This window comes from Arhodomonas sp. AD133 (genome assembly GCF_051195215.1).
Classification (GTDB): domain Bacteria; phylum Pseudomonadota; class Gammaproteobacteria; order Nitrococcales; family Nitrococcaceae; genus Arhodomonas.
In genome coordinates this window covers 1-54,396 of the sequence record NZ_JBNAZM010000033.1, presented here as the reverse complement: position 1 = coordinate 54,396, position 54,396 = coordinate 1, and the positions used below count along the sequence as shown (strand labels likewise).

Sequence of the window (54,396 nt, the reverse complement as noted above, 5' to 3'; positions counted from 1 at the left end):
ACGGGCGTCGGCGCGGGCGTCGGTGAGCACGAAACCATCGCGCCGGCGCCAGCGTTGCGGACTGGCCTGGCGCGTGGCGGCGGCATCGGCGTTGTGCTCGACGGGCACCAGGTGGGCGTGATCCACGCGCCCGGGCAGCTTGAAGCTCGCCCAGCCGGCCACCGCCGCGGCGGCGTCGGCGTCGGTGCGGGCGAGCTTGCACCAGGCGGTGACGGTGGCGATCGCCTCGGCGTTGGCCTCGGGCTCGTCGAGCAGGCTCATCGCGTAGGCGGCGACGCGCCGCTCGCGGTCGCCGGCGTCGTCGCGCTCGCCGATGCGCGCCTCGAGCCACGCGTCCAGCGTGGCGAAGTCGGTCTCCACGGGCTTGCGGTGCTTTTTCACCCGGCGCTGGACGAACGCCTGCTTGAACGCCATGACCACGTCGTGGCCGAGCGTGGTCGCCCGCGCCCGGGCCACCGCCGCCTCGATGCCGAACAGCTCGGCGATGAACGCCTCCAGCTCCGGGCCCAGCGCCAGCAGCAGCTCGCTCACCTCGGTCGCCGTCAGCGACGCCCCCGCGCGGTAGTCCGACACCCGCTGACCCAGCCCCGGCGCGTGCTCGTCGAGGTAGGCGCGGAAGCGGGCGTCGAGGCGAGCCAGTCCGTCGGGGGTCTGGAGGTCGCTGAAGCTCAGGCCGAAGTGCGCGAGTGCGGAATCGAGACTCATGATGACGTGTTCGTCTCCTGGGAATACGGCGCGGCGCCGGAGCCGCGGAGCGTGCAAGGATGCGCGGGCCGGGTTCGTGCATCAAGGCAGTCCGCGCGCGGTTTTTCCCGATTCCGGTGAATGGCCGGGCCGGTACCGTGCGTAACCGTTAGGCGGGCAAGTATACTGTGAGCTTTCGTATCGTCGCCGCGAAGCATGTCGGAAACCCGAATCCAGAAGCAAGCCCGCCGCCGCCGCCGTCGCGCTGTGGCGGGCATCGCCATCGCCCTGGCAATGGCCTTCGCCGGCGCCCACGCGTTCATCGCCGGCCTGCCGCTTGCTCCCGCGGGTGTATGCGCCTGGCTCTCGGGCGTTGTGCTGTGGCCGGATGTGGCACGGCGTTCGCGGGTTCAGGCCGTGGCGTTGATGATCGTCGGCGTGGCCGGGCTGGCCTGGGGCGTGTATTGCGGTGTGCGCCTGCCGTGGGGGCGGGCGCTTGCCGGTAATGCCGCGTTGCTGGGCATGCTCGCGGCCGTGGGATTCCTGCGCCTGATCGCGGCGCCGGCGGACGAACCCGGCGAAACGCTACCCGCCGGTCGACGCGGGGTGGTGGGAACCCTGGTCGGACTCCACGCGTTCGGGGCGGTGGTCAACCTCTCCACTGTGTTCATCATGGCCCATCGCATGGCCTCGGCCGGCCACATCGACGACCAGCAGCTTCGCGTGCTCACCCGTGGATTCGCCAGCGCCGCGTTCTGGTCGCCGTTTTTCGCCGCCATGGCCGCCGCATTGACCTATGCGCCGGGGGCACGGCTGGAGCGCGTGATTGCCGTCGGGCTACCGGTGGCGCTGCTCGCGCTGGCGATCACGGCGGTGGAGCTCGCCCGCGAGCGGCTGGACGATTTTCGCGGCTATCCCCTGCATGCCGGCAGTCTCTGGCTGCCCGCCGTGCTGGCGGCGGTGATCCTGATTCTGCACGGGCTCGCGCCAGACCTGTCGGTGCTGGGCATCATCACGGTGCTGGCGCCGGCGCTCACGGCGCTCATTCTGCCATTCCGCGAAGCCCGGCCGGCGGCGTTGCTTAGCCGCCAGGTGACCGCGCGGCTGCCGTTGATGGCCAACGAGCTGACGCTGTTCCTCGCCGCCGGCGTGATGGCGGCGGGGCTGGAGAGCGTGGTCGCCACTCTCGGCGGCTGGGTGCCGTTTTCCGGCTTCGGCGGCTGGCAGGCCGGCCTGGTGCTGGCGTGCATGGTGCTGCTGGCCCTGGTCGGGGTGCACCCGCTGATCGGCATCGCGGCGTTCGGCACTCTGCTCGCCCCGCTCGATCCCGATCCGAGTCTGCTCGCCATGACCTTTCTCGCGGGCTGGGCCATCGGTGTGGCGGTCAGCCCCCTGTCGGGACTCAATCTGGCACTGCAGGGCGCGTACGACATCGCCCCGCGCCGCATTATCGTTGCCAACGCCCGCTACGGCGCCGTGATGGTGGCTGTGACGACGGTGGCGCTGGTGCTCTACGCCAACTGGCTGTGAGCCAACCGGTGGCACCGTCCATCGACGACGCCCGGCGCCGTTCCGGGGCGCGTGGCGCAGTCGCTCGGCATCCTGTGCGATTCGGCGACGGCGGCACTGTCAGCCGCCGCCCGCCTGGAGCGCGGCGAGGGTCGTGCCAACGGCCTGCGGGCGGCGTGTTCGCGCTCGCGGTCCCGGCGGTGGCGGTCGAGGGGTTCGACCTCCGGCGGCTGGTTCGCCACCGTACGCTCACGGCCAGTGACCGGCGGTGGTGGCCGGTGGGAGCGTTGTCTCAGTAACGCCGCATCTGGCCGACGACGACACCCTGGATAGTGACCTGATCGGGCGTGTAGTGCTGCGGCTCGTGGTCGGCATTCGCCGGGTGGAGGACCACCTCGCCCGGCTGCTGCTCGATGCGCTTGAGGGTCGCGGCCTCGTCGTCGACCAGGGCGACGACGAGCTCGCCGTTGTCCGCACGGCTGCGGTGTTCGACGATGACCCAGTCGCCGTCGAAAATGCCCTCGTCGATCATGGAATCGCCGCGCACCTGGAGGACGTAGCACTCGCCACGGCCCTGAAGCTGCGGCGGCACGGCGACGCGCTCATGGTCGCGCACCGCCTCGATGGGGCGGCCGGCGGCGATGCGGCCGAGCATGGGCAGTCCGTCGGCGTCGGTTGCCTGCTTGGTGAGGTGAACGCCCCGCCGCCGGCCGTTCATCGGCGCCACGAACCCGGCGGCCACAAGCGCCTGGATATGCTTGTGCAGAGAGCCGCGGGATTTCAGACGGAAAGCCGTGCATATTTCCCCCAGGGTGGGGGCCTCGCCTTCGCGTGCGCAATCGCGGAGGAAGTCGAGAATCTGCTGTTGACGACGGGTGAGTGGCTGCATGGCGCTTGTCCGTTTTCCAGGCGTTCTCTAATCTAACCCGCACATGGGCCTTCGGTGAAGGGCGACGCGGCATGGACGGCGCGTAGGGTAGTTCAACGCAGGGCGAGGTTGCGAGTTGCGAACCGCGAGTTGCAAGTTGAACGTTTCGAGTTCCAAGTGCGGCACGTAGCACGGGCACACTATCGCATGAAGGCGCCGCGAGCGTGGGGTGGACGGAGCGCAGCGCAGTCCATCGCGGGCACGTAGGTCGACTGCTCTTGGCAGCCGACATCTCTGCGTGTGGCCTGTCGGCCAGCGCTGCGCGCTCGCCGACCTACGGCCATTGGTGCAGCGGCGGTGCTTCGGCGAGCACGGCGGCGTTGCCCGGTCGGTTCCGTGGGTTCGGTCACGTAGGTCGGGGACCGCCGCAGGCGGTGCCCGACATCGGTCACTCTGTGGGACGGGTTCGGCTGCCGGGTGCGAAGGGCGGAACCCGTGCGGGGAAAGTCGGTTGCCAAGAGCAACCGACCTACGAGTTGACCGGCAACGGAGTATCTACGACTGCTTGCAGTTTGCCGCTTGCGTGGCCACGTAGGTTGGCTGCTCTTGGCAGCCGACATCTCTGCGCGCGGCCTGTTGGCCAGCGCTTCGGGCTCGTCGACATACGAGCGCTGGGAGTCGCGCAGTTGAGCAGCCGGGTTCCGGGCCGCAATGCTTTGCCTGGAGCACGGCGTGTGCCACTTGCCACTTGAAACTTGCTTCCTTCAACTCGCCACGGGATATCGGGGGACACGACACGCATGAGCGCATCGGCACAGCAGGCCAGACCATCGGCGAGCGCCGATCCCGTGCGGCGGCTGGGCGGGCGGCTGCGGCGCAAGTACCGTGGGCGGATCACCGGCGAGCTGACGGTGCCGGCGCGGGACGGGCGGTACGCCGAGCTGCCGGACGAGCTCGATCCGCGGCTCGCCGGGGCGCTACGCGGGCGCGGCATCGAGCGCCTCTACAGCCACCAGCGGGCGGCCTGGGAGGCGATCCGCGCCGGTCGTCATACGGTGGTGGTCACGCCCACCGCCTCGGGCAAGACGCTGTGCTACAACCTGCCGGTGCTCCAGGATGCATTGAAGGAACGGGCCAAGGCGCTGTACCTCTTTCCCACCAAGGCGTTGTCCCAGGACCAGGTCGCCGAGCTCATGGAGCTCAACGAAGCCGGCGGGCTCGGCATCCGCGCCTACACATTCGACGGCGACACGCCCGGGGATGCCCGCAAGGCGGTGCGGACCCGCGGCGACATCGTCGTCTCCAATCCGGACATGCTTCACCAGGGGGTGCTGCCGCACCACACGAAGTGGGCGCAGTTCTTCGAGTCCCTGAAATACGTGGTCATCGACGAGACTCACACCTATCGCGGCGTGTTCGGCTCCCACGTCGCCAACGTGATCCGGCGGCTGCGCCGGGTCTGTCGTTTCTACGGCAGCGATCCGGTGTTCATTCTCTCCTCGGCGACGATTGCCAACCCGGGCGAGCTCGCCAGCCAGCTCGTCGGTGACGAGGTCCGGGCCATCACCGAAAGTGGCGCACCCGCTGGCGAGAAGCACCTGCTGCTGTGGAACCCGCCGGTGATCAACGCCGACCTCGGCATCCGCGCCTCGGCACGCTCCCAGGTGACACGCATCGCCCGCATGGCGGTGCGCGGCGGCATGAAGACCATCATCTTCGCGCGCTCGCGGCTGATGGTGGAGGTGATCACCAAGTACCTGAAAGACATCTTCGACCGTGATCCGCGCAAGGCGACGCGGGTCGCCGCCTATCGTGGCGGGTACCTGCCCACCGAGCGCCGCACTACCGAGAAGGCGTTACGCGGGGGCGAGGTGGACTGCGTGATCGCCACCTCGGCGCTGGAGCTGGGCGTCGATATCGGCTCGCTGGACGTATGCCTGCTGACCGGCTACCCCGGTACCATCGCCGCGACCTGGCAGCGGCTTGGCCGGGCCGGGCGGCGCGAGCGTACGGCGCTGGGCGTGCTCGTGGCCTCCAGCCAGCCGCTGGATCAGTACATCGTGCGTAACCCGGAGTTCTTCCTGGGCGCCTCCCCGGAACATGCCCGTATCGCGCCGGATCAGCTGTTGATTCTTCTCGACCACGTGCGCTGTGCAGCCTTCGAGCTGCCGTTCCGCAAGGGCGAGCGTTTCGGCGGCGAGGATCTGGAGGAGCTGCTGGGATACCTCGAGGAGCAGGGCGTGCTCCATCGCGAGGACGATGCCTGGCACTGGACGGAGGACAGCTACCCCGCCAACAGCGTGAGCCTGCGCTCGGTGGCCGAAGGCAACTTCGTCGTGATCGATACCACCGACGGTGGCAAGCGCATCATCGCCGAGGTGGACTATTCCAGCGCGCCGGAAACCCTCTACGAGGGTGCCATCTATATGGTCCAGGCGAGCCCGTACCAGGTGGAGCATCTCGACTGGGACGGGCGCAAGGCCTATGTGCGCGAGACCCGGGCGGATTACTACACCGACGCCATCGACTACACCCGACTGAAGATCCTGGAGAACTTCGAGGCCGACCGCGACGGCCGCCGCGAGACCGCCCGCGGCGAGGTGCATCTGGTCCGGCGCATACCCGGCTACAAGAAGATCCGCTACTACACCCACGAGAACATCGGCTTCGGCAACATTCATCTGCCCGACCAGGAGATGCACACCACCGCCGTGTGGTGGCAGCTCGCCCCCGAGGCGCTGCGGGCAGCCTTCGAAAGCCGCCAGCAGGCGCTGGACGGCTTTCTGGGGGCCGCTTACGCCATGCATCACGTGGCGGCGTTGCGCACCATGGCCGAGCCCAACGATCTCGGCCGCGCCGTGGGGGACGGCGACGCGCGCTGGTTCGCCACCGTGGGGGCCGCCGGCCGGGGGGCGATGAAGACGCTGGACGGCGGCGAGCTCGACCCGGATGCGCAGCAGCACTTCAAGCCGGCGGTATTCCTCTACGACAACTACCCCGGCGGCGTGGGCCTGTCCGCGCCGTTGTACGATCAGCGCCAGGCGGTGGCCGGCGACGCCCACGCACTGGTGCAGGCATGTGGTTGCGAGTTCGGCTGCCCCGCGTGCGTCGGGCCCATCCTGGCGTCCGACGAGCAGCGCGGGTTCTCCCCGAAGACCGTCGCGCTGACGGTACTGGGTTTGTTCATCGGGCATGAGCCTCAAACGACGTCTTGACACGCTGCGCCGCCAGGGCGGCGCCAGGCCGGCCACACCGGGCGGTGCCGGGGAAGGGGGCACGTCGCTGCGCGAGCGGCTGGAACGTGTCGGCGGTGCCGGCCGCCTCGGCCCGGGGCGGAACCGCCAGCCCGTGGAGGTCGAGACGCTGGCGCGCGCCCTCGGCGGCGAGGCGATCGATGAGCGCGTGCTTTGCGTGGAGACACGCGTTCCCCGGGATGGCGATGTCGACGGACCATCGGCGGATGCCAGCCTGTTGCCGGGCATCGGGCCGTTGCCCGGCGAACGGGCCGTGTTCGTGGATACCGAGACCTCCGGGCTCGCCGGTGGCACGGGGACGGTCGCGTATCTCGTCGGGCTGGCACGGTTCGCCGCCGGCTCGTTGCATGTGCGTCAGTTCCTGATGACCGGCTTCGGCGGTGAGCCGGGCTTGCTCGCTGCCGTACGCACGGCGCTCGGCGATGACGCCCAGCTGGTGACCTACAACGGGAAGAGCTTCGATGCCCCGTTGCTCAAGGACCGTTTCCGCCTCGCCCGCCAGGATCACCCGCTGGAGGGCGCCGAGCACGTGGATCTGCTCCATCCGGCGCGCCGGCTATTCCGCCATGCCTGGCCGGACTGCCGCCTGGCGACCGCCGAGCAGCATCTGCTCGGTTTGCAGCGCGAGGACGACCTGCCGGGCAGTCAGGCGCCGCTCGTCTGGTTCGATCTCGTCCAGCACGGGGAGACCGCCCGCCTGCCGGCCGTGCTGCGCCATAATCTTCAGGATCTCACCTCCCTCGCGGCGCTGTGGCCGGCGTTGGCTGCCGCCCACGCCGAGCCCCAGGCATGGGGAGCCTGCCCGCTGGCCGCCGCGCGCGCCTGGTACCGGGCCGGACGGGAGGGCGATGCCCGCAGGGTGCTCGAGGCCGCGCCGGCGTTGACACCGGCCGGGCGGCACGAGCTGGCGCGGCTGCGGCGCCGTTCCGGTGACTGGGAGGGGGCTCTCGCGTTGTGGCAAACGCTGGCGGAGGCTGGCGACGAGCGGGCGGCGGAGGCGCTCGCCAAGTATCACGAGCACGTGCGCCGGGACTGGCACACGGCCCTTGCGTGGACGGACCGGCTGCGGCCGACGCTCGAGACCACCCGCCGGCGCAGGCTGCGTCTCGAGCGCAAGAGCGGGAAGGTAAAAGCCGGGCAGGGCGATCTGTTTTCGTACTGACTGCCCGTCGTGGCGCCGGTGACGGCGTCACCGCGGATGAGCCCGGCATGTTCGGCACCCGAAAGGCCCCGGCACATTCGCTGGAGGTGACGGCGATGGCGGAATGGCGCACCGAAGTGGTCGGCGTGGTGCTCGATCACAGCAGCGAGTGGACCGCACGTGAGCTCACGGCCGCGTGCCGCGTCGATGAATCGTGGCTGCTCGCGCTGGTGGACGAAGGCGTGGTGGAGCCGATCGCCGGCGAGTCCCTCGCTGACTGGCGGTTCACGGGCGTCGCGGTAACGCGGGTGCAGCGTGCCACCCGCCTGACGCGGGATCTCGGGGTCAACCTTGCCGGCGTGGCACTGGCGCTCGATCTCATCGATGAGCTCTCCGCGTTGCGGCGCGTGCGTTAGCGCTCGTCCCGGGTGAGCTGATCCAGGGGCAGGGTGGTGGTCTCCTTGATCCGCTGCAGCAGGATGTTCGAGCGCACGCTGGCCACCATGGGCATGCCCAGCAGCTCGTGGAGCAGGAAGTTCGAGAAGCTCTCCAGGTCCCGTGAGACCACCCGCATGAGGTAGTCGGAGTCCCCGCTCACCGCCCAGCATTCCAGCACTTCCGGGAAATCGTCGATGGTGCGTGAGAATTCGCGCGCGGGATCGGTGCCATGCTTCTCCAGTGAGACGTTGACGAACGCCATCACCCGCAGGCCCACTTCGCGGCGGTCCAGCAGCGCCGCGTAACCCCGGATCACACCGGCGCCCTCGAGTTTCTTCAACCGCCGCTGGCACTGTGAAGCCGACAGGTGAACCCGCTCGGCGAGCTCGACGTTGGACAGCCGGCCGTTGTCCTGAATCGCGGCGAGCAGACGCCGGTCGTAGGCGTCGAATTCCAGGTATCGCGAAGTCATTGCACTTTGACTTTGATCAATGCGTGATTGATGCATAGTGTGCTCGGTAAGAGCGGTTTCTGCAAAAACAGCGCGCGCCGCGTGCGGTATCGTCTCACCCACGCTGAACGGCAATCCGCAGCGAGGAGGAGCATCATGAGCGCGGCCGAGAAGCACGAGAATCTCTGGGAAAACCCCATCGGCACCGACGGATTCGAGTTCGTCGAGTTCGCCGCCCCCGAACCCGAAGAGCTCAAGGCGCTGTTCCGGCGCATGGGCTTCACCGAAATCGCCCGCCACCGCAGCAAGAACGTCAGCCTGTTCCGCCAGGGCACGATCAACTTCATCGTCAATGCCGAGCCGGACAGCCACGGTGCGGCCTTCGCCCGCGAACACGGCCCCTGCGCCAACGCCATGGCCTTCCGCGTGACGGACGCGGCGGCTGCCCTCGATGCCCTGGTCGCCAGGGGGGCGAAGGCGGTGGAGGCCAGGACCGGCCCCATGGAGCTGAACATCCCCGCCATCGAGGGCATCGGCGGCTCCCTGGTCTATCTGGTGGACCGCTATGGCGAGCAGTCCATCTATGACGTGGACTTCGAGCCCATCGAAGGCGTGGACCAGCATCCCGAGGGCGTGGGCCTGACCTACATCGACCATCTGACCCACAACGTGGGCCGTGGCCGCATGGACCACTGGGCGGAGTTCTACACGGATCTCTTCAATTTCCGCGAGATCCGTTACTTCGATATCGAGGGCAAGCTCACCGGGCTGCATTCCCGGGCCATGACCAGCCCCGACGGCAAGATCCGCATCCCGATCAACGAATCGGCCGACGACAAGAGCCAGATCGAGGAGTTCCTGCGCGAGTACAACGGCGAGGGCATCCAGCACATTGCCCTGGGAACCGGCGACATCTGCGCCACCGTCGACGGACTCACGGGCAGCGGCCTGAAGCTGATGACCACGCCGGATACCTACTACGAGAAGGTCGACGAGCGCGTGCCCGGCCACGGTGAGGACCTGGAGGCGCTGCGCCAGCGCAACATTCTCATCGACGGTGCCCCCACCCAGGGGCAGGGCCTGCTCCTGCAGATCTTCAGCGAGACCGTGATCGGCCCGATCTTCTTCGAGTTCATCCAGCGCAAGGGTAACGAGGGCTTCGGCGAGGGCAATTTCCAGGCCCTGTTCGAGTCCATCGAAGAAGACCAGATGCGTCGCGGCGTGCTCGACGAAGGCCAGCAATAGGCCGACCCGTTCCGGGTTTCAACTGCGTACCACAAGTATGATCCGGCACCGCCCGCCCCGGGCGGTGTCACGGATCGTTTCGTATCGCAAGAGCGAGGAGAGGTAAATCCATGTCCACTACTGCTGCGGACGCCGTAAGCGGCGTCACAACGGGCGCGGGCGCCCGGCCGACCTGGTCCACCCGTCTGGCGTTCATTCTCGCGGCAGCCGGGTCGTCCGTGGGACTCGGCAATATCTGGAAGTTTCCCTATATCACCGGTGAGTACGGTGGCGGCGCATTCGTGCTGTTCTACCTGGGCTGCATCGCCGCGATCGGCCTGCCGGTGATGATGACCGAGGTGATGCTCGGCCGGCGCGCCCGGCGCAGCCCCATCGGCGCCATGCGCTACAACAGCGAGACCGAGACCGGCGGGCATCGCTGGGGGGTGGTCGGCATCATCGCGACGGTCACCGCTTTCATCATTCTGTCTTTCTACAGCGTGGTCGCCGGCTGGGCGCTGCCGTTCGTGGTGCACGCGGTGGGCGGGGCATTCACCGGTGCGTCCGCCGAGGAGATTGGTGGCCTGTTCGGCAGCCTGGTGAGCTCGCCGGGTGAGCTGACGATCTGGCACACGCTGTTCATGCTGCTGACCGTGGGGGTTTCCGCCGCCGGCGTACGTGCCGGCGTGGAGCGCGCCGTGCGTTGGCTGATGCCGGCGCTGGCGGTCATGCTGCTGATGCTGGTCGGCTACAACGTCGCCAACGGGGCCATGGGCGAGGCGGTGGCGTTCCTCTTCCAGCCCGATTTCTCCAAGCTCTCCGCCGAGGGCATGCTCGCGGCCATGGGCCACAGCTTCTTCACCCTGAGCCTCGCCAGCGGCGCGATGATGGCCTACGGCTCGTACCTGCCGGGCAATGCGAGCATCGCCCGCGCCTCGGTGACCGTGGCGATCATGGACACGGTCATTGCCTTGACCGCGGGGCTGGCGATCTTCCCTATCGTCTTCGGCAATGGCCTGGAGCCGGGTGCCGGGCCCGGGCTGGTGTTCCAGACCCTGCCCATCGCCTTCGGCAAGATGCCCGGTGGGGTGTTCTTCGGCACGCTGTTCTTCGTGCTGCTGGTAGTCGCGGCCTGGACGTCGTCGCTGTCCATGCTCGAGTCCCAGGCGGCCTGGCTGGAGGAGAAGGGGCTCTCCCGCTCCACCGGCGCCATCGTCGCCGGCGTCGCCGCGTGGCTGGTGGGCATGACCACGGTGTTCTCGCTCAATATCTGGTCGGACTTCGCGCCACTCGATGCCGTGCCCATGTTCGAGGGCAAGACGCTGTTCGACATCTACGACTTCCTCACCGCCAATATCTTCATGCCGCTGGGCGGGTTGCTGATGGCGGTGTTCGCCGGCTGGGTGATGAGCCGCAAGGCGAGTGCCGAGGCGCTCGGCATGCCCGAATGGCTGTATCGCGTCTGGCTCGTCATCATGCGATTCGTCGCACCGGCGGCGATCCTGGTGATCTTCGTCGCCAACTTCGCCGGCTGACGACGCGCGACCGGGGTGGCGCCGCCGCCCCGGTGACCCTCTCCCCCGATTCTCTTCGACAGGTGACCGCGATGAAGGAGCTGTTGCGAGCGTTCGAAAACCGCGCCCCGGAGATCGTCTTCGAGTGGAACGACTCCGAGACCGATGCGCGCGGCTGGGTGGTGATCAACAGTCTGCGCGGCGGTGCCGCCGGCGGCGGCACGCGCATGCGCAAGGGCCTCGACCGCCGCGAGGTGGAGAGCCTCGCCAAGACCATGGAAGTGAAGTTCACGGTTTCCGGGCCGCCCATCGGCGGCGCCAAGTCGGGCATCGACTTCGACCCGGCCGACCCCCGCAAGGAGGGCGTGCTGCGCCGCTGGTACCACGCCGTGGCACCGCTGCTGAAGAACTACTACGGCACCGGCGGTGATCTCAATGTCGACGAGGTGGGCGAGGTGATTCCCCTCACCGAGGGCTACGGTCTGTGGCATCCCCAGGAGGGGGTGGTGCGCGGCCACTTCCAGCCCCGCGAGAGCGAGCTCATCCAGAAGGTCGGGCAGCTGCGCATGGGTGTTTCCAAGATCACCGAGGACAGCCGCTACACACCGGACGTGCCGCGCAAGTACACCGTCGCCGATCTCATCACTGGCTGGGGCGTGGCTGAGTCCGTGCGCCACTACTACGACCTGTGGGACGGTGACGTCGCCGGCAAGCGGGTCATCGTCCAGGGTTGGGGCAACGTGGGTGCGGCGGCTGCCTGGTACCTGGCCCGTGCCGGGGCACGGGTGGTTGGCATCGTCGATCGCGTGGGCGGCATCATCGACGAGCAGGGCCTCGACGAGGCGCGGGTGCGCGAGCTCTACCTCGCCAAGCGTGGTAACTCCCTGCACGCTGACGATCTGCTCTCCTTCGAGGAGGTCAACCGCCGCATCTGGGACGTGGGCGCGGAGGTGTTCATGCCCTGTGCGGCCTCCCGCCTGGTCACCCGCGAGCAGGTGGACGCCATGCTCGCCGGGGGGCTGGAGGTCATCGCCTCGGGCGCGAACGTGCCGTTCGACGATCCGGAAATCTTCTACGGCGATATCTGCGAATACGCCGACCGTCACGCGGCGCTGATTCCGGATTTCATCGCCAATTGCGGCATGGCGCGGGTGTTCGCCCTGCTCATGGAGGGCGGCTTCGAGGTCTCCGACGAGGCGATATTCGCCGACGTCTCTGCAACCGTTCGCAGTGCGCTGCAGGCGGTCCATGCAGCCAATCCGCAGCGTACGGGCCTTACCGCCAGGGCGTTCGAGAATGCGCTCGCGCAGCTCGTCGAGGTCGACGAGACGCAGCCGCGGCAGGCGGCCAGCGCGTAGGGAGCACAAGGTACACACAAAGAAGTTGGAACGCGTAGGCCCGGACGCGTGCGCGCACGCGCATCGGATCCGGGCATGAACACGAGGCGGCGAAGCCGCACGTTACTCGGAACAGCCCTTGGCTGCCGGCGGCGAGGTAGCGGGCTCGCCGAAGAGCCCAAAACCGCGATGCAGACGGGTAAGTCAAACGCTCTGCCACGGATAGGCGGGGCGGACAGCGGCGGGAGACGCTGCAAGTACGTCCCTGTAAGCTCGTATGCCGCCCTCCCTGGCGGCATACGCTCCCGCCGCTGTCCGCCCCGCCTATCCCGAACCGCTGTGGGTTGCTCCGCGGCGCCGTCGCTCAGTTGAGCCGGGGAGCGGTTACGAATGCATCCTCCGAAATCGGCCAATGTCACGGTTCGGGCTTCCTTGCGCTTTGTGTTCCCTCCCATTGCCCACCGCCACACGTAGAAAACCCCCGGTCTGAGCCTTTTCTTTGCTCATCCCCGCCCCAACGCGAATCCGCGCATGGCGCGACCGAGACGGGGGCGCAAGCCGCACTTCGGAATTTGCACTGGCGCAGCGTTACCCACCGTCTACCATCGTCGGTATGAAGGGTTACGGCCAGTTCTGTCCGGTGGCCAAGGCGGCGGAGATCCTCAGTGAGCGCTGGACGCTGCTGATCATCCGCGAGCTGTTGTCCGGCTCTCACCGCTTCAACGACATTCGCCGCGGCATACCGCTGATATCGACCAGCCTGCTGACGCAGCGCCTGAAGTCCCTGGAGGAGCAGGGGGTCGTCGAGCGCCGGCACGCCGCGCGCGGGCTCGCCTGGGAGTACCACCTGACCCGGGCGGGCGAGGAGCTGGCGCCGATGGTGGAGATGGCCGGGCGCTGGGGGCAGCGCTGGGTGCGCAGCCATCTCCTGGAGGAAGACCTGGACGTGGGGCTGCTCATGTGGGACATGCGCCGGCGCATCCAGGTCCACGCGCTGCCATGGACGCCGGTGTGCATCCACTTCCGGTATCCCGACGTGCGTCCGGCCCACCGCGACTGGTGGCTGCTGGTGGAAGACACCGAGGTGGATCTCTGCCCGAAGGATCCCGGGCACGAGCCGGACCTGGATGTCGTCTCCGACTTGCGCACCATGTCCGCCATCTGGATCGGGAGCCTGTCGCTGCAAGCGGCCGTGGATCGCGGCCGGGTCACGCTGTACGGGCCCCTGAGGCTGCGCCGTAGCATGCACCACTGGCTCGGATTGAGCGTGTTCGCCGACGAGCCGCAGGCAGTCGGCAACCAACGCTTCAATCCCTGAACTTGTTCCCCGGGCCCACCGGCGTAGCGTGGGAGATGCCACACAACGGGGAGCCTGTCATGAGTGCCATTGCCTGCAAGCGAGTCGACGGCGATATCGCCTCTGTCACGGCCGCTGATGTGACTGCGTTCGGCGACCGCCTCGGCGGTGAGCTCTACACCACGGATACTGCCGGCTACGAGGAGGCCCGAAGTCTCTGGAACGCCATGATCGCCACCCGTCCGGCACTGATCGCCCGATGCCGCGGGGCCGCCGATGTCATCGAATGCGTGCGCTTTGCCCGCGAGCGCGACCTGGACTTCTCCGTTCGCGGTGGCGGGCACAACATCGCCGGCACCGCGCTGTGCGACGATGGCCTGGTGATCGATCTTTCGGCCATGCATGCCGTGCGTGCGCAACCCGACAGCGGCCATGCGTGGGTGCAGGGAGGTGCCACCTGGGCCGACGTGGACCGCGAGACCCAACCTTTCGCTCAAGCCGTGCCCAGCGGCATCGTGACCACCACCGGCGTGGCCGGATTGACCCTGGGTGGCGGGTTCGGCTGGCTTACCCGCCGATTCGGGCTGACCTGTGACCACCTGAGCGCCGTGGACATGGTTACCGCCGATGCGCGTTCGCTCACCGTGACGCCGGACAGCGATCCGGATCTGTTCTGGGCGCTGCGTGGTGGTGGCGGTAACTTCGGTATCGTCACGGGCTTCTCTTTCCGCACGGCGTCGGTCGGGCCCACGGTGCTCGGCGGAATGGTCGTGCACGATTTCCGGGACGCCAGGGACGTGGTCGCCCTTTTCCGGGATTTCACGGCCGCCGCGGCACCGGAGGTCACGACGCTGCTCATCCTGCGGCCGGCTCCGCCGGCGCCGTTTCTGCCGGAGTCGGTGCACGGCAAGCTGATCGCGGCTATCGCCGTGTGCTATGCCGGTCCGGTGGCGGACGGGGAGGCGGCTGTCGAGCCCGTGCGTGAGAGGGGCCGCCCGCTCGCCGATGTCATCGCGCCGAAGCCGTTCCGGACCCACCAGGCCATGCTCGACGCAGTGCAGCCACCGGGACGCCACTATTACTGGAAATCGGCGTTCCTCGACGAGATCTCCGACGCCGCGACGGACACGCTACTCGGCCACGCCGAGCGCATCGCATCGCCGCACTCCGGGGTCCTTCTGATGCACCTCGGCGGCGCGGCGCGTCGTCAGCCCGGGCAGGAGGCGGATCCCGCCGTCGCGCTCAGGGACTCCGAGTACGTGCTCAATATCGCCGCGTCGTGGACGGATCCGGCGCAGACCGAGGAGCACGTGGGCTGGGCGAGGGCGTTCTGGTCGGCGATGCGCGCGCACTCGGTGGGCGGTGCGTACGTCAACTTCCTCACTGCCGACGAGTATGCCGACCGCGTCGATGAAGCCTATCAACGGGACGTCGTCGAGCGGCTTTCCCGGGTGAAACGCCGCTTTGACCCGGACAACCGGCTGCGCCACAACGCGAATATCGCGCCGGTCCACCATTAGCACGTGCTTGTGAACGACTGTGTGGGTGTGACCGGCAGAAGGCCACACCCACAGTCGCTAAAGCCTGAGTTACGCCCGAAATCAGGGCAGCGGTGCGCCCATCAGATCGGTGTACAGGTTCCAGAACCTGTCACGATCGATGTCGAACACTATGTCGACTTTCTGGGTACCGACCGGAAAGCCTTTGCCCTCGTCTGAGTCACGCCGGCGGCTGTCGTGGTATCCGATGGACCGGCCGTAGTTCGGCCCGTATGTCGTGTCGACGTCGATGTACCGCGACTCGACGTCGGTAGCGATCGAGCGGTCGAGGAAGATTGCCGTGGTGATCGCATCCCACACGAATGTCTGGCGGTCGGGATTCTCCTCCCAGCGCTTGCCCTGCAGGTCTTTGAACATCCTCGTGATCGGTGTGTCGGCGCCGGCGACGATGCGATCGTATTGGGTCTTCGTGTAGTAGACCCGCTCGGCGACGTCGTTCGGGACGACGGTCTGCTTCGGGAATGGCGCCCGGAGAGCGATCCGGATCGCCTCTGGGTCGTACCACCAGTTGAACTCGGCAGCGGGTGTCGTGTTACCCGGGATGTCGATTGCCCCACCCATGTAGATCACTTCCTTGACGAGCGGAACCACGTCAGGGTACATGCGCGCGAGCAGAGCGATGTTCGTGGCGGGGCCTAGCGCAAAGAGCGTGATCTCCTTGGGGTTGGCCCGGATCTGCTCGGCGAGAAATTCGACCGCGTGCTGGTCCTCGGGTTCGGCTTCCGCGTATCCACCGTAGGGCGCTTCCCCGAGGGCGGTGTAGGACTCGGGGCGCTCGCGAGCCCATGAACCGAGGTATTCGGAGTTGCCGTAGAGCGCTTGCTCAGCGGCGAGGACAGGCTGTCGGTTGCCCATCAGAGGCTCCCCGGCGCCCATGAACACGGGAACGTCGGACCGGCCCACGAGTTGCAGCTGTCGCAGCGTATATTGGGTTCCCTCTTCGAGCCATGTATTGCCGGCGACAGTGGTGACGCCAAGTAGATTCACCTTGTCCGACGATTGGGTGAGCATGAACAACGCAATCGCATCGTCGTTCAGTTGGCCCATGTCGGTGTCCACGATGACCTTGGCGCGGTCCGCGGTTCCGGGGTCCGACGACGTTCCATCCACGACATCGGCTGCGCTTGCGATCCCGGTTCCGGCAACGCCCAGGCATCCAGCAAGGGTCGCTCCGATGAATCCGGCGGTCAGAAAGGATTTCAGGCGTTTACGGATCGTCATTGGGGTCTCCTCCATGAGTGCAGTCATGGTCTTGTGCAGAGGGTGGCCAGTGTCCTGGAACACTAACCGGGGAGTCCGGTGTTGAGCCGGGCCGACATCTTCTGGCGGTAATAGTCGATGATCACGGCGAGCACGATGACGGCACCGGTGACCATCTGCCGTGCGAAGTCACCGACGCCGAGTAGCAGCAAGCCGTTGGTGAGCACACCGAGCAGGCACGCGCCGAGGAATGTGCCGATAAGTGAACCTTTGCCGCCGAACAGGCTGGTGCCGCCGATAATCACCGCTGCGATGGCGGTGAGCTCGTAGCCCTGGCCGATGATGGGGCTCGCGGTGTGCAGACGGGTCAAGTAGATGATCGCGGCGAGTCCGGCCATCGCGCCAGAGATGCAGAACGCCGCAATCTTGTACCGCGAGGTGCGATGTCCGGCGAGACGAACCGATTCCTCGTTGTTGCCGATCGCGAATAGCAGACGGCCGAATACTGTGCGGGTGAGGACGAATTGCCCGATAGCGATCACCAGCAACGCGACGATGAAAACCGCTGGCATGCCCAGGAAAGTTGCGGTGCCGAAGTTCTTGAACGACTCCGGAAAGCCGAAGACAGCAGCGGCGTCAGTGGTTTGCAGGGCCGCACCGCGGGCGATATTGAGCATACCGAGAGTGACGATGAACGCCGGCACCGACCAGCGGACCGAAACGTAGCCGTTGATGAATCCACACACCAGGCCCACGAACAGCGCGGCGAGGATTGCGCAGAGGATCGCCAGCGGTACGGGCATGCCGCTGGTAATGACAAGACCCGCAACCATGGCGCTGAGTGCGAGAACCGAACCGACCGACAGGTCGATGCCTGAAACAAGGATGGCGAACGTCAGTCCGGCGGCAAGAATCGTGTTGAGCGTGATTTGCGTCTGAATGTTCGCAATGTTCTGCTCGGTGGCGAAGTTGGGCGCGGTGGCCATGAAGAAAAGGATCAGCGCGATCAGCACGAGCCCGATCCCGGTTTCGCCGAGTACCCAGCGTGCTGCGCGTGTCGATAACGGGACGCGCGGAGCGAGCGCTTCCACTGTTGTTTCCGTCATGGTCTCGCCCTCCTCTCCTCGTGCGCCCCGGCAGGAACCGGCGGCGCTAATGCTTCTGGATTACTGGTTTGCGGGGTATTGAGGAACTCGGCGTAGGCGTGGGTGAGAATGCCTTCCTGATCGAATTCCGTACGGGGCACGTTCGCGGCAATCCGGCCGCGCGAAAAAACCAGGATGCGATGGCACATCCCCATCAGCTCGCTGAGATCCGAGGAGACCATCACGATCGCTTTGCCCTGGCGAGCGAGCGCACCGAGAAGCCCGTAGATTTCGTGGCGAGCGCCGATGTCGATACCGCGCGTGGGTTCATCGACGATCAACACATCCGACTCGCGGTAGAGCCATCGACCGAGCACGACTTTTTGCTGGTTTCCGCCTGACAGGGTGCCGACGGCAGTCCCTATGGCGCCGACTTTCACCCGCATCCTGTTGGCGATCTCGGTTGTTTCGCGGCGCTCCTTGCGGCGTTGCAGCAATCCGCGTCGGGTGACCCTGGACAGGGTCGCGAGGCTGACGTTCACGTCACAGCCCATTTCCAGCACCAGACCCTGCTGCTTCCGGTCCTCGGTTGCGAGGCTTATGCCAGCGCGTACGGCGTCGCGGGGATCGCGGATCCGGACCGGTCGACCGTGCATCCGCACAGTGCCGCTGGACGGACCGTCCGCGCCGAACACCGCCCGCACGGTTTCGGTGCGGCCAGCGCCGACCAGCCCGGCCATGCCCACGATTTCTCCGGCACGCACCGTGAATGACACACGGCGCCCCAGTGCCGGTACGTGAAGGTCATCGACTTCGAGCAGGACCTCGCCGGGGATGACGTCATCGGGGAAGGGATGATGGTTGGCCAGGTCCCGGCCAACCATCATCCGTACTACCTCGGCCGTGGTCAGCTTATCGACGTCGCGAGTGCCTACGGTGGTGCCGTTGCGGAGAACGGTTGCGCGGTCACAGACGCTGAAGATTTCTTCGAGGTGATGCGAGATGTAGATCACCGCGACGCCCCGCTCACGCAGGCCCCGCACGAGTCCGAGCAGTCGCTCCTTCTCGGGGACCGTGAGCGTCGCTGTGGGCTCGTCGAAGATCACGATCCGTGCGTCGGTAGACAGCGCGCGTGCGATCTCGACGAGCTGGGTTTGCGCGAGACTCAGCCGCTCCATCGGTGTCCGTGGATCCACGTCGAGCCCGACTCTGTCGAGCAGCCTGCGTGCTGAGCGGTTCAGTTCGCGGCGTTGCACAATCCCGCCGCGCCGGGGAAGCCGGTCGAGGAACAGGTTTTCCGCGACGCTCAGGTTCGGCAGGCCGCTCAATTCCTGGTGCACGACGCGGATGCCGCTCGCGAGGGCTTGTTGGGGAGAGGCGGGTGTGTACGCTCGGCCGTCGAGTGTCAACGTGCCGCGGTCCGGCGGATGGACGCCGCCGAGTATGCGAACGAGGGTCGACTTGCCTGCGCCGTTCTCGCCGATGAGCGCGTGCACTTCACCGGCCCGGACGTCCAGGTCAACGCCATCGAGCGCGACCACACCGGGGTAGCGCTTGGTCACTGCGCGGACCTCGAGCATGCTCACGGCTGACCTCTCACTTCCGCGTGACGAGTTCGATCGGCGTCTTGACCCATTCGTCGGCGGACTCGCCGTTCAGGAGATCCAGGGCGATGTCGATACCGAACACGGCCTGCTTGGAACCGAACTGATCGAGCGTGGCGAGCAGCGACCCGTTGTCGAGGTGTGGCTGAACCTCCGGCAGGTTGTCGAAACCGACGACCTGGATGTCTTCCGTCTTGCCGGCGGCCTGCAGCGCGGCGATAACGCCGAGAGCCATCGAGTCGTTGGCTGCCATGACGCCCTGGATATCGGGGTGTGCAGCGAGGAGGTTCGTGAAGACCGTGTTTGCTTGTTCGGTCTCCCAGTTCGCGGTAGCGGATGCAATCAGATCGAGCTCGCCATCGGCGATCGCTTTCTCGAAGCCCTGCTTGCGCTGTTCGGCGTTGGCTGCGCCCTGGACGCCTTCGAGCATGACGACTTTGCCGTTGGCACCGATTTCGTCAGCGAGAACCATGCCCACTTGGCGGGCACCGTCAGCGTTGTCCGGTCCGACAAACGGGACATCGAGTCCTGCGGATGCCAGCGCCTCGTCGTCGAGCTTCACGTCGATATTGACGATCTCGATGCCCTGATCGGCGGCTCGTTTCAGTGGAGGGATGAGAGCGCGGGAGTCGGCAGGTGCGATGACAATCGCATCGACGCCCTGGGCGACGAGGTTATTCACCGCCTCGACCTGACCGACGATGTCGGTCTCGGACTGAATGCCCACCGACTTCAGCGTGAAATCATCGTTCGATTCGTCGTATTTCTCGGCGCCGGCCCGCATGTTCTGGAAGTACGGATTGCCGAGGCTCTTCATCACGAGGCCGACGGTCGGTTGCTCCCCGTCGTCAGTGTCTCCGGCGCCGGTCGAGCCGACATCCTGTTGTCCGCAAGCGGTGAGGGCAAACGTCGTGACAAGCGCTATCGATGCTGCCAAAGATCGGATTTTCATAGTCTCACTCCCTGGACTGAGGTATGCGGCAGGGTCAGAAAGCGACGCTGCTTCGGAGAAATACGTGCGGGTAGGGGGGCGTCTCACTGCTGCGGATGACAACCCGCGAGTCGCGTGATCGGCGTGTTGGTTCCTCGTGCGGAACCTGTGTGACATCCGAATCACCGAGCGTCGATTCCGGTCCGGCCCGTTGGTCAGTAATTGATTCGTCGGCAATCACGGCGACCTCGACCAATTCGTCATCGATGTTCGCGCCACCGGCGACTGCGACGGCTGTCACTGCTTGCCTCCTGGGGTACTGGCCGAGTTGGCGGACGAGAAGGGCGTTTCAGGGCATCCGCACGATCCGCGTGTGACGAGGTCGACTGGCAGCACCGTCGGGCCCTGCGGGGAGGCATGGTTCTCCCGCTGTCCGAGCAGCAAAGTGACGGCTATGCGGGCGAGCTCGCCAATCGGCTGGCACACCGTCGACAGCGAGGGCGTCGTCAGCAACGAGGCCGCGATGCCGTCGAAGGAGACCAGGGCAATATCGCGCGGGCACGTCAGGTTGAGCTCGGTCAGCGCTCGGAAAACGCCGACTGCCTGCTCGTCACTGGCCACGAAGATCGCATCGACATCGTTGTTCCTCGTAAGGATATCGAGCGCCGCCTCGCGGCCTGCGAACCGTCCGAGTGGCACCTCGCGCAGCGGTCCGGAATCCGCGTCGAAGCCTGCGTTGTTCAACGCGTCCCGCCAACCGCGTACGCGATCGCTGGTGTTCCGCATCTCCCGTGGCCCCGAGATGCAGGCGATCTTCTTGCGGCCGTGCTCGATCAGGTGCTCCGTCGCCATCTGTCCGCCCCGCTGGTTGTCGGACAGAACCTGTGCGGGCGCATCACGACCTTCGAGCAAACGGTCGAGTACGACCCAGGGCGTTCCGGTCCGCGCGATCTCTTCGGCCGCCGGGACGACACCATGTACCGGGATGAGGATCAGTCCGTCGACGCAGCGGTCGAGAAACGCCTGGACGTACGCGCTCTCACGATCGACGTCGTCGGTCGCGTTGCCGAGCAGCAGGGCATATCCGGTTTCGAAGGCGACTTCTTCGATCTCGCGGGCAAGTTCAGCGAAATAGGGGTTGGTGTTGTCGGGGACGACGAGCCCGAGACTCATCGTCCGGTTGGTGCGCAGCGACGCGGCTATTCGGTTGGGCCGGTAGCCGAGTTGCTCGACCGCTCGCAGGACTCGCTCGCGGGTGGCAGGGGCGACGCGGCGAGGCCCGTTGTTGAGAACGTAGCTCACAACCGCGGGCGAAGTGCCGGCCAGTCGGGCCACATCGTTTCGGTTGACCATTTGCCGGCCTTATCAACTCGTGTTGATTTCGTTACACAAAAAGCTAAGCACACAAAGACCAGGTCGGCAAGGTAGTTACTAATCTTCTCAGAGGTATTGTCATGTGTCAGAGCGCCACAGCGGTTCGGGGGCAAGGCGCGCTCGCGCCGGCGTGGCCGGGTCACGTCAAGCGAGCGCAACGCCGCCACCGGGCCGCTGTGGCGCTCCCTTCGGGCCGGACTGTGCGCCGATGGGGTCTGCGTTGCTCGCCGCTCATGGTGCCCGGCTACACCGCGCGCCTCGCGCCTTGCCCCATCGGCGCACAGTCCGGCTGACGCATGACAATACCTCTGAGAAGATTAGTATAGAAAGCATCCTGGCGCTCCCTTCGTATGCGCAACTCCAGTTGCTCCGATCGGCGCCATACGGCGGGTGTGTTGGCGTGCCGGAAACGCGACCGGATGCGCCACGCCACCAGGACGTGGCAATACTTTCGAAAGGCTGGTAAGCGGGCTAGCGGATCCTGTGGTGCACCGCAGTCAGGGCACGACGACCACCGGGGCGTCGATCTCGTCGAGGAGATTGCGCCCCGCCGGGCTCTCCATGGCGCGGCTGTCTCGGCTGAGCACCAGCGCCTGGCCCTGCTGAAGATTGAGCGTGGCCACCAGCGTCGGGGCATCGTCGGCGGACAGTGCCTGGAGGACAACGCGGCGTCCGTGGCGTTGCGCCCATCCCCGTGCGGCGTCGGCGATGCGTTCGTCACTGCTGCCGGGCGGGAGCAGGACGGTCAGGGGCTGGCTGGCGTCCCGCGCCATGGTGGCGGCGACGTTCATGGCGCGCTCGCCCACGGCAGTGTGTTCGTAGAGCACCAGCACGGGACGATCCGTGGCGGGGCGGTCCTCGCCGAGTACCAGCACGGCGCAGTTGGCCTCGCTCGCCAGACGCGCGAGGCCGACGCTCATGCCGGGGCCACGGCCCCGGTGCCAGCCGGGGCGGGCGATGATGAGCAGGTCCCCTTCCCGGGTGGTGCTTCGGGTGATGGCATCCGGCCGATCGCGGCTGATCTCGAAGCGCCAGCGTAGCGGCCGCCGCCGTGCCGTGCTGGCGAGGAGTCGATGAAGCTCGCCGGCGCGCTGGCGAAGCCGCGCCTGCAGGGCGGACTCGTCCACCGTCCGGATGTTGCCGGAGGTCAGGCCGATCTCCCGGCCGAAGGGCAGCCGGGCGCTGCGCAGCAGGTCCGTATCCTCGAGGAAGAGGCCGAGGAGCTCCGCGCCACGCCGCTCGGCGTAGTCCACGGCCGCCTGCAGCGCCGAACGCGAGGCGCGGGAGCCGTCCAGGAGAACGACGACGCGCTGGATGATCTCGCCATTGTGCTCAGTCCTGGCCATTGTCGTCCCGGCTTCCGCCGTTGTCCTCATCGCCATTGCCCGAACGCCCGTGGGCGAGCTCGGAGAAGTGTTGCAGGCGCTGCTCCACGCGGGCGTTGACGCTGTCGGCCTCGAAGGTGCCGTCATCCCGGCGCGTGCCGGCGGGCAGGCCGGTGAGCAGCTCCAGGGCCTCGTCGACGTGGGTCAGCGGCCAGATCCGAAAGCGACCGTCACGCACGGCCTCGACCACGTCGGCGCGCAGCATGAGATGGGCCACGTTGGCGGCGGGCAGGGCCACGCCCTGCTCGCCGGTGAGCCCGCGTTCGGCACAGACGTCGAAAAAGCCTTCGATCTTCTCGTTCACGCCCCCCACCGCCTGAACCTGCCCGTGTTGGTTCAACGAGCCGGTGACAGCGATGGACTGGCGCAGCGGCACCTCGGCGAGCACCGAGCACAGGGCGCAGAACTCGGCCACGGACGCGCTGTCACCGTCCACCGTGCCATAGGACTGTTCGAAGGCGACGCTGGCGGCGAGGGACAACTGGCGCTCCCGGGCATAGCGCGAGGCGAGGAGGCTGGAGAGGATCATCATGCCCTTCGTGTGAATACTGCCACCGAGCTTGGCCTCGCGCTCGATGTCCACCATGTGTCCGCGCCCCAGGCGTGCGTTGGCGGTAATGCGCGTCGGCCGGCCGAACGCGTGGCCGCCGAGCTGCAGCACCGACAGGCCGTTGACGCTGCCGACAGCCTCGCCTTCGCTGTCGATCAGCAGCGTGCCCCGATGGATCGCGCGCCCCACCTGATCGCGCACTCGCGAGGCACGATGGGTCTGCGCCTCGATCGCTTGCTGAATATGTGCGGCGCCAATGTGTTCGCTGTCGGCCTCGGCCGCCCAGTAGTCCGCCTCGGTGAGGAGATCGGCGATAGTGCGGTTGTGCGTGGTCAGGCGCTCGCCGTCGTCGGCGAGGCGGCTGGCCTGCTCGATGACGCGGGCCACGCCGTCGCGGTCCAGCGGGCGGCGGGTGGTGTTGCGGGCGACCGTGGCGATCATGCGTGCGTACACCGGCAGGATATCGTCATTCCGGGCCAGGTCCTCCTCGAAATCCGCCTGGACCTTGAACAGCTCCAGGAAGTCCGGGTCGTGGGCGGCGAGCAGGTAGTAGAGCAGCCGATCGCCGAGCAATACCACTTTCACGTCCAGGGGCACCGGCTCGGGCTCCAGGGATACGGTGCTCATCAGGCTGTAGAGCTGCTCCAGGGATTCGGTCTTCACCGAGCGGGAATACAGCGCGCGCTTGAGCGTCTCCCAGGCCAGGGGCTGGAACAGCAGCTTGCGTACGTCGAGAACCAGGTAACCACCGTTGGCCCGGTGCAGGGCGCCGGGTTCGATCAGCCGGAAGTCGGTGACCAGCGCCCCCTGCTGGACATGGTGCTCGACCCGGCCGACGAGGCGCTGGTGCCCCGGGTTGTCCTCGTAGATCACCGGCGCGCCCTGGCGGTCGCCGTTGCTGACGAGGACATTGACGTGGTAGCGGCGAAACAGAGCCTCTGCGGTCTCCCCGCCCTGACCGTCCTGGCCGACCACGGACTCCACGTTCGAGGTGACGTGGCGCTGAATCGCGTCCAGATGTTCGCGCACCCTCGGATAGTCGCGCCAGGTCTCGCGGAACTCGGCCATGCGGTGGCCCACCGCGAACACGGCCATTTCCTCGTTGAGCGCGCGTATCTTCTCCTGGGTTTCCTTGCGCCAGCGTGGCAGTTGCTGGATGACCTCCTGTAGCTGCGCCTGCAGGCGCTCGATGATCGCCTCGATCTCTTTGCGCTTGTCCTCCGGCAGCTCACGGAAGCGCTCCGATTCCATGACCTCGCCCTTGTCGTCACGGGGGGCGAAGGTAAAGCCGCCCGGCGTCTGCAAAAGCGCGATGTTGTGCTTTTCCGCCTCGTCGTGGATTTCTCGAAAGGCGTTCTGCTGGCGCTCACCGAAGGCCTGGTGCAGCTCGCGCAGACGGTTGTGGTATTCGTCGCTTTCGAAAGTCGCCGGGATGGAAGTGCGCAGCTCCTCGATCAGTTGCTCCAGGTCCGCGCGCAGGCGTTCGCCGTCGCCGGCGGGCAGCTGGATGAGCCGCGGCGCATTGGGGCGGTCGAAGTTGTGGAGATAGCAGCAGTCCGGGGGCACCGGCTCGTCGGAGGCCCGATTCCGCAGGAAACGCTCCACGACCTCATGCTTGCCGATACCCGGTGGTCCGAGCACGTAGAGGTTGAATCCTTGGCTGCGGATACTCGCGCCGAAGCGCAGCGCGTCGATGGCGCGATCCTGACCGACGATGGTCTCCAGCGCCTCCAGCTCGTCGGTGGTGGCGAAGTCGAAGCGTTCGGGGTCGCAGCCGTGGTAGACAGCGTCGGCGGTGAGCGGCTCGGGTCTGGCCATTCCTGCATCCTTCCGGAGGTGGCGGTGCGATTGTTTGATGCCGGACACCCAACAAACATTTACTTTTTGTCGCGATTGCGCAAGTACCCGGTCACGCGGGTTGTGTTTCCGTCGCGTCGCTGTGCAAGGATATTCGCATCCGGATCGTGAGATGAGGAGGAGCCATGGTGGCAGCAGGGGCCAAGGCAGGCCGCGGCGGTGCGAGTCGGATGGAGGCGGTGGACGAGCGTTTCCGTACGTTCGTCCGGGCCTGGGAAGGGGAGGCCATGCCGGAAACGCTCCCCCGCTCCGCGCTGTGCGAGCTGTTCGACTCGCAGATGCTCTCGCGGCATCTGGATTTCGAGGCGCGGCACATGCGTGCGCGCAACGAGGGGTTCTACACCATAGGCAGCGCCGGCCACGAAGGTAACGCGGCGGTGGCGCGTGCCCTGCGGGCGAGCGATCCGGCGTTTCTCCACTATCGCTCCGGGGCCTTCATGATGGAGCGCGCCCGCCAGCTTCCCGATGTCGATGCGGTCTACGACACGGCGCTGTCCCTCGCCGCGAGCGCGGAGGATCCTATCGCCGGCGGTCGCCACAAGGTCTGGGGATCCCGTGCGATGTGGGTGGTGCCACAGACCTCCACCATCGCCTCGCATCTGCCCAAGGCGGTGGGCACGGCGCTCGCCATCGGTCAGCACCGGCGTGACGACCCCCCTTTGCCGGTGCCGGACGACGCGCTCGCGGTATGCAGCTTCGGCGATGCCTCCGTGAACCACGCCGCGGCCCTGGCCGGCTTCAATACCGCCGCCTGGTCGGCGTTCCAGCATCTGCCGTGCCCGGTGCTCTTCGTCTGCGAGGACAACGGCCTGGGCATCTCGGTGGCGACGCCGCCGGCGTGGATACGCGAGAGCTTCCGCGCCCGTCCGGGCATCCGCTACTTCGAGGCCGACGGCCTGGATGTGGCCGAGGCGTATCGGGTGGCCCGCGAGGCCGCCGAGTACGTCCGGCGCACGCGCATGCCCGCATTCCTCCACTTGCACGTGGTGCGTTTGCTCGGCCATGCGGGCTCCGACGTGGAGGCCACGTACCGGCCCGCGGCGGCGATCGAGGCGGACGAGTCCCGGGATCCGCTCCTGCGAAGTGCAGCGTTGGCGATGGCCACGGGCGCGCTGACGCCCGAGGCCGTGCTGGAACGCTACGAAGCGGCTCGGGCGCGGGTCGCCGACGCCGCCCGGCGTGCCGCGGCACGCCCGCGGCTGGCGAGCCGCGAGGCGGTGATGGCGCCGCTGGAGGCCGGTGATCCCGAGGCCGTTGCCGCGGAGGCGTGCCGGCGAGCGGACGACGAAGCCCGGGCCGCGGCGTTCGGCGGTCATGATCGTCTGCCGGAGCGCCAACCGCCCCGGCATCTCGCCGTGCAGATCAATCGCGCGCTCCACGATCTCATGGTCACCTACCCCCAGGCCCGGATATTCGGCGAGGACGTGGCGCGCAAGGGCGGTGTCTACACCGTTACGGCGGGCCTGCACCGGGCCTTCGGCCCGCGACGGGTGTTCAATACCCTGCTGGACGAGACGGCTATCCTGGGCCTGGCACAGGGGGCGGGCCTCATGGGCCTGATGCCGATCCCGGAGATCCAGTACCTCGCCTACCTGCACAACGCCCTCGACCAGCTTCGCGGCGAGGCCTGCTCGCTCGGGTTCTTCTCCGGGCGTCAGTTCGCCAACCCGATGACGGTGCGCATCGCCGGGCTCGCCTACCAGAAGGGCTTCGGCGGACACTTCCACAACGACAACTCCATCACCGCCCTGCGGGACATACCGGGACTGGTCATCGCCTGTCCGTCACGGGGCGATGATGCCGTGGGCATGTTGCGCACCGCCCTGGCCATGAATCGCGTCGACGGCGCCGTGGTGGCCTACCTGGAGCCGATCGCGCTGTACATGACCAAGGACCTCCACGAGAACGGTGACGGTGGCTGGTGCTTCGACTATCCGCCGCCGGGCGAGGCGGTACCCATGGGCGAGGGGCGCGTCTACCACGACCACGCCTCGGATCTGCTCGTGATCACCTACGGCAACGGCGTGTGGATGTCGCTGCGGGTGGCCGAGCGGTTGGACGCTGCCGTGCGCGTGCTGGATCTGCGCTGGCTCAAGCCGTTGAATGCCGCACAGATCGTCGAGCATGCGCGTGCCACCGGGCGTGTTCTGGTGGTGGACGAAGGCCGCCGGACCGGCGGTCTCGTCGAGGAGATCTTCACCCTGCTCGACGAGTACTGCGGTGAGGGCATGCGCAAGGCCCGGGTCAGTGGTGCCGACAGCTATATCCCCCTGGCGGAGGCGGCCTACACGGTGCTCCCGGGGGAGGGGGAGATCGAGCAGGCGGCCCGGCGTCTGCTGGAATAGGCGCTGCCACGCGTCCCGTCGAGATGCGCCCCCGGACAGCGGTGAATATTCCACTGTGACGCATTTCACGCCAAGCATTGCGGCCTTGCGTCCTGACCGCCCTGGCACGCAGACATGCAGCGACGTTCTGATACCGGACACTACCGTGACGGTGAGAAGATAGTCCGCATCGATGCACGTCCGACCAGGAGGCAGAATGAGCCGCGGCTACCACACGATGACGCACTGGGGCGCCTACCGGATCGAGGTTGCCGACGGGCGGGTGCAGGCCGTTCATCCCTGGTCGGAGGACCCCGACCCGTCCGCCATCGGCGCGGTACTCGCCGAATCCCAGGGGCCGGAGCGGGTGACCCGGCCAATGATCCGCCGGGGTTGGCTGGAAGGCCGTAGCACCGCCGAGTGTCCCCGCGGCGGGGACGAGTTCGTCGCCGTGGATTGGGATGACGCCCTGGGCCGCGTGGCAGGGGAGTTGCAGCGGGTGCGGGAGCGCCACGGCAACGAGGCGATCTACGGCGGCTCCTACGGCTGGGCGAGCGCCGGGCGGTTCCACCATGCCCAGAGTCAGATTCACCGCTTCCTCGCCGCCATCGGCGGCTACGTGCGCTCGGTCAATTCCTACTCCCTCGCCGCCGCCGAGGTAATCACGCCGTACGTCGTGGGTTACTCCTACGACGAAATCCAGGCGGCGGCGACGTCGCTCGACGTGGTCGCCGGGCACACCGAGCAGTTGGTCTGCTTCGGCGGCGTGCCGTGGAAGAACGCCCAGGTGCAGTCAGGGGGACAGGGCCGGCACGTGGTCGCCGGGCACTTGCGCCGGGCCGCGGAGCGCGGTTGCCGGCTGATCAACCTCTCCCCGCTGCGTGCGGACCTGGAGACGCCGGGGGCCGAATGGTGGCCCGTGCGGGCCAATACCGACCTGGCGATAATGCTGGGCATCGCCCACACGCTGGTGGCCGAGGGGCGCCACGACGAGGCGTTCATCGAGCGGTACACCAGCGGCTTCGAGCCATTCCGTGCCGAGCTCATGGGCGAGTCCGAGGCACCGGCGCGGGATGCGGAATGGGCCGCCGGCGTCAGCGGCGTACCCGCGGAGGCCATTCGCCGGCTGGCGCGGGATATGGCCGGCCACCGTACGCTGATCAACGTGAGCTGGTCGCTGCAGCGCGCCGATCACGGCGAGCAGGTCTACTGGATGGCCATGGTACTCGCGGCGCTGCTGGGGCAGATCGGGCTGCCTGGGGGTGGCTTCGCCCTGGGCTACGGGGCGGTAGGCTCGGTAGGCAACGGCGCCCATCGGGTCAAGCTGCCGGCACTGCCCCGATTGCCGAATCCGGTGCGGGCGTTCATTCCGGTGGCGCGCATTGCGGACATGCTGCTCCACCCCGGTGCGACATTCGATTACGACGGCGGGCGGTATACCTACCCGGACATCCGCCTGGTCTACTGGGCGGGGGGGAATCCCTTTCACCATCACCAGGACCTCAACCGTCTGGTACGCGCCTGGCAGTGCCCGGAGACCGTGATCGTCCACGAACCCTTCTGGACCGGCACGGCGCAGCACGCCGATATCGTCCTCCCGGCGACCACGCCGCTGGAGCGCAATGACTTCGGTGGCTCCTCCCAGGACGACACGCTCATCGCCATGCAGCAGGCGCTGCCGCCGGTCGGCGAAGCGCGCAATGACTACGATATTTTCACCGCGCTGGCTGAACGGCTGGGTGAACGGGAGCGTTTCTCCCACTCACGCAGCGAGGGGGAATGGCTGCGCGCGCTCTACGAGCAGCTCCGTGAGCGCCAACCCGTGCTGCCCGATTTCGACACCTTCTGGCAGCGGGGCTGGTGGCGGTTCGGCGCCGATGAGCCGCCCGTGGCGCGGGTTCTGCTCGCCGGTTTCCGTGCCGACCCACAGGAAGCCGCCCTGCCCACGCCCAGCGGACGGCTGGAGATCCACTCGCCGCGCATCGAGGCGATGGGGCTGCCGGACTGCCCGGCGCACCCCACCTGGCAGCCGCCGGCGGAGTGGTGCGGGGCGGATGAGGCCGGGCGTTGGCCGTTGCACCTGCTCTCCCATCAACCGGCCACCCGCCTGCACAGCCAGTACAATCACGCCGGCCCCAGCCGGCAGGCGCGGATCGCCGGCGCCGAGCCGATACTGATTCATCCCGACGATGCCCGGCCACGGGCCATCGCCGACGGCGACCGCGTGCGGGTCGCCAATGATCGCGGCGCCTGCCTCGCCGGTGCCCGGGTCACCGACGCGGTGATGCCGGGGGTGGTGGTGATGCCCACCGGCGCCCCTTTCCTGCCGCAGACGCCGGGTAGACCCGGCGCTCTCGAGCTTGCGGGCAATCCCAATGTCCTCACGCGGGACCGCGGCACCTCGCGCCTCGCCCAGGGGCCGACCGCCCAGACCTGCCTCGTCGACGTGCGTCCGGCGGCGGATTACGCCGACACCGACACTGGTTCCCGCTCGGGGGCGCGAACCAGTGCCTGATAGGCCCGCATGAGCTCGCGGGTCACCGGGCCCACCGGGTAGCGGTGGCCGGCTGCCTCCACGATGGGCAGTACTTCCAGGGAAGAGCCGGTGGTGAAGACCTCGTCGAAGCGGGCGAGCTCGTCCAGCGCGACCCGACGTTCGCTGACCTCACGTCCGGCCTCGCGGGCGAGTGCAATGACCTCGCGGCGGGTGATGCCGTCCAGGAAACAGTCCGGGGTGGGGGTGACCAGTGCGCCGTCACGGACGAAAAACAGGTTACCGCTCGAGGTCTCGGCGACGTCGCCGTGGTAGCCGAGCATGAGCGCGTCGTCGAAACCGGCGGAGGCGGCCCGGGCCTTTGCCTGGGTGCCGATGGTGTAACCGCCCGAGGTCTTGCTTGCCGTGGGGAATGTGGCGGGATCCGGGCGCCGCCAGTCAGCGAGCGCCAGGCGCAGGCCGCGCTCGGCTTCGCCGCGGCTCCAGGCCGTCGGCCACTGCCAGGCGGCGATGGCCACGTGGGTGGTCATGGTCTCTGGTGCCACCGACAGCGAATGCGCGGATCGCCAGGCGATGGGCCGTACGTACACGTCGTCGAGCCCGTTGTCGCCAACTACGGCATCACAGGCCGCACACAGTTGCGCCTCGGGGTAGGGCAGCGTGTAGCCGAGGAGCTCGGCCGAACGCGCCAGGCGCTGGATATGCGCCTCGAGGCGAAATATGTGCCCCCCGTAAGCCCGCATGCCCTCGAATACTGCGCCGCCGTAATGGAGGCTATGGGTCATCACGGGGATCTGCGCCTGGGATTGGGCGAGCATTTCGCCATTGAGCCACAGCCGTTGCGGGGAATTGTCGTTGTTCGGCATGGGGTCACGCTTTCTCTCTGGGGTATGTTAAGCGATTATTGCGCGTGGGCCCGGTATCGCCCATTGGGTTTTTCTGAACGCTGGATCAGTACCTCTTAGCCGGCGACGATGGGAGGAGGGGGCATTTTCTTGATAGTGAGTGAACGTCAGGCATCGCCGGGGCGGCTCATTGGCCGGTCGTTCCCCCGCGGCAACGGCGTCGATCGCCCGGCGGCGACGGTGCAGCCGTGAGCGGCCGTCGCCCCCCGTTGCCACTGAACGCGCTGCGCGCCTTCGAGGCCGTGGGTCGCCATCTGAGCGTGCGCGACGCCGCCCGGGAGCTGTCGGTGACCGCGCCGGCGGTGAGTATGCAGGTTCGACATCTCGAGGAGTACGTGGGGGTGCGCCTGCTCCAGCGCCAGCCTCGCGGCCTGACACTCACCCGTGCCGGCGAGCGGCTGCTGCCGGCACTCACCCGCGGGTTCGACGAGATCGGGGGGGCGGTCGGCGAGCTGCGCTCGGCGATGGAAAATGCGCCGCTGCGCCTTAGCGTGCTGCCCACCTTCGCGACCTACTGGTTGATGCCGCGCATGAAGGACTACCCGTTCGGCACGGCCGGCTTCGATCTGCACATCTCCACGAGCCACGACATGGTCGATCTGCACGCCGGGCACTTCGATGCGGCCATCCGTCACGGTAACGGCGACTGGGCGGAGGTCGACTCGGAGCTGCTGTTCCGCGAGTCCGTGGACCTGGTCGTCAGCCCCGCCGACGATTACCCGGGTGGCGAGAGCGGGTTGCGCGAAACCCTGGCGGCGAAAACACTATTCATGTCACGCCATCGGCGGGACGCCTACAAGGCATGGCGGGCACAGTTCCAGTCGACGCTGCCGGCGCCGGCGGCCTGTGTCGAGGTGGATTCCACCGGTCTGGCCATGAAGGCCGCGATGGAAGGCCTGGGTGTGGCGCTGGTATCCGTGGAAATGGCGGCGCCGGAGCTGGACGCCGGGCGCCTCGTGCGCCCGTGGCCGGCGGGCTACGCGTTGGAGCAGGGCTACTACCTGGTCTGTGATCCGGCACGGCGGGACGACCGCCGCTTTCGCCAGTTTCGGGAATGGCTGCTCGCCCAGTGTGCGGCCGAGTCCGGCAATCGGGTCACCTCCCTTACCTCCGGGTGAGCGCGTACAGGGCGGTGGCGACCTGGTGGGCCGGATAGCGTCGCAGCCGTTCCACCAGCGCCGCCCAGGCATCGTCGTCACGTGCGGTCTCGCACAGGCCCGCGCTTGCCGCCGTCAGGCCCGTGAGCCGGTCCGGACGTCCCACCCGGCCGGAGGCCGTGGCGAGGCCCGCGTTGCGCAGCCAGTGCATGTGAACGGCAACGGTATCCGGTGCGTATTCCGTCAGGGCTTCGACGGGGAGTGTTTCTCCCGCGTCCAGACGCTGCAGCCGGTCGATGAGCTCGCGTAGTAGCGCTTCGTCCAATTCCATGGTGTCTCCGTTACTGATCTTCTCAGCGGCGATGCCGGAGGTCGGTTCCGCCGCCAAGGCGAATGCCCCACGTGTCAGCGACGAGCGCGCGTGACATGATCGGCAGGGAGGCCCTTCAGGGTAACGTAGCCGGGGCGCCGGGGCGTGCCATCGCCGGCATGGGAGAGTGATTCGGTAATGGGTGAGAACACGGGCGGAACACGGCGGCTCGGCCGCGGCATGCTCATGGTCTTCTGGGTACTGGTGCTGGCACTCGGGACCTGGCTGTACCGCGGGGCCCTCGAGGTCCGCCACAATCCGAACCAGTCCGTGACTCAGCGCGTCACCGACGCGGGGGTCACGGAAGTGGTTCTCACGCGCAATGCTGCCGGGCACTTCGTGGCCACCGGCGCGATCAACGGGCGGCCCGTGGAGTTCCTGCTCGACACCGGCGCGACCTACGTGGCCGTTCCCGGGGCGCTGGCGCGGCGCCTTGGCCTGGAGCGCGGTGCACAGGTGAGCTTCAAGACCGCCAACGGTAGCAGCGTCGGTTACCTGACCACCCTGGATACGGTCACGCTCGGCGGGCTCACCGGTGAGCGGGTGCGGGGCTCGATCAACCCCAGCATGGACGGAGAGACCGTGCTGCTCGGGATGTCCTACCTGAGGCGGTTCGCGATCGAGTTCGAGGGCGAACGCATGATTCTGCGTCCGCCCTCTGCGGACGGCGGCTGACTCAGTCGTCGCGTAGCTGGCTCGCGCGCACCCAGCCGCTGTCACCGCCACGCGTGCGCACTTCGACCCAGCTGCCGTCGCGGTCGGTGATGGTTACGCGCTCGCCGGGATCCAGGCGCCGTTGGCGGTCGCCGGAGGCGCTGGGCGTGTCGACGAGGTAGGGGCTGGAATAACCCGCCCGTGCATCGTCGCCGGCGAATGTCGCGGGTGCCAGCAGGCAGCCGGCGATTAGTGGCAATGCGGCGTATCGCATGGTCGCTTCCCTCCGTGGAAAGTGTTGGTGGATTGTCTGCGCCGGTGTTCGGGGCCCGGCGCTGCCCGCCTCAGCCAGCTCCCGGCTGAAATCGCATGGACAGGTCGATGGCGCGCACGTGCTTGGTGAGCGCACCGGTGGATACGTAATCCACCCCGGTCGCGGCGATATCCGGTAACTGGCCCAGCTCCACGTTGCCGGATGCTTCCAGGCCCGCCCGGCCGGCGCTCAGGCTCACCGCCGCGCGCAGCTCCGCGAGGCTGAAATTATCCAGCATCACCGTGTCGACCCCGGCTTCCAGGGCCTCGTTGACCTCGTCCAGGGTCTCCGTTTCCACCTCGACAGGCACGCCGGGATGCAGCCGGCGCGCGTCGCGCACCGCAGCTGCGATGCCGCCACATGCCATGACGTGGTTCTCCTTGATCAGAATCGCGTCGAACAGCCCGCGGCGGTGATTGACCGCCCCGCCGCAGGCGGTGGCGTATTTCTGGGCGTCGCGCAGGCCGGGAACCGTCTTGCGGGTGTCGAGTATCCGGCAGGCGGTGCCGGCCACGGCGTCGGCATAGCGTCGCGCCACCGTCGCTGTGCCCGAGAGCAGCTGCAGGAAATTGAGCGCCGTGCGCTCGCCGGTGACCAGCACGCGTGCCGGTCCGCGCAGGCGGCAGAGCACGGTATCCGCGGCCACGCTCTGACCGTCGCCAACCTGCCAGTCGATGGTCACTGCACCGCCGAGCGCCTCGTAAACCGCGTTCACCCAGTCACGGCCACAGATCACCGCTGGCTCGCGTGTGATGATGGTGGCGGCGTCCATGCGGTCTTCGGGGAGCAGGGTGGCGGTGAGGTCCCCGCTGCCCACGTCTTCGGCCAGGGCGCGGCGGACGTCGTCGGTGACGCGCTCGGGGTCAACCATGGTCCGCCTCCTGCTCGTCCACCGGCGGTGGTGTCGGGGCGATGGAGTGCACCCGCCGGCGCAACGCCGCACGGGCTAGCATCAGCGCGCTTATCGGCGCGGTGATGAACAGAAAGAACGTGATCAGCAGGTCGCGCACGCTCAGCCCTTCTTCAGTGCCGGCGGCGAAGGCGATGAACGCGACGGCGAGGCTCGCCAGACCCAGCGTCGTGGCCTTGGTCGGGCCGTGCAGCCGGGTGAAGAAGTCCGGGAAGCGCAGCATCCCGAACGAGCCCACGAAGACGAAGAACGCGCCGATGACGATGAACACGGCGGCGATGATCTCGGACATCTTGCGTTACCTCAGTGCATCAGGTCGCCGCGATCCAGGTACTTCGCCAGCGCGATGGTACCGACGAAACCCATCATGGCGATCAGCAGTGCCGCCTCGAAGTACAGCCGGCTCGCAAACTCGATGGACAGCAACAGAATAAGGGCGATGGCGTTGATGTACAGGGTATCGAGCGCCAGCACCCGGTCTTCGGGGTAGGGGCCGCGTACCAGTCGGAAGACGTTCATGGCCATGGCCGCGATGACCGCGGTGAAACCGATCACGAGGGCGACACTCAGCATTCCAGCAGCTCCTTGAGCGGGCGCTCGTAGCGCGTGCGGATCTGTTCGATGGCCTCCGCCTCGTCGTCACAGTCGAGCATGTGGACGTAGAGCGTGCGCCGATCGGCGCTGAACTGTGCCGAGACGGTGCCCGGCGTGAGCGTGATGATGCTCGCCAGCATGACCGTGCCGTGAGGGTCGTGAATCTGCAGCGGGATGCGCAGGAACGTCGGGCGCAGGCTGCGATTGCTGCGCGTGAGCGTGATCCAGGCAACCGCGATATTGGCGGTGACGATGTCGGCCAGCACCAGCGGCACCAGCCGGAGGAGCACCGCGGGGCGGTACAGGTGCGGATGGTCGGCCCAGAACCGCTTGGTGATCAACGGCACCAGTACTGCCAGGATGGCACCCACCAGGAAAGCGCCGGCGCCGAGGCTGTTCGCGAGCAGCAGCCAGACCAGCAGCACGAACAGTGACAACAGCGGATGGTGCAGGATCTTCGCCATGCGCGTTATACCTCTTCGTCGCCGGTGGCCGTCTCACCGAGCACGGCATTCACATACGCGTTCGGTGTGAGCAGGTCGCCCGCGGTGGCGGCCGTGTATCGCTGAACGGGGGCCGCGAACACGGTGAGCAGCACGATCAGCGCCAGGCACAGGCCGGTGGGTACGTACGCCGCGCCGGCGGGCGCCGGTGTACGTACCGGCGGATCGTCCTTCCAGAACAGCGTGCTCGCCGCGCGGCTCAGAGCGACGATGGCCAGCAAGCTCGTGAACAGGATCACCGCCCACAGCCAGGGCGCCACGGCGCCGTCACTGGTCGCCTGCAGGATCAACGCCTTACCGAGAAAGCCGGACAGCGGCGGCAGCCCGGCAACCGCGACGGCGAGGCCCATGAACAGCAGTCCCATCGTGGCCCAGCCGCCGGGGCGTGGGCCGGGGTGCAGGCGGTCGTCAACGTCGCCGCGCAACGGCGCCAGCAGGTCGGTCAGCAGGTACATGCCGGCGGCGGCGAGGGTGCTGTGGACCAGGTAGTAGAGCCCGGCGGCCACCGACGTGGGGGTGAACAGGGCGATGGCGGCGAGCATGGTGCCCACCGAGGAGATCAGGGTGTAGGCGATGAGCCCGCGCAGGCGCTGCGCCGCGAGCGCGCCGATCATGCCCAGGAGCATCGTCACCAGCGCCGCCCCCAGTAGCCACGGCATCACCGCGGTGGCGACCGCGCTCGCCGGCGCATCGAAAGCGATGGTGTATACCCGCAGGATCGCGTAGACGCCGACCTTGGTCATGATGGCGAACAGCGCCGCCACCGGCGCGGTCGCACTGGCGTAGGCGTCCGGCAGCCATAGCGACAGCGGCACGAGCGCGGCCTTGGTGGCGAAGACCACCAGCAGCACGAACGCACTCACGTAGAACAGCCCGAGATCCGCGGCGGGCAGGCTCTGAGCCTGGTCGGCGAGATCCGCCATGTTGAGCGTGCCGGTGACCGAGTAGAGCGCGCCCACGCCGATGAGAAACAGCGCCGAGCCGGTGAGGTTGACCACCACGTATTTCACCGCCGCCCGCGCGCGCTCGGGCCCGCGTCCGTGAAGCAGCAGGCCGTAGGAGGCGATCAACAGGATCTCGAAGAACACGAACAGGTTGAAGATATCGCCCGTGAGAAAGGCGCCATACACGCCCATGAGCTGGAACTGAAAGATGGCGTGGAACAACCGGCCCCGCTCGTCGGTACCCTGTACCGCCTGGAGCACCGCCAGTGCCGCCAGCACTGCGGTGAGCAGCACCATCATGGCGCTCAGTCGGTCGAGTACCAGCACGATGCCGTAGGGGGCCGGCCAGTCACCCAGGCGGTAGACCAGCGGCGTGCCGTCGGCGACCGAGGTCACCGCCATCAGCGCGATGACGAGACCCACCGCCGTGGCGGCAAGGGAAACCATGCGTTGCACGCGCAATGGCGCCGAGGCGAGCAGCACCAGGGCGAAGCCCGCCACGGCGGCCACCAGTACAGGCAGGATCGGAAGGTGGTTCATTCGGTGCCGTCCACGTGGTCGTTACCCAGGTCGCGCCGGGCCCGCAGCGCGAGCACGAGCACGAATGCGGTCATGGCGAAGCCGATGACGATGGCGGTGAGCACCAGGGCCTGGGGCAGAGGATCGGTATAGTCGCTCGCGCCATCGCGCACGATGGGCGGTGCGTTGACGGCCAGGCGGCCGGTGCTCACGAGGAACACGTTCACGGCGTAGGAGAGCAGCGTCAGGCCGAGGATCACCGGAAACGTCCGGGCACGCAGCATCAGGTAGATGCCGGCCGCCGTGGCGGCGCCGATGCCGCTGGCGAGGAGCAACTCCATGTTCAGGCCTCCCTGTTCGCGCGGGTCTGTTTGCCGAATTGCGAGAGGATGAGCACCACCGAGCCGACGACGGTGAGGAACACGCCCAGGTCGAAAGCGACGGCGCTTGCCACCTCGAAGTCGCCGACGACCGGCCAGTGCACGTGGGTGAACGCACTGGTGAGGAACGGGTAGCCCACCAGCCAGCTCGCGATCCCCGTCAGCCCGGCGATCAGCAGGCCGGCGCCGACCACCGGGAAGTAGTCCGCCGTCAGGCGCTCCTCGGCCCAGCGCACGCCGCTGGCCATGTACTGAGTCACCACCGCGACCGCCGCGATGAGTCCGGCGATGAAGCCGCCGCCGGGCTGATTGTGGCCACGCAGGAAGACGTAGACGGCCACCGCGGCGAGCAGCGGCAGCATCACGCGGCTGCCGATGAGCAGGATGCGCGGATGGAGCGTTTCGGAGTCGCTGTCATGGCGCACGCCGGCCTGGTCGTATATCAGCGCGTAGACGCACAGCGCCGCGATGCCCAGCACCGTGATCTCGCCGAACGTATCGAAGCCCCGGAAGTCGACGAGGATGACGTTGACCACGTTGTGCCCGCCGCCGCCGGGAACGCTCTGCTCCAGGAAATACCGGGAGATCGAGTCCAGCGGACGCGTCATGGCGGCGTAGGCGAGCGCGGCGACGCCGCCGCCGCCGGCCACCGCTATGACGGCGTCGCGACCGCGTCGCCATGCCGGCGTCTCGCGGGGTGTCTCCTTGGGCAGGAGATTGAGCGCGAGCAGCAGCAGCACGGTGGAGACCACCTCGACGGAGAGCTGCGTGAGTGCCAGGTCGGGCGCACTGATGTAGACGAACGTCACCGCCGTGAGCAGCCCCACCACACCCATGGCGATCAGTGCCAGCAAGCGGTTGTGATGGCCCACCGCGATCACCGCCGCGGCGGCGATGGACATCGCCCAGATCGCGATGGCGGGCAGCGGCGCGGCGGTGAGCGCACGGGAACCGCCGCCGAGCCCGCCGGCAGCGGCGCCCACCGCGCCCAGCACGAGGGTGGCGGCGATCATGTAGAGAACGTTGCGTTGTACGCGGCCGGGATCGACGAGTTGCGTGATCCAGCGCGCGGTGGCCACCGCGGCGGCGATCACCGCGTCGAAGCAATCCTTGCCCGTGATCGGCGGGAATATGCGGTGGTGCAGGGCCTCCAGCCGTTCGCGGTGGACGTAGGCGGCAACGGCGCCGGCCAGGGCGATCACGCTCATGATCAGGGGCGTATTGATGCCGTGCCACAGTGCGAGGCTGAAGTAGGGGACCTCGCCGATGAGCACACCGCTGACCGCCGTGGTCAGCAGGCCGCCGACTACCAGCGAGGGGGCCACGCCGACGAGCACGCAGATGACGATGAGCACTTCCACGGGGACGCGCATGTAGCGCGGCGGCTCGTGGGGCTGCCGCGGCAGCGCCCCGGTCTCGTTGCCGAAGAACACGTCATGGACGAAGCGCAGCGAGTAGGCGGCGCTCAGCAATCCGCCCAGGGTCGCCAGCACCGGCAGGGTCCAGCCCGCCGCGCCCAGGCGCTGGCCCTCGACCACCATCTCGGCGAAGAACATCTCCTTGGAGAGGAAGCCGTTGAACAGTGGCACGCCCGCCATGGATGCGGCGGCGATGGCCGCCAGCCACATGGTGATCGGCATGTACCGGCGCAGGCCGCCGAGCTTGCGGATGTCCCGCGTGCCGGTCTCGTGATCGATGATGCCCGCGGACATGAACAGCGACGCCTTGAAGGTGGCGTGATTGATGATGTGGAACACGCCGGCGACCACGCCCTGGGGCGTGCCCAGGCCGAAAAGCAGGGTGATCAGGCCCAGGTGGCTGATGGTGGAATAGGCGAGCAGGCCCTTGAGATCGTTCTTGAACAGCGCCTGGTAGGCGGCGAACACCATGGTCGCGAGGCCGACGCCGGTGACCAGCCAGAACCATAGCTGCGTCCCCGACAGCGCCGGGTACAGCCGCCCGATGAGAAACACCCCGGCTTTGACCATGGTGGCCGAGTGCAGATACGCGCTCACCGGCGTCGGGGCGGCCATGGCGTGGGGCAGCCAGAAGTGGAACGGTACCTGGGCGGACTTCGCGAAGGCGCCGAGCAGCACCAGCACCAGGGTCGGTGTGTACAGCGGGCTCGCGGTGATCACCTCGCCCGCGGCGAGAATGTCCTGGAGGCGGAAGCTGCCCACGATCTCGCCGAGCAGTAGCGCGCCGGCGAGCAGGCAGAGGCCGCCCGCGCCAGTGATTGCCAGGGCCATGCGCGCACCCTGGCGGGCATCGGCGCGGTGGCGCCAGTAGCCGATGAGCAGGAACGAACTGATACTGGTGAGCTCCCAGAACACCACCAGCAGCAGGATGTTGTCCGACAGCACGATGCCGAGCATCGCCCCCATGAACGCCAGCAACATCGCGTAGAAGCGGCCCATCGGGTCGTCCATGCTCAGGTAGTAGCGTGCGTAGAGGACGATCAGCAGCCCGATGCCCAGGATGAGGCCCGCGAACATCAGCCCGTAACCGTCCAGGAAGAACGCGAGCTCCAGGCCGAGCGCCGGCAGCCATGACCAGCTCACCGCCGGTACGCCACCGTCGAATACCGCCGGCGCCTGGCTGATCAGCAATGCGAGCGCGATCGCCGGGGGCAGCGCCGCCGCCCAGGCGCTCGCGCTGCGGCTGGTGCGCACGACCAGGGGGGGAAGGATGATGCCTGCGAACGGCAACAATACGATGAGCAGAAGCGTCATGATCGTTGTCTCTGTGCTTATTCCCGGCGCTTGCCGTATGGCGCAATCGCCCGCTATACATGGGCCGCCGCAGGCCCGTCGCGACTCTGGACGGGCGAAAAATGTCGCGGCAGTCTAGCAAAAGTCGTGGGGCCGATCACCGAGCCGTGGCCGGCCCGGTCACCTGCGAATTTGTGATCGGTGTCTCACCTCGCTTGGTGTATAGAAGGTTCCTGGCGAAACCTCTGGGCGGGAGTGCCCATGGGGCATTAGTGTTGCGTCATCGGTGGTCGGGGATGGAACGATGAGCGCCAGAGACAAGATCGTGCTCTTGCAGGGAGGAGCGGGTGGCCGAAAGTCGGCGGTGATGGACGAGCTTCGCCGTCTGGCCACGGAGCGATTGGTTCGCGCGGCCACTCGAACCCTGGATCGCGGGGACGACGCGTTGTTCGAGCGCGCCGAGCGAGCCAACCAGTCGCAATCGCAGGAGGAATGCTTCGCCGCCATGCGCGAGCTGCGGCTGCAGCGCCGGCGGGTCGTGGCGCGGTTCCGCGAGCGCCTCGAAGAGGGCTTCCGGCGGCTGGCCCAGGGTGACCTCGAAGGCATTGCCCGGCTCGAGCAGACGGAACCGGCGGAGCTCTCGCTGGTGGACGATCACCGCCTGGAAGAGGACGTCGCGGTGGATTCCACGGGCGCGCGCTTGCGCGGGCGCCATGCCTCGCTGCTCGGCACGCTCGAGGCGCGCCTGGAGGACCTGCTGGAGGCCGAACGCCTGCCGATGCAGGCCAACCCGGTGCATCCGCATACCATCGCGGTCGCTTTCTCGCTGGCCCTGGCGGACGTGCAGATCACCCTCACACCCCGCCTCATTCTCTACAAGCTGCTCGAACGCTGTCTCGACAACGAGCTGCCGGCCGTCTACAAGGCGATGGACGAGCGCCTGGAGCGGGCGGGCGCCCGGGGGCGGCGCCAGGTGCGTAACCTCGGAGCCGACTCGGACTCGGACTCGGACGCGAGCGATACCGAACCCACGCAGCCGGAACCGGTTGAGAGCCCCGCGGACACCAGCGACGACGAGGCCGGGACGAGCCCGGAGCCGTCGTCCGGCGAAGAAGCCGACGGTGAGGTCGTCGAGCTGCTGGAGCGCCTCATCGGGCGGGCGAAGTACGGGCGCGAGCCCGCCGCTCCCGGCGGGGCGTCCGGCGGCGGCCCGGTCTCCGGCGGGGCTGCTGGCGGGGCAGCGGTCGGCGGCGGTGGCCCGGGAGGCGGTCCCGGCGGCGGAGGCCCCGGTGGCGGCGGAGGCGGCGGTGGTGCCGGCGCAGGTGGCGCCGTTGCCGATGCACGTCTGGTGCTGCGTGCGCTCACGTCGCTGCAGGAGCACATCCTCGACCAGCAGGAGGTGGACCCCGACCGCATCAAGGCGGCCGTCAACGCCTGGCTCGACGAGCACGGTCACGCCACCGTGCTGGAACGCTCGGTGGACGACGTCATCGACATCGTCAGCATGCTTTTCGAGAACATCCTCGACGACCCGCGTCTCGCCCCGGCGTTGCGTGTCGTCATCGCGCGGCTGCAGGTGCCGGTACTCAAGGTGGCGTTGCGGGACCGCCGCGTGTTCGGCCAGAGCGATCATCCGGCGCGCTGTCTCATCAACGAGCTCGCCGATGCCTCGACCGGCTGGACACAGCCCGCGGAGCCGGAGAACGACCCCCTCTACAGCAAGATGACCGCGGTGGTCGACCGCGTCGTCGAGCGATTCCGCGACGATGTGCGCGTGTTCGACGTGGCGCTGCGGGATTTCCGCTACTTCCGCGAGCGCGAGCGCGAGCGTGCCGAGGCCATCGAGGAGCGCACCCGTCAGGCCGCCGAAGGCAATCTCAAGGTCGAGGCGGCCCGTGAAGCGGTTCAGGCCGAGGTGGAGCAGCGCATCGACGCCCAGGTCCCGGACGTCGTGCGCCGTCTGCTCGAGGAGGCGTGGTTCCGGGTGCTGTTCATCACGGCCGTGCGCGAGGGACGCGAGGGCGAAGCCTGGCGCCACCAGGTCGGGGTGATGGATCAGCTGGTCTGGAGTGTGCGCCCGAAGAGCGATGCCGCCGAGCGCCAGCGCATGCTGGAGTTGATGCCGCGACTGTTGCAGGATTTGCGCGAGGGGTTGAATGCCATCATGTACAACCCCTATGAGATGACCCAACTGTTTCGAGAGCTCGAGGCGGTCCACCTCAAGTGCCTCACGCCCGGGGCGGAGCCGCCGGTGGGCAGCGAGGGGGCGGTATCGGCGACGCAGTCGCAGACGCCGTCGCAAGCTGCCGAAGGGCCGGCCACGAACCTGAGCGTGTGGGGGGACCGGCCGGCGGACGATGAGGATCTCGCGCGCGTCCGGGCGCTCTCACAGGGCGAGTGGCTCGATCTGCGTGACCAGGATCCCCCGGTGCGCGCGAAGCTCTCGGCACGGCTCAACGGTGGCCAGCGCTATGTTTTCGTCAATCGTGCCGGCTTCCGTGTCGCCGAGTATAGTGCCGAGGATCTGGCCCGGGCGCTGCGCGAGGGGGACGTGATGGAGCTCGCCGATGTGGTGGCGTTCGACCATGCCCTCGAGCGCGTGATCGAGACGCTCAAGGAGATTCACGGCCCATGAAGCGGATTCTGCGTGTAGCGCTCGCGGGCCCCTACACGCTGGTGGGGGCCCTTTGTATTCGTGCTGCGGTTGCGTTCGACCGCCGCCAGGGCCGGGTGCCCCCGGCCGGTCTCGGACGCCGCGCCCAGCGGGCCTGGTGCCGGGGCATGTGCCGACTGATGGGCGTGCGCCTGCAGGTGCGCGGGGAGCAGCCGAGCAGTGGACCGGTCCTGCTGGTCGCCAATCACGTCTCGTGGCTGGACATCGTCTGCATCGCGGCGTTGTGGCCGGTGGCCTTTCTCAGTAAATCCGAGGTCCGGCGCTGGCCGGTGGTGGGGCGCACGGCGAGCGCGCTGGGTACCCTTTACATCGAACGGGGGCGCCGCGCGGCGGCGGCGCGCGCCATCGACGTCATGCGCGAGCGCCTGAGCGCCGGTGGCCGGGTGCTGTTCTTCCCCGAGGGGACGACCGGCGACGGACGCTCCGTGCGCGCGTTCCGGGCGCGGCTCTACCAGGCCGCGATCGACGCGCGGGTACCGGTCCAGGCGGTGGGGCTGCGCTATGTCGACGCCAACGGTGAACCGGTGGAGCATCTGCCGTTCACCGACGATCAGAGCCTGATCACCAACCTCTGGCAGGTCGCGGCCGAGCCGGCCGTGGACGTGACGCTGACGGTGGGGCCGGTGCGCGCGAGCGTCCAGGCCAGCCGCAGCGAGCTCGCGGCGGCCACGCGCCATGACGTCGCCGCCGCGCTGCAGCCCGTCGAAACCGCCGAGGAGCCCCTCGCGGTCGCCGGCTGAGCGCTCGCGCCGAGCGACTGTCATTGCGTTGTCACGTCCGCCTCGCATACTGCCGCGCGGTCACTTACGGAGGACGGATCGACTATGGCTGCGAGCATACTCATCGTCGAGGACGAAGCCCCTATCCGTGAGATGATCGCCATGGGGCTGGGGCGGGCTGGTTTCGACGTGCGGCATGCCGATTCCGCGGAAGACGCCGAGGCGGCGATCCGCCTCACGCGCCCCGACCTCATACTGCTCGACTGGATGTTGCCCGGTCGCAGCGGGCTCGAGTTCGCCCGGGAGGTCAAGCGCAATCCCGACCTTCGGGACATCCCCATCATCATGCTCACCGCGCGCGGCGAGGAAGAAGACCGCGTGCGCGGCCTCGACACCGGCGCCGACGATTACGTGACCAAGCCGTTCTCGCCCCGGGAGGTGGTCGCCCGCATCAAGGCGGTGCTACGCCGGACGCTACCCACCGCCGGCGAAAACCCCATCGAGGTGGAGGGGCTGTGCCTCGACCCGGTGAGCCACCGCGTGAACGCCGGGGAGCGCACCGTCGATCTCGGCCCGACGGAGTTCCGGTTGCTGCACTTCTTCATGACCCACCAGGAGCGCGTGTTCACGCGCACGCAGCTGCTCGACAACGTCTGGGGCACGAACGTCTACGTCGAGGAGCGCACGGTGGACGTGCACGTGCGGCGCTTGCGCAAGGGCCTGGCGCCCACCGGCCATGACGAACTGGTTCAGACCGTGCGCGGCACGGGATACCGGTTCTCTGCACGGCGGTGAGGCGCTGCCGCGGACCGACTCATGATGCCTCGTAACCCCTGGCCTGCCGCGGCGCTTCGCGCCGCGGCAGGCTTCGTTGCAGCGCTGCTGGTCGGCGTGCTGGTGGGGGCGCCGTGGATGGTGTTGAGCCTGGCGCTGATGGTTGCTGTCGCCTGGCAGACGCGCCAGGCAATCCGCCTGGAGCGCTGGGTCCGTCGCGGCCGTCATCGTCGCCCGCCCCCGCTTGCCGGCGTGTGGGAGGACATCGCCGATCAGCTCGTTCGCCGCCAGCGGGCCCAGGCCCGGCGGCGCCGGCGACTGGTCTCGCTGCTGCACCGGTTCAAGGCCTCCAGCGACGCCATGCCGGATGCCGCCGTGGTGATGCGGGCCAGCGGTGACATGGAATGGTGGAACCCCCAGGCGGCCTACTACCTGGGGCTGCGATGGCCTGCCGATCAGGGCCAGCGCGTCGCGAACCTGATCCGTCATCCGGACTTCGGCGCGTTCTTCGCCCGCGGCCAGCCCGGTGAGGCACTCAAGGTGCCGTCACCGGTGGACGAAGCGCAGATGCTGGAGTTCCGGATCGTGCCCTATGGCGAAGGCCGGCGGTTGCTGCTCGCCCGCGACGTCACGCGCGTGCACCGCCTGGAGGTCATGCGCAGGGACTTCGTCGCCAATATCACCCACGAGTTGCGGACCCCGCTAACGGTCATCCAGGGGCTCGCGGAGACCCTCGCCGACTACGGCGGCGAGCCCGAGGACGTGAATCGCTCGCTCACGCTCATCGAGCAGCAGACGCAACGCATGGGCCGGCTGATCGACGACCTGCTGCTGCTTTCCCGCCTGGAGACCGGCGAGCGCCCGCGCGAGGACGAATCAGTGGCGGTGGCGCAGATGCTGGAAACCCTGGTGGAGGAGGCGCGCGCGCTCGGCGATCAGACGCATACGATCACGCTGGAGGCCGACCCCGGGCTGGTGGTCGATGGCGATCACAACGAGCTGCGCAGCGCGTTCTCCAACCTTATCGTCAACGCGGTGAAATACACCCCGCCGGGGGGGCATATCGACGTGCGTTGGCAGGAGGCCGGTGGCGTGGCCTCGATGTGCGTGGCCGACACCGGCAGAGGCATACCCGCGCATCATATCCCCCGGCTCACCGAGCGCTTCTACCGTGTCGACGGGGGCCGCAGCAGCGGCGCCGGCGGCACCGGCCTGGGGCTGGCCATCGTCAAGCACGTGCTCTCGCGTCACGGCGCACGGCTGGATATCCGCAGCCGGGTGGAAGAGGGCAGCACGTTCTGCTGCGTGTTCCCGGCCTATCGGCGCCGGACCAGCCACGAACCCGCGCGCTGACGGCGGCCACGCGTGGAGTCATGCCGGCTTCACCTACCGGACATCGGGTTGTCATCGACCGTCACCGTCTTGTCACATCTTGTCATTAGCATCCTCGGCGACTTATCGGGCGATGATCATTTCGCCCGGGGGTGACGGCCCCGACGACGGGGCTGGAATGAGCAGTACACGCAAACGAGGAGTTGCCTGATGCAGACCTGGAAGAAGACCGCTATCGCGACCGCCGCGGTCATCGGCATGGGTGTGGTCACCAGCGCGCAGGCGCGTGATCAGATCCGCATCGTCGGCTCGAGCACGGTCTATCCCTTCGCCAGCTACGTGGTCGAGGAGTTCGGTGCCACCACCGATTTCCCCACGCCGGTGATCGAGTCCACCGGTTCCGGCGGTGGCCTGAAGCTCTTCTGCGAGGGCGCGGGCACCAACACCCCGGACATCACCAACGCGTCGCGCCGTATCAAGGTCAGCGAGTTCGAGCGCTGCCAGGAGAACGGTGTCACCGAGATCACCGAGGCGGTGATCGGCTATGACGGCATCGTCTTCGCCCAGGCCGGCGAGAACGAGGCGCTGAACCTCACCCGCGAGCAGATCCATATGGCCGTCGCCGCCAAGGTGCCGCAGGACGGCAAGCTCGTGGACAACCCGTACAAGAACTGGAGCGAGATCGATTCGAGCCTGCCCGATCGCGAGATCGTGATCTACGGCCCGCCGACGTCCTCCGGGACCCGCGACGCCTTCGAGGAGCTGGTCATGGAGGCCGCTTCCGAGGAGATCGACGGCTACGACGGTGAGTACACCAACATCCGTCAGGACGGCGTCTACGTCCCCTCCGGCGAGAACGACAACCTCATCGTGCAGAAGCTCGCCCAGAACACCGACGCGTTCGGCATCTTCGGCTACAGCTTCCTCGAGGAGAACGGCGACAAGATCCAGGGCGCGAGCATCGACGGCGTCGAGCCCGAGCCCGAGAAGATCTCCTCGGGTGACTACCCGGTCTCCCGCAGCCTGTACTTCTACATCAAGAACGCCCACGTGGGCGAAGTGCCGGGTGTGCAGGAGTACGCGGACCTGTTCATGAGCAAGAAGATGATCAGCCGCGTCGGCTACCTCAAGGATCTCGGCCTGATCCCGCTGCCGGCGGACATGCAGGAGAGCTACCGCGAGCAGGTGGCCAACCTCGAGCCGCTGCAGGGCTCCGACCTGAAGTAAGTGCCGGCGGGGCCACGGTCAGTGGCCGCCGGGCACCCGAGACCGGCCATCCTTCGCGGGTGGCCGGTCGTTGATTGTCCGGGGATCGATTATCGGTGCGGGGTTGCACGCTTGCCTCGTTGCCGTAGGCTTGCTTCCCGCGATCGAGTTCGGCACTGCAGATTCGCAAGACGGAGGACCCTGTGAACACGGGCGATGCCATCCTGATCTTCTTCGGCGGGCTGATTCCCCTGGGGTTTGCCGCCTACACCATGGGCCGCCGCAGGGCGTTCTCCACGGCGGCGGATGCCGGCACCCCCATGCATTCGCGCCCGCAGCAGTACGGCTGGTACGCGGTGGTGTGGATGGCGATTCCCGCCATCGCGGTGGCGCTGGTGGCGACGTTCGCGGCTCTGCTCGGTGTCGCCGATCCGCCGGTGACGATGACGTTCGTGGCGTCACTGGTGCTGGCCGCCGGCGGCCTGGCGGCGGGGCTTCACACCATCCGGCCGGAACTGCGCGCGCGCAACCACCTCGACCGCCTCATCCGCTGGCTGCTGCTGGGGGCGGCGCTGGTCTCCATCGTGACTACCATCGCCATCGTGCTGTCCATCGTCTTCGAGGCGATCCGCTTCTTCCAGGTGGTCAGTATCTGGGAATTCGTCACCGGTACCGAATGGGCGCCGGACAAGGCCTTCCTGGTGGGCGCCGGGCGTGCCGGCGAGGCCGGCGAGGCGACTTACACGTTCGGCTCGGTGCCGCTGTTCGCGGGCACCTTCATGGTCACGGCCATCGCCATGGGCGTGGCGTTGCCGGTAGGGCTGCTGTCGGCGATCTTCATGTCGGAGTACGCCAGCCGGCGTGTCCGTGGTCTGGCCAAGCCGGTGCTCGAAGTGCTCGCGGGTATTCCCACGGTGGTCTACGGCTTCTTCGCCGCCATCACCGTGAGCCCGATGATCGTCGACCTGGCTGCCTTCTTCGGCCTGGACGCCTCCTACAACAACATTCTCTCGCCGGGTCTGGTCATGGGGATCATGATCATCCCGTTCATCTCCTCGCTCTCCGACGACGTCATCAATTCGATACCCCACAGCCTGCGCGAAGGCGCCTACGCGCTGGGCACGACCAGGAGCGAGACCATCAAGCAGGTGCTGCTGCCCGCCGCCACGCCCGGCATCGTCTCGGCGACGCTGCTCGGCGTCTCGCGCGCGCTCGGCGAGACCATGATCGTCGTGATGGCAGCGGGCCTGCGCCCGAACCTCACGCTCAATCCGCTGGAAGACATGACCACGGTGACCGTGCGGATCGTCGACGCGCTCACCGGCGATCAGGAGTTCGACAGCCCCGCCACGCTCGCCGCGTTCGGCCTCGGGCTGGTGCTCTTCATAGTGACGCTTTCGTTGAACATCGTCAGCACCGTCATGGTGCGGCGGTTCAAGCAGCAGTACGACTGACCGGTGGTGCCGCATGAAGCTCAAGGGATCCAGAGACAATCCGAAACTCCGGCGCCGCTATAACGCGGAGCGGCGTTTCCGTTTCCTGTGCGCCGGCGGTATCGCGCTGTCCGTGGCGTTCCTGGTGGCGTTCTTCGCCGACATCATCAGCCAGGGTTACAGCGCGTTCTACCATACGCAGGTGCTCGCCGGGATCACCTACAGCGAGGAGACCGTGGAGCTGCCGCCGCTGGCGGTGAGCGACCCGCTGCGGCCCATCGTCTCCCGCGGGGTGCTGCGCACCATTCCCCAGGAAGTCAAGGCGGACGAGTCGTTGCTGGGCACCACACAGGAGCGCTGGGTGCCGGCCAAGGCGGAGATCGATCAGTTCCGCAAGGGCAACAGCCACGACCTGGACGACGACGTCGTGGCCACGGTGCGCGAGCTCGAGGAAGACGGGCGCATCGCGTTCAAGTTCAACACCGCGTTCTTCACCAACGGTGACTCCAAGCTGCCGGAGATGGCCGGCATCTGGTCCGCCGCCGTGGGCTCGATCTACCTGCTCGCGCTCACCTTCCTGTTCGCCTTCCCCATCGGGGTGATGACCGCGGTGTACCTGGAGGAGTTCGCGCCGGACAACCGCCTCACCCAGACCATCGAGGTGAACATCAACAACCTCGCGGCCGTGCCTTCCATCCTCTTCGGTCTGCTGGGCCTGGCGGTGTTCATCAACTTCTTTCACGTGCCGCGATCGTCGGCGCTCGCCGGCGGCCTGACCATCGGGTTGATGACGCTGCCGATCATCATCATCAGCACGCGGGCGGCGCTGCGCGCCGTGCCCGATCCCATCCGCCTGGGCGCGTTGGCGATGGGGTGCACCCGCTGGCAGGTGGTCCGCGATCACGTGTTGCCGTTGTCGCTGCCGGGCATTCTCACCGGGACCATTATCGGGCTCGCCCAGGCGATCGGCGAGACGGCGCCGCTGATCATCGTCGGCATGATCGCTTACATTCCGGACGCGCCAACGTCCATCACCCAGGCGGCAACGGTGCTGCCGGCCCAGGTCTTCACCTGGGCGGGCATGCCCGAGCGCGCCTACGTGGAGAAGACGGCCGCCGGCATCATCGTATTGCTGGCCGTGCTGCTCACCATGAACGCAACCGCCGTGTTGCTGCGCCGCCGCTTCGAACGCCGTTGGTAGCCAGAGGCCGTTAGACTATGTACTCTGCAGATACAGCTGAACACCGCTCCGAGATGGCCAACAGTCCCGTCCGTGAGAGCACCCGCGGGGGCAATCACCCCGAGCACCCGGTCAAGGTCGACGTGCGCAATCTTCGCCTCTGGTACGGCGACACCCAGGCGCTGTTCGACGTGAACGTCAACGTCCACGACCGCCAGGTCACCGCCCTCATCGGCCCCTCGGGCTGTGGCAAGTCCTCCTTCCTGCGCTGCCTCAACCGCATGAACGACCTGGTGCCCAACGTGCGCATCGAAGGCGCGGTGGAGCTCGACGGCGAGGACATCTACGACCCTTCCGTGGACGTGGTGCAACTGCGCTCCCACGTGGGCATGGTCTTCCAGAAGCCGAACCCGTTCCCCAAGAGCATCTACGAGAACATCGCCTACGCGCCGCGTCTGCACGGCATCGCCACCAGCCGCTCCGAGCTGGACGACCTGGTGGAGAGCAGCCTCCGGCGTGCGGGCCTGTGGAACGAGGTGGCCGACCGCCTTCAGACCCCGGGCACCGCGCTCTCCGGCGGCCAGCAGCAGCGGCTTTGCATTGCGCGCGCCATCGCGGTGAGCCCGGAAGTGATTCTCATGGACGAGCCGGCCTCGGCGCTCGATCCGTTGGCGACCGCCACGATCGAGGAGCTCATCGACGAGCTCAAGGACAACTTCACCATCGTCATCGTGACCCATAATCTACAGCAGGCGGCGCGGGTGGCCGGCTACACCGCGTTCTTCCACATGGGTCGCCTGGTGGAGTTCAATGACACCGACACGCTGTTCACCAACCCGCGTGAGCAGAAGACCGAGGACTACATCACCGGACGCTACGGCTGAGCGGCCCGGGCGGGAGAGGCATCATGGTGGACAAGAAAAGCTTCTCGCAGCACATCTCACAGCAATACAACGAGGAGCTCGAGCAGATCCTCAACCGCGTCATGGCCATGGGCGGGCTGGTGGAACAGCAGCTCGCCGACGGGCTGGTGGCCCTGGTGGAAGGCGATACCAAGCGCGGCGAGCACGTGGTCACCAGCGATTACAAGGTCAACGCCATCGAAGTGGAGCTCGACGAGGCCTGCACTCACGTGCTCGCCCGCCGCCAGCCCACGGCGAGCGACCTGCGGCTGGTGCTCGCGGTCATCAAGACCATCACCGACCTGGAACGCATCGGTGACGAGGCCGAGCGCATCGGTCGCATGGCACTGCATCTGCTCGAGGACGACCGCCAGCGCAGCCCCATGGGCGAGATCGAGGCCCTGGGCGAGCACATCAAGCGCATGCTGCGGGGCGCGCTGGACGCGTTCGCCCGCATGGATGCCGAGCAGGCGGTGCGCGTCGCCCAGGAGGACATCAAGGCCGACGCCCAGTACGACAGCATCATCCGCCACCTCATGAAGTACATGGAAGAGCACCCCAAGGCGGTGCCGCCGGTCATGGACATCATGTGGTCAGCGCGGGCGCTGGAGCGCATCGGCGACCGGTCGCGCAACATCTGCGAGTACGTGGTGTACTTCGTGCGCGGCAAGGACGTCCGTCACACCAGCTTCGAGCAGATGGCGGAGGAAGCCACCGGCGACCGCCGCTGAGGCAAGAGCGCATGCCGTGACCGCGCGCCTGTCATCGCGCGGTCACGATCCCGTTATCGTGTCGTGATCCGGCCGCCGGAGACTGTGCGATCCCGTTCGCAGTCGTCCAAGGATCGCGATCATGACAAACCGTTTTGCCCGGGCGTCGCTTCTCAGCGCGACGCTGATGCTTGCCGCCACCCCCGTGGCCGCGAGCGACCTGTTCCACGAGGATTTCGCCGCCGACGGCTCGCCCACCCTGGGCACCATGCGCACCCACAGCGCCGCCTCCAACGCGGACTGGGCAGCCGACGGCTATGCCAGTGAACGCTACGCCGAGATCAACGGCTACGGCGCCGACACGGCGAGCGACGACTACCTGATCACGCCGGCCATCGATCTCGCCGAGGCCGAGCGCGCCTACCTCCACTTCCGCACCAAGATGAACTTCGGCGGCGGCTCCCTGGACGTGCTCGCCACTGACGCGTACAGCGGCGGCGCCGTGAACCCGGATCAGTGGCAGACGCTGACCGATTACGATCTCTCGCCGGGCAACTACGCGCTCACCGACTCCGGCGCCGTGGAGCTGAGCGACTACCTCGGCGGCGAGGTGGTCGTCGCATTCCGCTATCGCTCCACCGGCACCGGGGCCGGCGACGGTGCGCTCTGGCAGGTGCACGACGTACGCGTCACCGACGACGCCCCGGCGCTGGAGGCGGAGATCGCCACGGAGACCACCGGTGGTTTCGACAATGCCCTGGTGGGGGAGACGGTCAGCCTGAAGGCCGTCGCCCGCAATGCCGAGGGCGAGGTCAGCTATACGTGGCAGCTCGGTGATGGCACCACCGCCACCGGGGCCGAGGTGGCGCATACCTACCAGCTGCCCGGGCGCTTCACGGCGACGCTCACCGCCACCGACGCCGCCGGGGAGTCGGCAACCGCGAGCCAGGCGGTGCCGGTGGACGAAGCCCGCCCCGAACCCATCCCCGAGGCGGCGGGGGAGCTGCGCGTCGCCACGTTCAACGTCGCCCTTTACGGCGATGAACCCGGCGCCGTCCTCGCGCGCCTCGAAAGCGGCGACGACCCCCAGATCCGGCGTATCGCCGAGATCATCCAGCGCGTACGCCCGGACGTAATCCTGTTGAACGAGCTCGACTACGAGGCCGGCGGCGCCGCCGTCGCCGCGCTGCAGAACCACTACCTGGGCGTCGGCCAGAACGGTGCCGAGGCCATCCGCTATGATCACCGCTTCGTCGCCCCGGTGAACACCGGCGTGGTGTCCGGCCACGACCTCAACAACGACGGCAGTGTCGGTGGCCCGGACGACGCCCTGGGCTACGGAACCTTCGCCGGTCAATACGGCATGGCCGTGCTTTCCCGACTCCCCATCGACCGCGACGGGGTGCGCACCTTCCGCGACTTCCTCTGGAAGGACATGCCCGACGCCATGCTGCCGGCGGACCCGCAGGACGCCGACGGCAACGGCCGCACCGATAGCTGGTACTCGCCGGAAGAGCTCGCAGCGCTGCCGCTGTCCTCCAAGAGCCACTGGGACGTCCCCGTCATCGTGGACGGCGAACGCGTCCACCTGCTCGCCAGCCACCCGACACCGCCGGTGTTCGATGGCGAGGAGGACCGCAACGGCCACCGCAACCACGACGAAATCCGCTTCTGGGCGGACTACGTGGACGCCCAGGCCGGCGACTACATCGTCGACGACGCCGGCGTCACCGGCGGCTTGGAGAGCGACAGCCGCTTCGTCATCCTCGGCGACCTCAACGCCGACCCCAACAAGGGCGACGGCGTCGAAGGCGCCATCACCCAGCTACTCGACAACCCCGCCGTGAACGCCGACATCGTGCCGACCAGCCTCGGCGCTCAGGCCCTGAACCCCGGCGACCCCCACGCGGCAGCCGACACCCTCCCGGGCTCCGGCGGCCTCCGCCTGGACTACGTCCTGCCGTCGAAAGCCGGCCTGGACGCCGAACAGGCCGGCGTCTTCTGGCCCGGCCCGCAGGACCCCCTGCGCCGCCTCGCCGGCGGCGACACCGAAGCCAGCTCCGACCACCGCCTGGTCTGGCTCGACGTCAGCCTCACCGGCGACGGCGGGGAGGACTCGGACGACGACGATGACGGCGGCGGCGGTGCCGTGTCCTGGTTTGGCGGTCTGTTGCTGCTCGCCGCGGCTGCCTTGCGGCGGCGTCGGAGCTACGCCTGAACCGTGACCAACTGAGCACGGTCGAGTAGCTTCGTTCGGTCGGCCGCCAAGTGCGGCCGACCTTCTGTTGGATGCCCGCCGACGACAAAATAATGAGCCTTCGGCCCTGTCAGAGCCCATGTGTCGCGCGATCGCGCGCGCAACCGAATCCCGAACCTTCAATCCGAATCGGACCATTTCCCAGAGCCGCACGTCATACAGCGGTCAGTCGTTGCGACGGGTGGTTGTTTGGACCCTCGATCTTGAGGTCAAAAATGTGCAATCGTTAGCAGAAATGGTGTGAAGAGGCACCTTGTCGGCAGTGGTTCGAGGGGGAGCAAGTGCCCGCGCAGTTGCCTTACACATTAGCTGTAGAAGACCTTGGTGCTAGATGCAGAGTGCGTGTTAGGCGGGGAGTGGCGGGAGAATGGACGAGGACAGAACTCCGGAGCCCGGGGTCTTTATCGTCGAAGGAATGAAGATCAGGATTCCATCGCTGACCTTGAGCTTCGACCATGAAGGCCGATTAGTCAGCGGTCCACTTGAGCTCCAAACAGGTTTGGATCAGACCCCTGTCTGGCTGGAAATTGCGTTCGAGCACGCCTGCACATCGCAGATAGCAAGCCTTGAGCTCGCGAAAGCGGTGGATGACGGAAGGAACGAAGAGATCGGACAGTCACTAGTTAGCGAGATGAAAGCCGGGATGCAGGCCATTTCTTGCAGCTGCACCGCTGTTGATGCTTTTCATGCCAACGTGAAGGAGCTTATCTCAATACCGGAGAAGACCAAGGCGGCTTGGAAGCAAAACGGAACAGCTCGATATAGACAGATTTCCGAAGTCTTGCGGCTAGCGTTCCCGATGTCTAATCGGCGGGCCGCCTACATTCGACAGGCGTTACGACAGAATTTTACGTGGCGAGATCAGGCTACTCACCCCTCATCAACTACACTGCAGCCAGCCGTACATGAGACGTTGAACAAGGCGACAGACAGAAGATTTGTACTGTTTCGGCACTACAATGCGAGGGAGATCGCAAGGCTCTCCTTCAACATCGTCTATTGGGCATCGCAGAATCCGCCGACGAGCAAGTTCAAGGACCTTCGCGAGTATTGCAACACGCTCAAAGGACGGCTGCAGGGTCTTGGAGGAGCGTGGGACGAACGGTTTGGTGCGCAGGAAACGGCCGGATGAGCGTCTGGCCTAACAATGCGTATATGGACTCCTCCCGCAAGTAGGCAGAGACGGACGTGCTGATCGAGGGCAATAGAGCATCGGTTGCGGTCGTATA

43 protein-coding genes and 1 pseudogene are annotated in these 54,396 nt (G+C 67.5%); 24 read left to right on the top strand and 20 right to left on the bottom strand.

Translation table 11 applies throughout. The features are described from left to right. Positions 1 to 705: pseudogene (locus ACPEES_RS16365) on the bottom strand (pyridine nucleotide-disulfide oxidoreductase); the annotation flags it as partial. 195 nt (positions 706 to 900) lie between these two features. Here ACPEES_RS16365 and ACPEES_RS16360 point away from each other — a divergent pair. After that, positions 901 to 2,214, top strand: a complete 1,314-nt coding sequence (locus ACPEES_RS16360) for a hypothetical protein (RefSeq protein ID WP_435104634.1) — start codon at positions 901 to 903, stop codon at positions 2,212 to 2,214. Positions 2,215 to 2,485: 271 nt separating this feature from the next. Here ACPEES_RS16360 and lexA read toward each other — a convergent pair whose 3' ends face one another. Next, complete coding sequence (lexA, locus tag ACPEES_RS16355; protein ID WP_435104632.1) at positions 2,486 to 3,082, bottom strand: transcriptional repressor LexA; 597 nt, start codon at positions 3,080 to 3,082, stop codon at positions 2,486 to 2,488. 779 nt (positions 3,083 to 3,861) lie between these two features. Between lexA and ACPEES_RS16350 the strand changes: the two genes are divergently transcribed. The 3 genes from ACPEES_RS16350 to ACPEES_RS16340 are packed head-to-tail and all read left to right on the top strand — an operon-like array spanning position 3,862 to position 7,872. Beyond that, positions 3,862 to 6,276, top strand: coding sequence for a DEAD/DEAH box helicase (locus ACPEES_RS16350; protein ID WP_435104630.1), 2,415 nt, complete (start codon positions 3,862 to 3,864; stop codon positions 6,274 to 6,276). Next, positions 6,254 to 7,477, top strand: coding sequence for a ribonuclease H-like domain-containing protein (locus ACPEES_RS16345; RefSeq protein WP_435104629.1), 1,224 nt, complete (start codon positions 6,254 to 6,256; stop codon positions 7,475 to 7,477). The genes ACPEES_RS16350 and ACPEES_RS16345 overlap by 23 nt, the downstream gene beginning before the upstream one ends. A gap of 47 nt (positions 7,478 to 7,524) precedes the next feature. Beyond that, complete coding sequence (locus ACPEES_RS16340) at positions 7,525 to 7,872, top strand: chaperone modulator CbpM (RefSeq protein WP_435104627.1); 348 nt, start codon at positions 7,525 to 7,527, stop codon at positions 7,870 to 7,872. On the opposite strand, the gene ACPEES_RS16335 is transcribed toward ACPEES_RS16340, so the two are convergent. Continuing rightward, a complete protein-coding gene (locus ACPEES_RS16335) occupies positions 7,869 to 8,366 on the bottom strand; it encodes an Lrp/AsnC family transcriptional regulator (protein ID WP_435104625.1) in 498 nt (165 codons plus the stop codon). The genes ACPEES_RS16340 and ACPEES_RS16335 overlap by 4 nt on opposite strands. 135 nt (positions 8,367 to 8,501) lie before the next feature. Here ACPEES_RS16335 and hppD point away from each other — a divergent pair, with 135 nt between their 5' ends. The 5 genes from hppD (at position 8,502) to ACPEES_RS16310 (ending at position 15,237) form a co-directional block, all read left to right on the top strand. Further along, complete coding sequence (gene hppD / locus ACPEES_RS16330; protein WP_435104624.1) at positions 8,502 to 9,590, top strand: 4-hydroxyphenylpyruvate dioxygenase; 1,089 nt, start codon at positions 8,502 to 8,504, stop codon at positions 9,588 to 9,590. 110 nt (positions 9,591 to 9,700) lie between these two features. Continuing rightward, entirely contained in the window at positions 9,701 to 11,104 is a 1,404-nt protein-coding gene (locus ACPEES_RS16325; protein WP_435104622.1) for a sodium-dependent transporter, read from the top strand. A 71-nt stretch (positions 11,105 to 11,175) separates the two neighbouring features. Beyond that, complete coding sequence (locus ACPEES_RS16320) at positions 11,176 to 12,441, top strand: Glu/Leu/Phe/Val dehydrogenase dimerization domain-containing protein (RefSeq protein ID WP_435104621.1); 1,266 nt, start codon at positions 11,176 to 11,178, stop codon at positions 12,439 to 12,441. Positions 12,442 to 13,033: 592 nt separating this feature from the next. Next, positions 13,034 to 13,738, top strand: coding sequence for a winged helix-turn-helix transcriptional regulator (locus ACPEES_RS16315; protein WP_435104620.1), 705 nt, complete (start codon positions 13,034 to 13,036; stop codon positions 13,736 to 13,738). 59 nt (positions 13,739 to 13,797) lie between these two features. After that, positions 13,798 to 15,237 carry an FAD-binding oxidoreductase gene (locus ACPEES_RS16310; protein WP_435104619.1) on the top strand — a complete coding sequence of 480 codons (1,440 nt, stop codon included), beginning with the start codon at positions 13,798 to 13,800 and terminating at the stop codon, positions 15,235 to 15,237. Between the two features lie 81 nt (positions 15,238 to 15,318). On the opposite strand, the gene ACPEES_RS16305 is transcribed toward ACPEES_RS16310, so the two are convergent. The 7 genes from ACPEES_RS16305 to ACPEES_RS16275 all read right to left on the bottom strand — a co-directional run bounded on the left by ACPEES_RS16305 (position 15,319) and on the right by ACPEES_RS16275 (position 25,223). Further along, positions 15,319 to 16,497 carry a nucleoside hydrolase gene (locus ACPEES_RS16305; protein WP_435104618.1) on the bottom strand — a complete coding sequence of 393 codons (1,179 nt, stop codon included), beginning with the start codon at positions 16,495 to 16,497 and terminating at the stop codon, positions 15,319 to 15,321. 62 nt (positions 16,498 to 16,559) lie between these two features. Then, positions 16,560 to 17,489, bottom strand: a complete 930-nt coding sequence (locus ACPEES_RS16300) for an ABC transporter permease (RefSeq protein WP_435104617.1) — start codon at positions 17,487 to 17,489, stop codon at positions 16,560 to 16,562. A gap of 89 nt (positions 17,490 to 17,578) precedes the next feature. Further along, entirely contained in the window at positions 17,579 to 19,141 is a 1,563-nt protein-coding gene (locus tag ACPEES_RS16295; protein WP_435104639.1) for a sugar ABC transporter ATP-binding protein, read from the bottom strand. A 16-nt stretch (positions 19,142 to 19,157) separates the two neighbouring features. Then, entirely contained in the window at positions 19,158 to 20,117 is a 960-nt protein-coding gene (locus ACPEES_RS16290; protein WP_435104637.1) for a sugar ABC transporter substrate-binding protein, read from the bottom strand. Positions 20,118 to 20,393: 276 nt separating this feature from the next. Then, positions 20,394 to 21,431, bottom strand: a complete 1,038-nt coding sequence (locus ACPEES_RS16285) for a LacI family DNA-binding transcriptional regulator (protein WP_435104615.1) — start codon at positions 21,429 to 21,431, stop codon at positions 20,394 to 20,396. Positions 21,432 to 21,967: 536 nt separating this feature from the next. After that, positions 21,968 to 22,816, bottom strand: coding sequence for a universal stress protein (locus ACPEES_RS16280; protein WP_435104614.1), 849 nt, complete (start codon positions 22,814 to 22,816; stop codon positions 21,968 to 21,970). After that, positions 22,803 to 25,223 (bottom strand): Lon protease family protein, encoded by a 2,421-nt coding sequence (locus ACPEES_RS16275; protein ID WP_435104612.1) that lies wholly within the window; start codon positions 25,221 to 25,223, stop codon positions 22,803 to 22,805. Before ACPEES_RS16275 ends, ACPEES_RS16280 begins: the two co-directional genes overlap by 14 nt. 164 nt (positions 25,224 to 25,387) lie before the next feature. Here ACPEES_RS16275 and ACPEES_RS16270 point away from each other — a divergent pair, with 164 nt between their 5' ends. Both ACPEES_RS16270 and ACPEES_RS16265 read left to right on the top strand, forming a co-directional pair. Further along, complete coding sequence (locus ACPEES_RS16270; protein ID WP_435104611.1) at positions 25,388 to 27,607, top strand: thiamine pyrophosphate-dependent enzyme; 2,220 nt, start codon at positions 25,388 to 25,390, stop codon at positions 27,605 to 27,607. A gap of 196 nt (positions 27,608 to 27,803) precedes the next feature. After that, positions 27,804 to 30,101 carry a molybdopterin-dependent oxidoreductase gene (locus ACPEES_RS16265; protein WP_435104610.1) on the top strand — a complete coding sequence of 766 codons (2,298 nt, stop codon included), beginning with the start codon at positions 27,804 to 27,806 and terminating at the stop codon, positions 30,099 to 30,101. Here ACPEES_RS16265 and ilvE read toward each other — a convergent pair. Further along, complete coding sequence (gene ilvE, locus ACPEES_RS16260; RefSeq protein ID WP_435104609.1) at positions 30,050 to 30,946, bottom strand: branched-chain-amino-acid transaminase; 897 nt, start codon at positions 30,944 to 30,946, stop codon at positions 30,050 to 30,052. The two genes, ACPEES_RS16265 and ilvE, sit on opposite strands and share 52 nt — an antisense overlap. A 227-nt stretch (positions 30,947 to 31,173) precedes the next feature. Between ilvE and ACPEES_RS16255 the strand changes: the two genes are divergently transcribed. Next, positions 31,174 to 32,103, top strand: coding sequence for a LysR substrate-binding domain-containing protein (locus tag ACPEES_RS16255; protein ID WP_435104607.1), 930 nt, complete (start codon positions 31,174 to 31,176; stop codon positions 32,101 to 32,103). Here the strand turns inward: ACPEES_RS16255 and ACPEES_RS16250 are convergent. Further along, entirely contained in the window at positions 32,090 to 32,413 is a 324-nt protein-coding gene (locus ACPEES_RS16250) for a hypothetical protein (protein ID WP_435104606.1), read from the bottom strand. The two genes, ACPEES_RS16255 and ACPEES_RS16250, sit on opposite strands and share 14 nt — an antisense overlap. Positions 32,414 to 32,590: 177 nt before the next feature. Here ACPEES_RS16250 and ACPEES_RS16245 point away from each other — a divergent pair, with 177 nt between their 5' ends. Continuing rightward, positions 32,591 to 33,127: a retropepsin-like aspartic protease family protein gene (locus ACPEES_RS16245; RefSeq protein ID WP_435104604.1), complete on the top strand. Its 537-nt coding sequence runs from the start codon at positions 32,591 to 32,593 to the stop codon at positions 33,125 to 33,127. Between the two features lies 1 nt (position 33,128). Here ACPEES_RS16245 and ACPEES_RS16240 read toward each other — a convergent pair whose 3' ends face one another. From ACPEES_RS16240 to ACPEES_RS16205, 8 genes are all read right to left on the bottom strand, one after another. Continuing rightward, entirely contained in the window at positions 33,129 to 33,380 is a 252-nt protein-coding gene (locus ACPEES_RS16240) for an SH3 domain-containing protein (protein ID WP_435104603.1), read from the bottom strand. A 70-nt stretch (positions 33,381 to 33,450) separates the two neighbouring features. Beyond that, positions 33,451 to 34,290 carry a carboxylating nicotinate-nucleotide diphosphorylase gene (gene nadC, locus ACPEES_RS16235; RefSeq protein ID WP_435104601.1) on the bottom strand — a complete coding sequence of 280 codons (840 nt, stop codon included), beginning with the start codon at positions 34,288 to 34,290 and terminating at the stop codon, positions 33,451 to 33,453. After that, positions 34,283 to 34,621 carry a Na+/H+ antiporter subunit G gene (locus ACPEES_RS16230; RefSeq protein ID WP_435104600.1) on the bottom strand — a complete coding sequence of 113 codons (339 nt, stop codon included), beginning with the start codon at positions 34,619 to 34,621 and terminating at the stop codon, positions 34,283 to 34,285. The genes nadC and ACPEES_RS16230 overlap by 8 nt, the downstream gene beginning before the upstream one ends. Positions 34,622 to 34,632: 11 nt before the next feature. After that, positions 34,633 to 34,902, bottom strand: a complete 270-nt coding sequence (locus ACPEES_RS16225; protein ID WP_435104599.1) for a K+/H+ antiporter subunit F — start codon at positions 34,900 to 34,902, stop codon at positions 34,633 to 34,635. Then, a complete protein-coding gene (locus ACPEES_RS16220; RefSeq protein WP_435104597.1) occupies positions 34,896 to 35,387 on the bottom strand; it encodes a Na+/H+ antiporter subunit E in 492 nt (163 codons plus the stop codon). Before ACPEES_RS16220 ends, ACPEES_RS16225 begins: the two co-directional genes overlap by 7 nt. 5 nt (positions 35,388 to 35,392) lie before the next feature. Further along, complete coding sequence (locus ACPEES_RS16215; RefSeq protein ID WP_435104596.1) at positions 35,393 to 36,910, bottom strand: monovalent cation/H+ antiporter subunit D; 1,518 nt, start codon at positions 36,908 to 36,910, stop codon at positions 35,393 to 35,395. Continuing rightward, entirely contained in the window at positions 36,907 to 37,230 is a 324-nt protein-coding gene (locus tag ACPEES_RS16210) for a Na+/H+ antiporter subunit C (RefSeq protein WP_435104595.1), read from the bottom strand. The genes ACPEES_RS16215 and ACPEES_RS16210 overlap by 4 nt, the downstream gene beginning before the upstream one ends. A gap of 2 nt (positions 37,231 to 37,232) precedes the next feature. Continuing rightward, entirely contained in the window at positions 37,233 to 40,001 is a 2,769-nt protein-coding gene (locus ACPEES_RS16205; protein WP_435104594.1) for a monovalent cation/H+ antiporter subunit A, read from the bottom strand. A gap of 283 nt (positions 40,002 to 40,284) precedes the next feature. On the opposite strand from ACPEES_RS16205, the gene ACPEES_RS16200 reads away from it, so the two are divergent. The 11 genes from ACPEES_RS16200 to ACPEES_RS16150 all read left to right on the top strand — a co-directional run bounded on the left by ACPEES_RS16200 (position 40,285) and on the right by ACPEES_RS16150 (position 54,299). Continuing rightward, entirely contained in the window at positions 40,285 to 42,615 is a 2,331-nt protein-coding gene (locus tag ACPEES_RS16200) for a DUF1631 domain-containing protein (protein ID WP_435104593.1), read from the top strand. Then, the gene (locus tag ACPEES_RS16195; RefSeq protein WP_435104592.1) at positions 42,612 to 43,394 is read left to right on the top strand and encodes a lysophospholipid acyltransferase family protein; all 783 of its coding nucleotides are present in this window, start codon (positions 42,612 to 42,614) and stop codon (positions 43,392 to 43,394) included. The genes ACPEES_RS16200 and ACPEES_RS16195 overlap by 4 nt, the downstream gene beginning before the upstream one ends. Before the next feature lie 84 nt (positions 43,395 to 43,478). After that, a complete protein-coding gene (phoB, locus tag ACPEES_RS16190; protein ID WP_435104591.1) occupies positions 43,479 to 44,168 on the top strand; it encodes a phosphate regulon transcriptional regulator PhoB in 690 nt (229 codons plus the stop codon). A 21-nt stretch (positions 44,169 to 44,189) separates the two neighbouring features. Beyond that, entirely contained in the window at positions 44,190 to 45,500 is a 1,311-nt protein-coding gene (gene phoR / locus ACPEES_RS16185; RefSeq protein ID WP_435104590.1) for a phosphate regulon sensor histidine kinase PhoR, read from the top strand. Positions 45,501 to 45,689: 189 nt separating this feature from the next. Then, positions 45,690 to 46,706 (top strand): PstS family phosphate ABC transporter substrate-binding protein, encoded by a 1,017-nt coding sequence (locus ACPEES_RS16180; protein ID WP_435104589.1) that lies wholly within the window; start codon positions 45,690 to 45,692, stop codon positions 46,704 to 46,706. Positions 46,707 to 46,888: 182 nt separating this feature from the next. Further along, the gene (gene pstC / locus ACPEES_RS16175) at positions 46,889 to 48,139 is read left to right on the top strand and encodes a phosphate ABC transporter permease subunit PstC (protein ID WP_435104588.1); all 1,251 of its coding nucleotides are present in this window, start codon (positions 46,889 to 46,891) and stop codon (positions 48,137 to 48,139) included. 13 nt (positions 48,140 to 48,152) lie between these two features. Beyond that, a complete protein-coding gene (gene pstA / locus ACPEES_RS16170) occupies positions 48,153 to 49,319 on the top strand; it encodes a phosphate ABC transporter permease PstA (RefSeq protein ID WP_435104587.1) in 1,167 nt (388 codons plus the stop codon). A 53-nt stretch (positions 49,320 to 49,372) separates the two neighbouring features. Further along, positions 49,373 to 50,182 (top strand): phosphate ABC transporter ATP-binding protein PstB, encoded by an 810-nt coding sequence (gene pstB / locus ACPEES_RS16165; protein ID WP_435104586.1) that lies wholly within the window; start codon positions 49,373 to 49,375, stop codon positions 50,180 to 50,182. Between the two features lie 26 nt (positions 50,183 to 50,208). After that, the gene (gene phoU, locus ACPEES_RS16160; protein WP_435104635.1) at positions 50,209 to 50,931 is read left to right on the top strand and encodes a phosphate signaling complex protein PhoU; all 723 of its coding nucleotides are present in this window, start codon (positions 50,209 to 50,211) and stop codon (positions 50,929 to 50,931) included. A gap of 121 nt (positions 50,932 to 51,052) precedes the next feature. Further along, complete coding sequence (locus ACPEES_RS16155) at positions 51,053 to 53,128, top strand: endonuclease/exonuclease/phosphatase family protein (protein ID WP_435104585.1); 2,076 nt, start codon at positions 51,053 to 51,055, stop codon at positions 53,126 to 53,128. Between the two features lie 406 nt (positions 53,129 to 53,534). Next, on the top strand, positions 53,535 to 54,299 hold the full coding sequence (locus tag ACPEES_RS16150; RefSeq protein WP_435104584.1) for a hypothetical protein: 765 nt from the start codon (positions 53,535 to 53,537) through the stop codon (positions 54,297 to 54,299). The last annotated feature ends 97 nt before the right edge of the window (positions 54,300 to 54,396 follow it).

Bases quoted from the DNA above. Each gene is read 5' to 3' on its own strand.
- ACPEES_RS16195 (WP_435104592.1), top strand. From the start codon at position 42,612: ATGAAGCGGATTCTGCGTGTAGCGCTCGCGGGCCCCTACACGCTGGTG.
- phoR (WP_435104590.1), top strand. From the start codon at position 44,190: ATGATGCCTCGTAACCCCTGGCCTGCCGCGGCGCTTCGCGCCGCGGCA.
- lexA (WP_435104632.1), bottom strand. From the start codon at position 3,082: ATGCAGCCACTCACCCGTCGTCAACAGCAGATTCTCGACTTCCTCCGC.
- ACPEES_RS16320 (WP_435104621.1), top strand. From the start codon at position 11,176: ATGAAGGAGCTGTTGCGAGCGTTCGAAAACCGCGCCCCGGAGATCGTC.
- ACPEES_RS16335 (WP_435104625.1), bottom strand. From the start codon at position 8,366: ATGACTTCGCGATACCTGGAATTCGACGCCTACGACCGGCGTCTGCTC.
- ACPEES_RS16360 (WP_435104634.1), top strand. From the start codon at position 901: ATGTCGGAAACCCGAATCCAGAAGCAAGCCCGCCGCCGCCGCCGTCGC.
- ACPEES_RS16280 (WP_435104614.1), bottom strand. From the start codon at position 22,816: ATGGCCAGGACTGAGCACAATGGCGAGATCATCCAGCGCGTCGTCGTT.
- ACPEES_RS16250 (WP_435104606.1), bottom strand. From the start codon at position 32,413: ATGGAATTGGACGAAGCGCTACTACGCGAGCTCATCGACCGGCTGCAG.
- ACPEES_RS16315 (WP_435104620.1), top strand. From the start codon at position 13,034: ATGAAGGGTTACGGCCAGTTCTGTCCGGTGGCCAAGGCGGCGGAGATC.
- ACPEES_RS16245 (WP_435104604.1), top strand. From the start codon at position 32,591: ATGGGTGAGAACACGGGCGGAACACGGCGGCTCGGCCGCGGCATGCTC.
- ACPEES_RS16275 (WP_435104612.1), bottom strand. From the start codon at position 25,223: ATGGCCAGACCCGAGCCGCTCACCGCCGACGCTGTCTACCACGGCTGC.
- ACPEES_RS16305 (WP_435104618.1), bottom strand. From the start codon at position 16,497: ATGACGATCCGTAAACGCCTGAAATCCTTTCTGACCGCCGGATTCATC.
- ACPEES_RS16295 (WP_435104639.1), bottom strand. From the start codon at position 19,141: ATGCTCGAGGTCCGCGCAGTGACCAAGCGCTACCCCGGTGTGGTCGCG.
- ACPEES_RS16340 (WP_435104627.1), top strand. From the start codon at position 7,525: ATGTTCGGCACCCGAAAGGCCCCGGCACATTCGCTGGAGGTGACGGCG.
- phoB (WP_435104591.1), top strand. From the start codon at position 43,479: ATGGCTGCGAGCATACTCATCGTCGAGGACGAAGCCCCTATCCGTGAG.
- ACPEES_RS16150 (WP_435104584.1), top strand. From the start codon at position 53,535: ATGGACGAGGACAGAACTCCGGAGCCCGGGGTCTTTATCGTCGAAGGA.
- ACPEES_RS16325 (WP_435104622.1), top strand. From the start codon at position 9,701: ATGTCCACTACTGCTGCGGACGCCGTAAGCGGCGTCACAACGGGCGCG.
- pstA (WP_435104587.1), top strand. From the start codon at position 48,153: ATGAAGCTCAAGGGATCCAGAGACAATCCGAAACTCCGGCGCCGCTAT.
- pstB (WP_435104586.1), top strand. From the start codon at position 49,373: ATGGCCAACAGTCCCGTCCGTGAGAGCACCCGCGGGGGCAATCACCCC.
- ACPEES_RS16230 (WP_435104600.1), bottom strand. From the start codon at position 34,621: ATGTCCGAGATCATCGCCGCCGTGTTCATCGTCATCGGCGCGTTCTTC.
- nadC (WP_435104601.1), bottom strand. From the start codon at position 34,290: ATGGTTGACCCCGAGCGCGTCACCGACGACGTCCGCCGCGCCCTGGCC.
- hppD (WP_435104624.1), top strand. From the start codon at position 8,502: ATGAGCGCGGCCGAGAAGCACGAGAATCTCTGGGAAAACCCCATCGGC.
- ACPEES_RS16215 (WP_435104596.1), bottom strand. From the start codon at position 36,910: ATGAACCACCTTCCGATCCTGCCTGTACTGGTGGCCGCCGTGGCGGGC.
- ACPEES_RS16310 (WP_435104619.1), top strand. From the start codon at position 13,798: ATGAGTGCCATTGCCTGCAAGCGAGTCGACGGCGATATCGCCTCTGTC.
- ACPEES_RS16225 (WP_435104599.1), bottom strand. From the start codon at position 34,902: ATGCTGAGTGTCGCCCTCGTGATCGGTTTCACCGCGGTCATCGCGGCC.
- ACPEES_RS16155 (WP_435104585.1), top strand. From the start codon at position 51,053: ATGACAAACCGTTTTGCCCGGGCGTCGCTTCTCAGCGCGACGCTGATG.
- ACPEES_RS16240 (WP_435104603.1), bottom strand. From the start codon at position 33,380: ATGCGATACGCCGCATTGCCACTAATCGCCGGCTGCCTGCTGGCACCC.
- ilvE (WP_435104609.1), bottom strand. From the start codon at position 30,946: ATGCCGAACAACGACAATTCCCCGCAACGGCTGTGGCTCAATGGCGAA.
- ACPEES_RS16180 (WP_435104589.1), top strand. From the start codon at position 45,690: ATGCAGACCTGGAAGAAGACCGCTATCGCGACCGCCGCGGTCATCGGC.
- ACPEES_RS16270 (WP_435104611.1), top strand. From the start codon at position 25,388: ATGGTGGCAGCAGGGGCCAAGGCAGGCCGCGGCGGTGCGAGTCGGATG.
- ACPEES_RS16200 (WP_435104593.1), top strand. From the start codon at position 40,285: ATGAGCGCCAGAGACAAGATCGTGCTCTTGCAGGGAGGAGCGGGTGGC.
- ACPEES_RS16210 (WP_435104595.1), bottom strand. From the start codon at position 37,230: ATGGAGTTGCTCCTCGCCAGCGGCATCGGCGCCGCCACGGCGGCCGGC.
- ACPEES_RS16290 (WP_435104637.1), bottom strand. From the start codon at position 20,117: ATGAAAATCCGATCTTTGGCAGCATCGATAGCGCTTGTCACGACGTTT.
- ACPEES_RS16265 (WP_435104610.1), top strand. From the start codon at position 27,804: ATGAGCCGCGGCTACCACACGATGACGCACTGGGGCGCCTACCGGATC.
- ACPEES_RS16345 (WP_435104629.1), top strand. From the start codon at position 6,254: ATGAGCCTCAAACGACGTCTTGACACGCTGCGCCGCCAGGGCGGCGCC.
- ACPEES_RS16350 (WP_435104630.1), top strand. From the start codon at position 3,862: ATGAGCGCATCGGCACAGCAGGCCAGACCATCGGCGAGCGCCGATCCC.
- ACPEES_RS16205 (WP_435104594.1), bottom strand. From the start codon at position 40,001: ATGACGCTTCTGCTCATCGTATTGTTGCCGTTCGCAGGCATCATCCTT.
- ACPEES_RS16220 (WP_435104597.1), bottom strand. From the start codon at position 35,387: ATGGCGAAGATCCTGCACCATCCGCTGTTGTCACTGTTCGTGCTGCTG.